Origin of the sequence: Enterococcus hermanniensis (assembly GCF_001885945.1) — a bacterium.
Taxonomy (GTDB): Bacteria; Bacillota; Bacilli; order Lactobacillales; family Enterococcaceae; genus Enterococcus_A; species Enterococcus_A hermanniensis.
In genome coordinates this window covers 1-57,671 of sequence record NZ_JXKQ01000002.1, presented here as the reverse complement: position 1 = coordinate 57,671, position 57,671 = coordinate 1, and the positions used below count along the sequence as shown (strand labels likewise).

The window sequence follows — 57,671 nt, the reverse complement described above, 5'->3', positions numbered from 1 at the left end:
ATCAGTAAATTGTTCAAAAGCAGCCACAGAACATGATCCACCCGCGTGAAGCGCCGGTTTAACGGAAACGATTTCCCAATCTTTTCGATCAGCTAAATCACGTTCAACGACCACTGCACGATTGATATGCTCACAACCTTGGACTGCTAAGAAGATTCCTTTAGGATCAAGAATTGATTTTAATGTAGCTATCACCCATTGCCCAACTTCTTGGCTAGAATTTTTACCAATTGTTCCGCCAACGATTTCACTAGTTGTACATCCTAAAACAAATACATCTCCTTTTTTTAGTTTGGCAGCATGTAATACATCTTCGACAATCGTTGTTAAGTCTTTTTGCAATACTTCTTTTTCCATTCTTATGACTTCTTTCTATGATTTATTTATATTGTGGATGACGAATAACTTTTTGTAATGCTTGAAATAGTGGAATCGTTACGGCAATTCCAAAAAGATTTTGGATTCCATTGCCTGGCAGCGAAGCCAACCCAGCCGGCCAACCGAATAATAAAGCAGTTGCTAGTGCATAGCCGATAATCATAAATAAACTTGCCCCAACAAAACCAAGTATAAGTCCTTTTTTGTTTGGTATTCGATTGTACAAGTAACCTAAAATAAAGCCTTGGAATCCATGAATCATGATCGAAAAAATTGCCCATTCTGGATAACCAGAAATCAAATCGATCAATCCGCCGCTCATTGCACCGACTAAGAACCCGCCTCCAGGTCCAAAAAGTAGGGCAGAAGTATATATACCAACTTCACACAATGTAACGAAGCCTTTCGTTGCAGGGACCGGAATAATAAATAGAAGCGACAAGCTAACAGTTAAAGCGACCATCATAGCCAGTTTAGTCATATCTTTTGTTTTCATACTGATTCCTCCATTTATAAATTTTTACCGAACCAGACATTTCCTTCACCATTTTTTAGTTCTAGCCCGTTTTCAATTGCTTGATAAACAAATTCTTTACTTTTTTCAACGGAAAGTAGCAAAGAATTTCCTAGAACTAAATTAGAAGCAATTGCTGAGGCAAAACTGCAACCCGCACCATTGATCGTATTAGCAGCTAATTTCGGCTTCGTAAAGTAAGTAAATCGATGGCCATCATAAAATAAATCTGTAGCAAGATCACCCGAAAGGCGTTCACCACCTTTGATAACGACGGTTTTCGCTCCTAGTTCGATTATTTTACGGGCTGCAAGCTCCATATCTTTTTTGTCATGGATAAAGTGCTCGCTTAAAAGTTCAGCTTCTTTTAAATTCGGTGTAATAATCGTTGTAAAAGGGAATAACTTAATTAATTTTTCTCGATAATCTTTACTATACACGGTATTGGTCTCTTTAAAGGCCATTACAGGATCCAAAACTACGGGGCCGTTAAATGACTTAATAAACGCTTCAACGAACGCTACAGATTCTACATGATGGATCAAACCGATTTTTATTCCATCTAACGACAGATTATCCGAGAGTGTTTGAAGTTGATCTGCTAGTAAAAGCGGGGGGATATCATTGATTTCAAATTGATCATCCTTACAAATTGCAATACAAGTGATTGCAGTAGTGCCAAATAAGTGATGATTTTCAAAAGTTTTTAAATCCGATTGTAATCCACCACCGGCTAAGGTATCCGAACCAGCAATGGTCAAAATAGTTTTTGTCATAGCAAAACTCCTCATTATTGATCATAAAAAATAAATCTCTTACAACGTCATGATAATACTTATTATAATAGGCTTTCAAAAAAACAAAACAGCCAATTGGCTGTTTTGATGCTCATCCAATTAAAAGTGAAAAAGTTTGTTTAAAGAACAAAAATGAGTTAGCATATTACAAGAGAGGGGTTTTTAAGATGAAAATATTTATTGCCGGAGCAACTGGAAGAGTAGGCGAAGAATTGATTAAAGACCTAACGGAAAAAGGTCATTTTATTTATGCAGGTGCAAGAAGAGACAACGAGATTGCAGCAAATGAACAGGTAATGCCAGTTCACTTAGATTTACATGCCACAGTAGATGAACTAGCAGAAAAATTATCTGATTCAGAAGTTGTTTATTTCGTTGCTGGGTCTAGAGGAAAAGATCTATTACAAACTGATTTATACGGTGCGGTAAAATTAATGCAGGCTGCAGAACAAAAAGGAATCCATCGGTATATCCAGTTGAGTTCGTTGTTTGCTTTACAACCAGAAAAATGGGGAGAATCATTAACTGAATACAATATTTCAAAATATTTTTCAGATAATTGGTTAGTCAATAATACCAAGCTAGATTATACGATCTTACAGCCTGGAAGCTTAAAAGAAACGCCTGGAGATGGCAAAGTGACGACTAATATAAAGAGGCCCTATGAAAATTCTATCGAAAATGTAGCCTCAGTTTTAGCTGAAATACTCGAACATGAAAATACGATCAAAAAAGTCATTCTAATGAGTGACGGGGATCAAACAGTTTCAGAAGCGTTGCAAACAGTTTAATTTAAACACGACTCAAATTTTTGAGTCGTGTTTTTAGCTTGACGCCATCAAATCGCAAAAAAATTAAATTATTCCTTAGTCTTTCAGGAGGCTTAATGATAGAATGAGTAATGTCAAATAAGGTTTTGTGAGTAAGGAGTATCCACATGAACCACATCAAGTTTCAGCTTTTTCATGATTTTAGAATCGTAGAGGGAGTTCAAATGATCAAAAAAAGAAATATTGAAAAATACTACATAAAAGACCAGCATTTTCTTAAAGAAGAAGCGCGTAAAACGGCTGATAAAACATTTCCTGAATTTAATGAAGCACGGGATATTTACTTAAAGTTATTTAACGAAACCAAGCCTTCGTTTGCTGATCGTAACGATCGTGAAAAAATACTAAAAGTATACCAAGTCTTTAGTGCAATCGCATTATTCTGTTATACAATTTGGCTATTTAACAACGGGTATTTACAAGGATCAAGTGTCACCAATAATTTTTTATTGATTGCAGTAGTTATTAATGTCGGAATTTCCAGTTATTTCAATGAAAAAGTAACTGAGCGTATCCATAATCAAAAGATCCATGAACTTTTTAAAAACGATCAACCATCTTTAGTTAAATTAGCAAGAGTCGAAGAAATCAAACGAAATATTTTTCGAGCAGAACATAGAGGACTTTCTTTGGTGGAAGAGCGTCGAGAAAAGGAAGCTACTACCGCTAACAATAAAAAGAATTTCAGGCTACAGTTCCAAGAATTAGCAAAAAAAAAGCATGATAAAAATAAAGAATAGCGGAATACTTGAATTTTGAGTAATTGGCTATTTTTTATTTAGCTACTATTAAAATATTAATATCGCATATAAAATAATTAACCAAATTAACTTGCTTATAAAGGGGATACTCCGAATGGACCATTTGCTCACTCTAAGAAAGATACAGACTACCGATTATGATTTTTTGAAATCTATTTTACAGAATCAACCCTTAATGCTTTTAGGCTGGGGTAAAATTTATACGGATATTGAAGTCGTTCGATGGTACAATCGAGTTCAAAAAGAATACAACAGCAATGGCTATAGTTACTATATAGTTGAAAAAAAGCATTTAAATCAACCTGTAGGAATTGCAGGACTACTGAAAACGACCATTAATGAGCGAGAATACACGGAAATCGCTTACATTATAAAAAAAGAATTTCAAGGACATGGTTACGCAACTTTGATTAGCAAGCAACTTATTGATCTAGCGTTTAATAAATTTAAATTAACGCAAGTAATCGCTCAAAGTAATCCGAAAAATTTAGCATCTCAAAAAATTATCCAGAATATTGGTATGACTTATGAATTTTCATATTTACGACAGCAAAATAAGCAATACGTAAAACATTGGGTTTATTCAATTAAAGCTAGTTCAAACGCATCTAAAGATTAAGTGAATGTCGGCTAAAATTCTTTAGACCAAGACAATTATGAATAATTCAAAAAATTTAAACCAAAACGATAAATCAGTCTAAAAAAGTTAATAAAGCAAGCAAAGTAATGCTTAATAAGTAAAAACAGTTAAGCAGAACTGAAAAGCCAACTGAACTAAATACAGGTATTCATAAGGACTAAATTCTACTAATCTACTTTTATTAATGTATATTATGTAAACTAAAATATTTTAAAATAAATATCTGGCTAAAAAAGTACTAATTATCTAACTTATCCTTCAAATAAGCTTTATTTTCGAAGTTCGCTAATTGTTCGTTCTAACGACCAATTTCAACAAAATATTTCTATTTTCTAGAACTATTTAATTTTTTTCCAGGAATGAACTTTATCAAACAGTATTTTTTAAGCGACTTAGACATTATTTCTTATCTAATCGGGAAAATTAAATGATTTTGAATTCACTATGTATGAAAAATGTTCAGCACATTTAATATACTCAACGCTTAGTATCGATATACTTTATATAAAAAAAGAAACTCTACGAATTATTCGTAGAGTTTCTTTAAGTTACGCTTTTTTAAATAATCAACAAAGACTTGATTGCTTCTCTTTGGTCCATTGCTTCATAAGCTACTTGAACATTATCCAAAGTGAATTGTTTATTAAATACTTTTCCTGGGTTGATTTCACCTTTTAAGACAGCATTTAATAGTATTGCTTTATCATGTGTCGTTACAGCTGCAATCCCTCCGCGTAAACCGATGTTACGCCAAAATAACGCATTCGTATCTAACTCATCAATATGTGGAACACCAACTCGTCCAACTATAGCGCCAGGACGTCCAACTTTAACTGCCGTTTCAATTGATTCTTTTGTGCCTACACATTCTAAAACAGCATCTGCACCAGCTTCAGTTAGATCCATTATTTTTTGCACTGCAGCTTCTCCACGTTCTGCTACAATATCAGTTGCGCCAAATTCGATTGCTAATTTTTGTCGATCTTCATGCCGACTCATGGCAATAATTCTTTTTGCTCCTAATAATTTTGCTCCAATCACGCCACACAATCCTACCGCTCCGTCACCCATGACAACGACTGTTTCTCCAGCTTTGACTTCTGCGGTTTTTGCTGCATGAAATCCAGTAGCCATAACATCTGCTAACGTTTGCAGCGATTTTAACATCTCATCTGAATAGTCTTCGGGACTTCCTGGAATTTTTACTAAACCCCAGCTCGCACTCACATAACGTAAATATTCGGCTTGAAAACTACTTGACCCAGAAGCGTGGTTCAGACAATCGCCATCAAATCCTGCTTTACACGCTGTACAATGACCACAACCGTGGGTAAACGGTACAATGACAAAATCTCCAGCTTTGATATTTTTAACGTCTTTACTTACTTCTTCTACTACGCCGATCGCTTCATGACCTGCGGTGCTACCTTTTTCTTTTTCCGAAATTCCTCGGTACCACCATAAGTCAGATCCGCAAACGCTTGACCGAACAACACGAATAATCGCTTGGTCTTCTCCATTAATTTCAGGCTTATCGATATTTTCGATTTTCATTTTTCCAGGTTCAACAAAAATTGTCGCTTTCATAGTTAGTTCTCTCCTATCTTTTTGAATTATATGATTTTTTTAACTTCTTTACTCAATAAAATCCGTAGAGGCAGCTAACTTTGTTTGACTTTTAAAGTTTTCTAACCGTTTTTCTAATGTATCGATTGTTGATTTTAAAGCAATACTTCCTAAAACCATCCGCAACGGTGCCGGTTCGATTGCGACACTTTCGATAATTTTTGCGGCCATCTTTTCCGGATCGCCCGGCGCTAGTCCATTTTTTTGATCTAACATTGTTAAGAATTCATGTGCCGGATTCTTATTATACTCAGGCATTAATTGAGCTACTTGAGCAGATCCATAACGAAATTCTGTTCGAGCTCCACCAGGTTCAACGATCGTCATCCCAATATTAAACGGTACCACTTCTTGAGCAACCGCTTCGATAAATCCCTCGATTCCCCATTTCGTTGCGTGATACATTGAATTCCCAGCAAAAGCTACTTGGCCTCCATATGAAGACATTTGGATGATCCGACCTCCGCCTTGTTTTCTCATGTGAGGTAAAATCGAACGGATCATTTCAATTGAACCCGTTAGGTTGGTTGCAATGATATGATTGACTTCTTCTGCAGATAATTCTTCCGCGGCGCCAAACAAACCATAACCAGCATTGTTGATCAATACATCTACTTTGTCGACATGTTGATAGATATCTGCCACTAATTCATTGATGGCTTTTGTGTCTGTCACGTCCAAAAATCTTCTAAAAAAAGTATTTGGGTATTCTTCAATTAAAGATTGTACTTTTTTGTCATTTCGTACGGTACCGACAACTGTCTCACCTTTTGCTAATAGTTGTTTGGTCATTTCGTACCCAAATCCACTACTTACACCTGTAATTAAATATGTTTTTGACATGTTATTCCCTCCATTTTATGCATTCATTTGTTCGACAGCTAAATTGACACAAGCTAAAGCATTAAGGCTTCTTGGATAACCGATAAACGGTAATACCTGAGAGATAATTTTGATCAAATATTCTTTATCATTTCCTATCTGCATATTTATTTTTGAATGTGCAGTAAGTTGATTTTCACAACCGCCTTGAGCTAGCAAAAAACAAAAAGTAATCATTTCTCTTTCTTGATGTGTTAATCCGTTACGAGTATAGTAATCACCAAAGCAATTTTCCGTTAACCATCTATTGATATGTTGTGATTCCTTTGGTCCACTTGTAGCAAAATTTTTCATTTGTGGACCAACAAGAGCAGTTAAGATAGCGTTCCCTTTTTCTAAACGATCTTTAGTAGTAGTGGTGGCTTGTTCTGGAAGTGGTAAAGAAATACCTAGTGTTTCAAAAATCTGATTGATGGCTTTTAAAAATGGAAAGACCCTACCGATCCCCAGGTAAGCTGTACTTTGGTAAATAATTTCTTTTAGTTCGACTGGGGTCACACCAAAATTCATTGCTGCCGGTACCATGGCACGAAACTCATCGATACTTTGAGATCCCAGCAAAGTGGCTAAAATTGCGATAAATCGTGTTTTATCTTCTAAATCAATCGTATTAATCACTTCATCAAATGCAAAATTATCAAACCGTTCAATAAATTCTGGATCTGTGATTAAAAAATCAGAAGTATATCCTGGAAACATTTTCTCATGAAAATTTTCTGCATTTTTAGTTATGTTCATCTTGATTCCCCGTTTCTTTAACTGCTCTTTATATTGCTTAGTATAGATGTCCGAATAATTAGAAACAATTCGCCTTACTTATGACATGCATAAGATTTTCTAATACAAAAAAACCTATGATTGGATCAACCACAGGTTTTATTACTTTTATTAGCTTAATTGAAGAATTTATGGAGAACACGCGCGAACTCTTCCATGTAATAATTTGTACGTTTCTTTTTCCAAAAGGCACAATAATTACGAATCAAAGCTTCATCATTCTTTAACAGCGGTAAACGTTTAACCGATACCGGAGGACCAGTCAAAGTTCCAGCGATTTCGATTGGTAAAAAACCACGATTGCCAATAACCATAAGCCGTGCTTCTTCCAAACTTTCAGCAAACAGAAATGTTCCATTAAATCCCAGTGTGTTCCGATAAAAATCTTCTTCTAAAGGCTGTTGTTCCGTACTTGCTACTAAAATACAGGGGATATTTTTTAATGCTTCGATTTCAACTTTTTCTTTCTTGCTAAATGGATTTCTACTAGCTATTTCAATATACACTTTAGGCTGTATCAATTCATAATTGATATATTCAGCAGAAAATGCCCGTCGTTGATCACTTAAAATGACGTCTACCGTATTTTGTCGAAGTTCTTGATAAAGCTCTTCGTGGGTCCCATTAATAATATTAATCGAAACTTCTGGGTACGTCTCTGAAAATTCAGCAATGGCTTGATGCAATTCTTGGCCACTATATACGCGGAGATAGCCTAAATTAAGTTGTGTTTCACTATCTCCCCCTACACGTTTGGTTTCAGTGATTACAGCATCGATATCTGCTAATAATCGCTTCGCTTCTCTATAAAAATAATCGCCCGCCGGCGTGACAAAAAATTTGCGGTGTTGACGGTGCAATAATTCAACGCCTAATTCTTCTTCTAATAATCGAATTTGCTGAGAGATCGCTGACTGAGAGACAAATGACTCTTCTGCGGCCTCAGTGAAGCTATTCTTTTCGATCACAGACACAAAATAGTTCATTTGTTTAAAAAGCATATGCTCACCACTTATCGTTTTATACAGTAAGTAAAACAAAAAAAGCGCTACTTATCAAGCCAAGTTAAAATATGTCGTCGATCATGTGCTAAATAAATACCACTGTTTCAGTGACTTGAATCGTTGGATCTAATGATTGCATGACAGGGCAATTAGCTGGAATCAGTTTCAAACATCGAAGGGCTCTTTTGTGGTCAATTTCTGGTATGCTAGCAATAAATTTTATGTGGATTTCACTGATAGGTTCTGCCTTTTTTTGTTCACTGCGGCGATAACTAACTTCGATTTTAGAAATGTTTGCTTCGATTTTAGAATTTTCTAAGATCGAACTATAAACATAGCCACCACAAGCCGCGACTGAACTTACTAACATTTGAACAGGAGAATACCCTTTTTCCTTGGTTAAGATCCACTCACCTTTTTTCGTGTGCATTTCAAACTTATTTTTGTCTAGTTGATAAATTTCTAACATCTCTACTGCCATGTTTTTCGCCCCTTACAGAATATTCTGCTTCAACTTTGGCTTATTTCACTAAATTAGTCAAAAAAAGTGCATTAAAAAACTCAAAAAGAATTTCTTTTTGAGTTTTTCTAAGTTATTCAGCGCTTAGTGCCGCCATCGTAATATAGTTATATGGTTGATTGAAATGTGGCAAGAAAAAGATATCTAATAGTTTCAATTTATCGATCGTTACTTTTTCCTCGATCGCCAACGAGAACATATGAATACCCATTGAGATATCTTCATAAGAGGCCATCTGCGCACCTAAAATACGTCGAGAGCTTTCTTCATAAACAATCCGAATTTTTACTTTATTATTTTCTTTCATAAATCCTGGTTTTTGCAAGTCTTCGAATTCTGTATATTTTACCTTAAAACCTGCTTTTTCTGCTGCTTGAACAGTTAAACCGGTAGAAACCATATGATAGCCAAAAATTGAAATCCCATTTGAACCTTGAACACCAATCGATTCTAATGGCGTACCACCGATATTATGTCCTGCTACGATTCCTGAACGAACAGCGTTAGTCGCCAATGCAATATAAGTTGTCTCTTGTAACGCATTAGAATAAATAGTTGAACAGTCACCCACTGCATAAACATCTGGATCACTCGTTTGTTGATGGAGATCTACTAGATAGGCACCATTATTAAACAAGTCTAAATGTTCTTTTCCTAAATTATTATTGGGAACAAAACCAATGGCATTGATAACCAAATCCACAGGATACTCTCCTTGGTCTGTGACAATCGCTGCAACTTTTTCTTGACCAAGATATTCTTTAGCCAATTCATTATAATGCAATTCGATCCCGTTTTCGCTTAACACACGATCCATGTCTTGAGTAAACCACGTATCATAGTAATTTGGTAGACAACGTTCCGCCGCATCGAATAGCAAAACATTTTTTCCTCGACGTTTTGCGGCTTCAGCTATTTCAACACCGATGTAACCAGCGCCGATAACAGCCACATTTTTAACATCCGCTTGTCCAATAACGTTATCAACCGCTTGTCCATCTTGAAATAATTTCAAAAATTCAACATTTTTTAAATCTTTTCCTGGAATATTTGGTGCAATCGGTTTCGAACCTGTTGCTAAAATCAATTTGTCATAGCTTTCATCGAACGTTCCTTCTGGATTTTCGCAGTGAATAATTTTTTGAGTAAAATCAATGGATTTGACAGTAGTCCCCATATAGATTTTGGCTCCTTTTTCTTCAAAGGCTTCTTTATTTGTATAGAATAAGTTTTCATAAGAATCAATTTGTCTTCCTACCCAAAGAGCGGTACCACAACCTAAATAACTTAAATTAGTATTTTTATCAATCATTACAATTTCTTGATCTGAATAATTATCTAATAAGGTATTTGCTGCGGCGATGCCTGCATGATTGGTACCGATAATAACTGTTTTGGTCATATAAAAAACTCCCTTGTGATTTATTTAACTTACGAATTCATTATACACAGTTGATAGATTATATTCATTATCTTTTGATAATTTTTTTTGTATTAAAATGATTTTTCTCTATCAAATTACTATCAAGTATAAGAAATACTCAAAATGTAACTTTGCAAACCTTTACAAAAATTACTTAAATAATAAAAAACTCTGCTAATAAGCAGAGTTTTTTTATTCTGGTTGTTTTCCGATAGAGGCTAAAATCCCGCCATCCACATAAAGAATTTGTCCATTTACAAAATCCGATGCTGACGATGCTAAAAATACTGCTGGTCCAGCTAAATCACTTGTCTCACCCCAACGACCAGCAGGTGTTTTTGAAACAATAAATTGATCAAAAGGATGCCTAGAACCGTCCTGTTGTCTTTCTCTTAACGGTGCAGTCTGTGGCGTTGCAATATATCCGGGACCAATACCGTTACATTGGATGTTAGCTGAACCAAATTCTGAACAAATATTTTTTGTTAGCATCTTCAAGCCGCCTTTTGCTGCAGCATAACTTGCGACGGTTTCCCTTCCCAATTCACTCATCATCGAACAAATATTGATGATTTTACCTTGACCTTTCTCAATCATGCTTGGTAAAACAGCTTTAGAAACAATGAAGGGCCCGGTCAAATCTACATCCACCACCTTTCTAAAATCCTCTGCAGACATATCTAACATTGGAATCCGCTTAATAATCCCGGCATTATTGACCAGTATATCGATCGTACCAACTTCTGACTCGATTTGATTGATCATTTTTTTGACCGCATTTTCATCTGTAACATCACAAACATAACCGTGTGTCTTTATTCCAGCTTTTTGATAGCTAGCAAGCCCTTGATCCACCGACGATTGCTTGGAACTATTAAATACAATTGTCGCACCAGCTTTCGCAAGTGCTTGCGCAATTTCAAAACCAATTCCATAAATCGCGCCCGTAATCAAAGCGACTTTACCATCTAATTGAAACATGTCCATCTTAAAATCCATTTTTATCGACTCCATTCCTTATCTAGTATAATCTATTTTAATTACTGGCACAGTTAAAACCAAATGATTGAGCGAGTTAATTTTAACGTTTTGATAGGATTATTTTTTGATTTTACATTATTTTATTTGCGATATTTTTAGTTCTTTGATTTATGGATGCCTCATTTACAAACTTTCATGCTTTTGGGTTAAGTTTTATTGATAAACTAATAAATATATCGTCATAATGCTGCTATATCAATTATTTTCCCCTGTTTAAGTTTGACCTTCCTTCTGAAAACCGATAAACTATTTAAGAAACATTAAAAAAAATATTAGGAGAATATACATGTCTCATTTACAAAGAATCACCGATTTTATTAAAACGAGGATGGGCTTTTTTAGCCTCCTGCTTGTCCTCCTATGGATAAAAAATATGTTTGCTTATCTAGTAGACTTTCATCTAAGCCTCCAAGGTCCGATGCAACTTTTTATTTTACTGATCAATCCAATTAGCGTTTCAATGCTTTTATTATCGATTGGCTTATTCATCCATAGACCAAAAGCTGCCTATACAACCCTTTTTATCCTCTATGCTACCTTGGCAATTTGGCTGTTTTCAAATGCTGTTTATTATCGTGAATTTACCGATTTCATCACGATCAATACTTTATTAGGCGCAGGCCAAGTTTCAACTGGTTTAGGAGAAAGTGCTGTACGCTTATTTCGTTGGTATGATATTTTTTATATTATCGATTTAATTGTCCTACCAGTCCTTTTAATAAAACGAGTCCTACCAATTGATCAAAGACAGCCACGTTTTCGACAAGCAACGGCTGTTACCGCCTTATCTTTGCTAATTGGTAGCGGCGATTTATTTTTAGCCGAAGTCGATCGCTCTGGTCTGTTGAGTCGGCAATTTTCACGTGAATTTTTAGTTAAATACTTAGGTGTCAATGCGTTTACTATCTATGATAGCTATCAAACGTATCAAAACAATCAAATCCGAGCTGAAGCAAGTCCAACAGATTTAAAAGAAGTCGAACATTATGTCAAAAATCATTACGCAGAACCGAATGATTCGATGTTTGGTATCGCCAAAGGAAAAAATGTTGTTTACATTCATTTAGAAAGCTTCCAACAATTTTTGATCGATTATCAGTTGACCGATGAGAATGGGGAAAAACATACGGTTACTCCGTTTTTAAATAGTTTGTATCATGGAGAAAGCACTTATAGTTTTGATAACTTTTTCCATCAAGTCAAAGCTGGTAAAACTTCCGATGCCGAAACCTTAATGGAGAATTCATTATTTGGTTTGAATCAAGGGGCTTTATTTACTCAAATGGGGGATAAAAATACTTTTGAAGCTGCACCAAATATCCTGCAGCAAAAAGCTGGTTACACGTCAGCTGTCTTTCATGGTCACTCTGCATCCTTCTGGAACCGAGAAAAAACCTATAAGCATTTAGGATTTGACTACTTTTTTGACTCTTCTTATTATGACGTCAATGATGAGAATTCATTCCAATATGGGATGCACGACAAGCCTTTCTTAAATCAATCGGTCCAATACTTAGAACATCTACAACAGCCTTTTTATGCAAAAATGATCACTGTATCCAATCACTATCCTTATTCACGCTTTAAAAACGATGAAGACGGATTTCCATTAGCGAATACAAAAGATGAAACAATCAACGGTTATTTTGCTACGGCTAATTATTTAGATACTGCATTAAAAGAGTTTTTTGATTATATGAAAGCTAGCGGTCTATATGATAATTCCATTTTTGTATTATACGGCGATCATTATGGTATCTCGAATACAAGAAATAAAGAATTGGCTCCGTTATTAGGCAAAGATTCTTCTAGTTGGACAGACTATGACAATGCTCAATTGCAACGAGTGCCGTTCATGATCCATATTCCTGGTGTAACGACTGGTGGAATCAATCATACCTATGGTGGGCAAGTCGATGCGCTTCCTACTCTGCTTCATCTGTTAGGAGTCGATTCTAAAAACTATCTGCAATTAGGACAAGATTTATTTTCTGATGAGCATAAACAAGTGGTCGCCTTTAGAGATGGGGATTTTGTGACTCCGGAATATACCTTCTACGGCGGCAAAATGTATAATAACCAAACGGGAACTGTGATCGCTGATCCTACTCCAGAACAAGAAAAATTATTTACGCAACTAAACCAAGATGTCGATGAGCAATTGATTACTTCCGATAAAATCAACAATGGTGATTTATTGCGTTTTTATCAAGACAGTGGATTAGCTCCCATCGACCCAGCGACCTTTGACTATCATAATCAGCTTGAACGTTTAGAAGCAATCGAAAAACAAAAAGGTTCTCATTCAACTAGTCTATATAGTGAAAATAATCAACAGTCGACTGTTGGATTGTATAAAACTAAGACTTATCAACAATATAACTAATGAATAATAGCAAAAATCCTCCAGTCGAAAAACTGGAGGATTTTTTTAATTTTGTTTCCTTAGCATAGCTTCTTTTCTCAATTTATGTTGCGCCTTTTTCGACCCTCGTTGCAAATCATGAAGTTCTTTTCGCGTTTCGAAAGTGACAAACAAGTTTTCCACTTCGTAATCAGTCGGATAAAGATCCGCTGCTCGATATTCTAATTTGATTCGTCGTTTCGATACTTCAATCAATTCATTATCCAGATAAACAGAAATGTTCTCCGTGAATGGCACTTCTTGATAAACAAGCGCCGACTTTTGCTGTTCTAATAAGAAAACCTTGTCTCCTTTGGAATAAGACTCTACTATACCAGAAACTTTATTCTGTATTGTTTTTGTTTTAAATGTTTTCTTCTCTAGTTGATAATTTCGATCAGAAAAATACATTTGGGCCTTTTCAATAATTTTATCCGAGATCGCCATCTTTTTAGCAATCCATAAAGCATTACTTTCTCCTGATTGACCGATTAGCAATCGGTATTTTGGTGTGAGCTGTTCTGCATCAAAATCCATTGCTGCCGTAATAAAATCAGGATGGTTTTCTGTAAAACGTTTAATCTCACCATAATGGGTCGTGGTAATTAAAATGCTCCCTTTTTGATAACATTCTTCCATGATGGCAATCGCTAGAGCGGCACCTTCATTTGGTTCTGTTCCACTTCCCAGTTCATCCAATAGGATTAAACTATTTTTACCTATTTGGCTCAAAATACGAGAAATATTATACATGTGACCAGAAAAAGTACTCAAAGCATTTTCAATACTTTGATCGTCGCCGATATCAACAAAGATTTGATCAAAAAGAGCAATCTCGGTTCCTACTTGCGCTGGGATTTGTAAGCCAATCATAGTCATTAAAGTCATTAAAGCGACTGTTTTTAAAACGACCGTCTTTCCACCGGCATTTAGACCAGTGATGGTTAATCCGCGATAATTTCCACCAATTGTTACATCTAGCGGTACCGCCTGTTCAATCAAAGGATGGGTCGCAGCGATCAAATGAAGGTAGCCGTCACAATTTATTTTCGGTGTGATTCCTTTTAATTCTCGGCTGAATTTTCCACGAGCAAAAATATAATCGAATTCAGCAATGATCTCAATATTTTGTTGAATGACTGGTAAAACTTCGGCCAATAATCCCGTCAAGGTTGCTAAAATTTGGTAAGCTTCCGCTTCTTCGACCATTTTAAGATAGGCTAATTGCTCATTTAAGCGACTAACATTACTAGGCTCCATATAAGCCGTAGTCCCTTTATTAGAAAGTTCAATAACGGTCCCTTTAACTTGTTTTTTATACGCCGATTTAATCGGAACCGTGAAAAGATTATTGCGCTTAGTAATGATTGCCTCTTGCATCTTTTCTTTATTTTGACGAATGAATTTTTTTAGCAACTCTTGAATTTTATCTTGTGTTTCAGCGATATCACGGCGCGCTCGGCGTAATTCTCGACTGGCACTGTCAACGATTCCTCCATTGCGTATAACTTGATAGATCTCTGTCTCAATCTCACTAAAGTCAGTTAGGCCTTGAGCATAGCGATGTAACACTGGAGCAACTGCTTGATTTTTTGCGAAAAATTGACGAATCAAGCGAAAACTGCGTAAAAAATCAGCATATTCAAGCAATTCCTGTGGTGTTAGGACAAATCCCTTGCCCAATTGATTCGTAAGATGTTCGATACTTTGTAAGCCCATAAAAGGGACATGAAGATTACTATCAAGTAGTTGTTTTGCTTCAGTCGTCTCAGTTAATCTTTTTTCGACAACTGAAATTTTTGACTGGGGCTGTGTATTTTCAATCCGCTGCTTTCCGAAACTACTGATAGCATAGCTACTTAATTGTCTTTTGATTTCATTAAATTGGGTTTTTGTAAATGTTTCGTTATTCATGGTCTCTTCCTTTCAAAATGAAAAGATTCCTATCGAGGCCTGGGAACTTAACAAGAAATAGATTGCTAAAAATAAATAGAAAAAAGCTGTGAAGACTCCTCTTCACAGCTTTTATTGCTTAGCTTTGATAGGTATCTAATTTGGCATGCGAAATAAGCCTGACTAAACAGTTCTTTTTCGCTATTAAGTTACTCCAAATTAAATACTTACACTCACAACGACACCTCATAATTTTTGTTAAGTTTCCTTATGAATAGTCTAACTTGACACAAAACATTTGTCAAATTTATTAAAAATATTACGCAATCGCGACCGGTGCCGGTTTACTACCATCATTGATGAAATACACTTGATACCAAGTCAAAAAAGTATAGATCGTCCAAATTTTACGACGACCGTCAGCTGTACCAGCATAGTTGTCATCTAATAATTTAACGATTTTTTCTTGGTCAAAGAATTCTGAGACAAAATCTTGTGTAAAGATGTCGCGAACGATTTGGTAATATTTTTCTTCGCGTAACCAGTCTTTGATCGGAACTGGGAAACCTAATTTTTCACGGTTATACCATTCTTCTGGCAAGTGACGGGCAGCCGCTTGACGGAAGGCATATTTGGTATTTTCAGCATTGATCAAATATTTTGTTGGAACAACTTCAGAAACTTTCATCAACTCTTTGTCTAAGAGAGGGACACGGACTTCCAACGAGCTTGCCATTGATAGTTTATCAGCTTTCAATAAAATATCTTTAGGCATCCATTGGTGCATATCTAAGTATTGCATTTTTTTGATTTCTGACATGTCTTGAACTTTATCGTAATGCTTTGTGACGATATCTTTGATTGATGGGCTTTGTTTGAATTCCGGTTGCAAGTAATCGACTGCTTCATCTTCTTCGAATACTTTAGCTTGTCCGATAAAGAATTCTTCTGCTGGTGCAACTGAAGTATACAAATGTAAAGCACCTTTAAAGGTTTTTCCTTTCAGTCCTTTAGCAATTGAATAACGCATACCTTTAGGTAATTTTTTTAGCCCTTCAGCAACTACTTTAACGGCTTTTGATTTTGTGTGCATCCCGTATTCAGAATAACCAGCAAATAACTCATCTGCACCTTCACCACTTAAAGCTACACGAACATCACGACTAGCAAGTTCAGCTAAGAAGTATAATGGTACACATGAAGGATTTGAATCTGGTTCATCCAAATGGTATTGGATCAATGGGAAATATTCAAATGCTTCGTCGCCTGTAACGACGCGTGAAGTATTATTCAAATCGATCAAATCAGCTAATTTTTTAGCTTCGATGGATTCATTATAAGACTTGTCGCCAAATCCGATCGAGTATGAATGTTCTGGCCGTAAAACAGCTGTCACATAACTTGAATCAACGCCTGACGATAAGAAAGAACCTACTTCAACATCTGCGATTCGATGTGCTTCAATGGATTCGACAACTGTTTTGTCGATCAAATCAACCGTTTCATCTAATGTCATCGTTGTTTCTTGTTCTTTGACATCCCAATACTGTTGGATATCTAATTGACCATCTTTATAAATGAAGTAATGGCCTTCTTTGATGCGATAAACATTTTTGAAGAATGTTTCGTCTAAAGCAGAATATTGGAAGGTCATATATGGTTTTAAAGCTTCCTTATTCAATTCTTTAACAAAGTTTGGATGTTGTAAGAAACTTTTGATTTCCGATCCATACATAAAGGTACCGTTCATCATAGCATAATATAACGGCTTGATTCCAAAGTGATCACGAGCACCGAACAATTCTTGTTTTTCAGTATCCCAAATTACGAAAGCAAACATTCCACGAATTTTTTGTAGCAATTCTACACCGTATTCTTCGTAACCATGTAGCAATACTTCTGTATCTGCATGAGTCGTAAAGATATGACCTTTAGCGATCAAATCTTCACGGATGCTTTGATAATTATAGATTTCACCGTTAAAAGTGATAATCTTTGTTTCATCTTCATTTTTAATTGGTTGTGTACCGCCTTCAAGGTCGATAATACTTAAACGACGAAAACCTAGTGCAGCACCTTCATCAATAAATTGTCCCGCGCTGTTTGGTCCACGGTGGACAATCGTATCCATCATATCTTTAACGATTTTTTCTTTTTGCGTTGTATTTGAACGATCAATAAATCCTACAATTCCACACACAATCTCTACCCTCTTTCAAACATGGTAATCTGATACTCTTTCATATCAACTTTCAAAGTATATCATAGGATTTACGGACTTTCACGAGTGAACGTAATTTCCTAGAAAAAAAGCCATAAAATTTAATTTTTCCTCAAATACCTAAAAAAAGCAAGAGCCAAGAAACGAAAAACATGTCTCTTGCTCTTGCTTTTAATCTGTGATTGTTAATGGGACTAAAAATGGATAGCTACCGAAGAACTCAATCAATGATTTGTTCTTTCGATCAGTATTCATAGTTAGCTTGCAAGTCTGACTTGCATCGTCTTGAGCGATCGTCACGGTTTGTTGACCATCTAACGCAACTAAATAATGTTCATCCCCGATTTTTTTGAAATCATATTTTTCATGATCCATTGTAGTAATAAATATTCGATCTAGTACATCGATAGGTACTTTATGCGGGATCGTTACAGACATATCCAACGGTTTGCTGTTATCCAATAGATTTTCATCGAATTCAAAGCCTAATGCTTTCATGTGGCTGATCACATCATTCATCTCACGACTGAACATTGAATTTTGGCCACTTGTATAAATATGATTACTGTAACAATCTTTTAATAAAGTCAAGACAGCATCATCAAAGACTTTTACCTTCATTGATTCAGGATAAACTTCCATCAATTTAATTTTTTCATTGCGGAATTTTCCATCAGATGTTGGCATCATAAAACTAAACCCGATTTCATTCTTATCCATCAAACGGTAAGAAAGATTGAAATACTTACTTTCCCATGTTGAAAAATCATTGGTTGACAACTGTAGTCCATGGCCTTCTAGCGGTTTAATTAATTCAAAGGTGAAGAATTCTAACAAGGCCCCTTTAGCAATAGCCGAGGCTTGCTTTTCTTTAGTAACAAAGATTTGATTGAAGTAGTCTAATAAAGCTAAGAAATCTGATTCCATCAGTAACTTGCGGAATTTAAGATCTGCGAGTTCTTTTTCCGCATCATCAATCAGTTCTAATAAATCTTGGTAGCTTTGTTGGCGGTTATCATAATAAGTCAGGGATGTTTCACTGACCGATTTTTCTTGATCGGAAGGTTTCACTTGATCACTCTTTTCTTCTAAAGCTGGATCTTCAGGATGTAGAGTTTCTTTTTCACGAATATGCAAGGCTGGATCTTCATCAGAATTGACTAATGTATCATAAATTTGATTGAATTTATTTTTTTCATCTGCCATCTATTTTGCCCCCTTATTCAAAAAATCCTCAATAAACCGATCAAGGGCAACATCCATTTCTACCAACCCACCAAAACGTTTATTGATCAACCGTAATTCTTTCAAAGCGATTGCTTGTTCTAATGCTAGTGCTGCAATTTTATTAGCTAGTTCGATTTTTTGTGATTTGCCAGACATTTGATCACCAACAAACGGCGTCCATTGACTTCGTTGTTGCTTCAAATCTTTGATGACTTGATCGATTTCTTCGATCTCATCTTCGATCTTCTTGCGATTCATAAAAGTCTTTGTTTCTTCTAATTCTGCTTTTTGTTTTTCTTGTTGCGAAATCTTTTCATTCAATCCACGGAGCTCCGATTGAGCAGCAATTGATTTTGCATCAAAGTCATCTTGCTGGTTTTGTAACTCAGCCATCTCTGCTTTGTATTTACCTGATGCTGCTTTTTCCCATTGCTCACGGATTAAGGGAAAGATTTTGATCGCAGGTTGTGTCGCGTCAACTTGAAGGACCGTCCGATCTCGATAATAACTACCGATTTGGTAATCCATTAAGACAGGTGAAATGACTTCACGCATGATCATAAATGGGAATGTCCGTTGAATTTCTTGATCTAATTTACTAGTCAAAAAATTATCGATCTCATGGTTCTCATTACTCGACTGTTGAATGGACATGGGCAATTCATTCCAATAAATTCGATAGACATCGCCCATTCGTTCCTCGTCCATTGCTTCTTCTAATCGTTTAAGTTGGCCCATCAAACCACCTAGCACACCTGAAGCAGATTCTTTTACAGAATTAAACGATGTATCGTTTTGAAGTTCTTCCTGTTTTTCTGGAGTCTCCATCTAAGACCCTCCTTTATTTTTTGATTGAATTCTATCATAAATATTACCATAATTATTATTTCTGCTAAATCGTACGATAACTGCATTTGAATTAAATTCACTCTTTCATTTTACCCTAGCAGCGCCTGATTGATAAGCAATAACTGCTAAAGATAATAAAAAAAGATTGTGTCCTTCGAAAAAATGACACAATCTTTTTAATTAGTTTGTTAATCCACTAAAGAATCCTTTGATTTGCTGCCATAAATTTGCGAAAAAACCTTGATTATTCTCAAGTGTTCCTTTAAGCGAGTCGCCAAAACTACCTAATTGATCGGATAATTTATTGACGGTACCTTTGAAATCATCGCTGATTTTGTCTAATTGAGCAATTGACTCTTTGTCTAATACGCCATCAGTTGTTTGATATTTCTCCGCTAAAGAGACCAGTTTGTTCACGTCGTCTGTCGTGACATAGTCAGAGAGATTATTTTTAGCTAATGCATCATTGACGATTTTTTCAACATCCGCCTTAGTAGCTAGTTCCCCTTGTTTTTCTTTTAAGTCAGCTAACTCTTTTTTGATATCGACTAAGGTTTGATTCAATTGTGCTTTATAAGCTTCATCGGCTTTTTCTTTTTCGCTATCAGTTAAATTTTGATTATCATTTTGTTCATTGGCTTTGTTCACTACTGATTGAGAAACATCCGAAGTCGTATCTAATTCTGTCTGTGCAAGCTGAGCACGTTCTGGATCGACTGTTTCACCGTTTGCTTCAAAAGCTTTATAAACACCTGTTAAAGCACTCTCACCTGTTACCTTGACAACACTCGCTACTTTGACTGTAGCATCGGTGATCCCTGCTGTCACTAACGGATTTTTATATTGATCTGCTGTGATTTGAGTAATATTTTCCGGTGTTAAGATTTTTACATTGATTCCTTTGCCTTGATCCTCGCGGTTCACAACGACTGAACTCAACATGACGCTATCATCGCCACTTCCATAACCTAAATACTTCACTAAATCTGCACCAGTCGCTTGCTCCGTTTTTACATTGTCTTGCGTCACACCTAATTTATTCATCGTTTCCGATAATTGTGTTTGGTTCAAGCCTGCTCCTGCCACAAATGTTGGTTTCCCCCAACGTTCATTGATCGCACCGTCATCAGAAGAAGAAGAAGCTGCATGGGCGATTGTTTGACTGATCAAGCCTGCTCCTAACGATAGGCCTAATCCTGCCAATAAAATATATTTATGAAGTTTCATTACTATTCCCTCCTGTTTTTCCATACCCTTATTTTAGCTCACTTCATGATTTTTATGCCTTTGAACCCTCTTTTTTATAAAAATATTTACGATGCTAAGAATCTCTTAATGAATTTTTCAGTCTTAAGATGGAGGTAAGTTCATGATAATTATGCATACTCTACTTTTAGACCTCCGCGCTAAAAAGGACTTCTCAACCAAAGTAAGCTGAGAAGTCCTTTTCATTATTTTTCTTTTGTAGTGAAATGAATCTTATCTTGGTCATCACGTTCCAAATAAGTCGTTTCTTTTAAATAGCTGAAGTGCAATTCTTTAATTGAAGCATCTTCTAACATTTTTTCATACCCTTCAAAAATTGCACGGATATATTGTTTGTATGCTTGTTTTTTTCGTTGTCGTTTGTTCATAAGACACCGTCCTTCTTGGATATCTTACCAAGCATTAGCTTCTCAGACAAGTATTTTATTGATAAGTCTGATGCAAATACGTCAATAAATCCTTTGAAAGCTCAGTAGCAGACGTTCCTTCTGCTTTGTTTTCTAAAAATTCAACGACTGAATAATTTTGTTTATCTGAATCAAAGGCATATAAGAAGCTATTCTCTTGTCCTTTTTCATCTTGTTTTTGTTTGATTTCTGCTGTCCCAGTTTTGGCAGCTAGCAGGATATTTAGGGCAGCTAAACTATGTGCAGTCCCATTCTCATCGCTTACGACTGCTTGCATATCGCTTGTGATGGTAGCTGCTGAACTCGCTTTGATCACATCTTTTTTCGTTTTCGTTTCTTTGTCTGCAATCAATTTTGGATAAACCAAGGTTCCATTATTAGGAAAAACGGAATAAGTCGTAATCTGTTGGATTGGATTTAATAATAATTGTCCTTGTCCATACCCAGTGTCGGCTAAAGAAATCTCCGAACTAAAACTGTCTTTACTTGATATTTGTGCAGTATCCATTGAGATCGGTAAATCTAAATCCTCACCAAAGATAAATTTATTCAATCCTGCGCGGAACGTTTTCTCACCCATCTTCAACGTTTCTTGTGCCATATAAATATTATCGGAATAAACTAAAGCCGTCTTTAAATTAACGGGACTAACGTCAGAAACACGCGTCACTTGATACGATCCCCAAGAAGTGTCTTTCTGCCATTTTAATCCATTAATCGTTAATTCTTCGTCTGGATTCAATGTTCCAGCATCAATTCCGATTGCAGCTGTTACTGGTTTAAAAGTTGACCCTGGTGCATAGCCTGTTGCAAAACGACTCATGAATGGTTGGTTCGCATCGTTACTATACGCATCATAATCGGTTTGGCTGATACCATTGGTCATTTTATTAGGATCAAAACTTGGTGAGCTAGCAGCTACTAATAATTCCCCTGTCTTAGGAGCCATGACGACACTTGAACCGGCTTTTCCACCTAGACTATTATAGGCGATTTGCTGGGCACGACTATCGATCGTCAATTTAACTGTTTCGCCATCTTTTTTCTCAATTTTTTGTAAAACTTTTTTCTCGTTTCCCTTACTGTCAGTGATCGCTAATGAGCCACCGCCTGTGCCTCGCAATTGTTTATCTAAAGCTCGTTCTAACCCACTACGACCAATCACACTATCCGTAGAAAGATCCGCATTCTTTTTAATATCATCAGCAGTTACTTTACCTACATACCCGATCAATTGAGCTGCTGCTTCTTTCAATGGGTAGGTCCGCCCAGTTGTTGTTTGGACTTCTAATCCTTCTGGCGTTTCCGTCGGCGCTTCAGCAGTTGTTTTTAGGGGAACAAAGAAATCTTCTTGAACCCAACTTTGGGATAACGCAGATTCAACGTCTGTATCTGCTAAAGCTAAACTTTTAGCAATAGCCGCAATTTTGGTCGTGCGATCCGTACCGCTACCCAAATTTTTAGGGATTACGCCTAATTGATAGACCGTACCATTCGTGGCTAGGCCTTCACCATTACGATCGACGATTTCACCTCGCGTTGCCGCATCGACTTGGTAATTGATTTTATCTTTTCCTGACATCCCGGGAAAGATCAAATTTGGTTTCCAATTGATTTGTTTACCGTCAGCGGACAATGTACCTGCATACTTCTGATTTTTTAATTGTCCAAAACCGGTATTGAACGATAACTCATAGGAAAAGTGATTCGCCCCATTTTTCTTTTCGACCTTTAGATTTTTCATTTTGATATTTGATGCACTAATGCCTGAAAAAATCGACTGGTACTTCTCAGCAACTTCCGCCTTCGTATAACCCACTTTTTTGACAGCATCGCTAGACAATTGTTTCTTTGTATCCGAATACTTCTTTTTTTGCAGATTTTTTACAAATGTCGTAACTGTTGCTTCACCGGTTTTTGCTAATTGGCGTGCTTGGTAATAACGAACACCAAAAAAGCCTACAATCAACAAGACGATGATTATTCCTATAATGATTGGCAGTTTCTTATTTTGTTTCTTTGTACGTGTACTTCTCTCCATGAGAGTTCCTCCCTAGCTTCCTTGGGCCTCTTTCTTTATAATAAAGAAAAGGACGTGTTATTGATGAATCATTGCTATTTATTCATGGGACCTAGCGGATCAGGCAAAACAAGCCTAGCTGAAAAAGCATTCCCACCTGAACAAAAAATTATTTCATATACGACCCGTGAACCACGTCACGGCGAAGTTCACGGACGTGACTACTTTTTTATAACTAAAAAGAGCTTCAAACAGATGATCATAGACAATCAATTTGCTGAATTTGATGTTTATGACGAACAGTTCTATGGCATCGCGATTGATACATTACAAACGGCTTTAGCTAAAGGTCATTGTTACGACCCGGTCACCGTAATCGGCTTTTTGAATCTACATCAACTATTCGGTGATCAAGTGATTCCTATCTGGATCAATATTTCCAAAAAGACATTACTTACGCGCTTAAATAAACGGTCAACTCCAGCGGAAGTAGAACGTCGGCTAGCTCGCTTTGAAAGTGATCAGCAAGAATATAAAAAACTAAAAAAATTTCCTACATTGATTGAAATTGATGGCGAAACGTCCTTAGAAGAAATGATGCATCAATTACACCGAGCGCTTGATTAGCTGGAAGGCTTTTCGTTCTCCATCTGCATAAGGAAAGTAAATCATTCCACAATAATTAAATCCCAATTTTCCAATCAATCCCAACATGGGTTGATTGGCTGGGTAAGTATCGATTCGAATATCTTTGAACCCTAGTTCTTCAGCTTTCTCGATTGCCGCTTTTAATGTTTTTTCACCGATCCCTGCACCACGGTATTTTTGGCTAACAGCGACGTGGTGCAATGCTACGTAAGGTCCTGCTTCTTGCCAAGCACCTTCAATTGCTTCGTAGACGGGATCGACTCCTGAAATCAAAGCCACCGTTCCAACAATTTCATCATCCATTGTCAGTACATAGCTGGCTTCTTTTTTAAGATCTTCTCGAATGATCGCTTCATGTGGTTCATGACCATTCTGCCACTGAGGGGAACCTTGCTCTGTCAAATAATTTTTTGCTTCATTGACAATTACCCCGATTGTGGTGATATCTGATTCATTGCTTGACCTAAACTCGAAATGCGGTTCATCTTCTTTAGGCTCCTCTGTTTGCGCTTCTTCACCAAAAGACAGTATCGCTTCTGTGTCTTTCTTACCTAGGAAACCACCCAAAAGTTCGCCCATTTGCTTGGCTTGTCTAACAATAAAATCTTCATCTTCATAACCCATTTATTCCCATCCTCTCTGCCAATGGTCATTTTGTTCTAAGTAAGCACCTACTAATTCCAAATGATGGGCTAACGACCATTTCTTTATACTTCCCAACCCAGGGAATTTTTTTGTTGCTTGATAGCCTAATAGTTCTTTTAAGCCTAATGTTAATAATAACTGATCTTGGTTGCGTTGGTACCACTCAGATAATTTAGCAAGGGCTTCAAAAAATTTTCCAGCTTGATCGCTAGCAGTCTCATTACTATCTGAGACAAAGTGTTTCACACGCAGATTAAGATAGGCATCAAAATAGCTGATATGCAAAGCAATCGCACGACTTGGCCCACCTTTATCAAAGTAACGTGAACCTTCAATCGTATAATCACTGAATCCCTCAAATGATTCATTTAAATAAAGATGTTCATCGCTATAAAAATCATCTACTTTTTCCGCATAATTTGCAACATGTTTTTGCACTTGAAAAGCATCCTTCAATAAAATTTTATTTGGTAAGGCTAAAACTCTGAAGCGGCCCTGATCGGGGATCACACATCGAGCTTCGGCCGAAATCATTTCTTGCTCCACTACCCTGGGAGATTTCGAATTAAAAAGATACAAATCGGCTAAAAAAGGATTCTCTAGAGTCACGATCTCCGCGGAGTGAACAGTCGTATCTGTTTTTAAAGACCATTCAAAACGTTTCTCTTCAAAGCGTTTGGCTGTACCTACTTGAGGATTAGTGATCAAATAGCAAACAAATTTTTTTTGATCAAATAATTCAATCGTTTTTTTCAATGTCGCCGAATCCCTAACTGGTTCGATGATCGGTAAAATTTTAGTCGACCAACGTTTTGCACTAATTAATGCGTTGATAGCTAGCAAATCAAATTGTTTACCGCGTATATAAGGATAATACATTTTAATCACTCCAATGGTTCAGTCGGGCGCCGCCGTACCTGACGTTGCTGACGTAAAAATTCATAGTCCTGTTCTAAGGCTCGCAATTCTTCAGTTAAACTTTCGATCCGCGCGTCGCGGACATCTTCAATAAAGCGTTGGTAATAATTATGTTCATGTAAACTGTCTTGGTCAACTAAACGCCGTCGCAACTCTTTATATAGCTGTTCGGTTGAAAAGAAACTTGTCCCATAATCCATTCGCTTGGCTTTTCTGACTTCGCGAAACAAAGAAGCCATAAAACGTTGGGTCAAGGCCTGTTCGTCTACTTTCAGTTCTTGCCGTAAAGGTTTCTTAGCTACAAAAAAAGTCCCTTCTGCTGGTAGTTCTTCAGCTTTTGTATAGGGTCGATAGACCAATACGCCGATTTCGTTAGGGATATCTTCTTTGACTTTTTCATATAACGCTTCTGTTAGTACAAAATAATTGTAATGCCCGACAAATGATAATTTGGCTTTAGAGTAAAAATCTGCTTTGGTTACTTTCAACTCGTAGCAACGCCATTCTGTAAAATCTGGCTTAAAAAAGCAAGCCAAGGTGTCAACAATTCCTTGATCTTCGGGCATCGTGACTTCTTCTACTACGATCGCACCGGTCTCAATACAATAATAATACAATGCTTTTTCTATTTCTTGCGTTAAAGTAGTTTTCATTTTCATCACCATGGGAACATATTTTCGTAAACTGTAGCATATCTAAAATAAAAAAAACAGAGGCTAGCCTCTGTTTTAGATAAAATATGAAAGATCGCTTGCAGGACTAGGATAAGCAAAAATAAATTTTTCTAATTCAGCATGCGTGATCTGCTTCGTCAAAAGAATGACTAAATAATTGATCAGCTCATCGGCTAATTGGCTTAAACAAGTAATTGCAACGATTTTATCTGCTTCGTCATAAACAAATTTGATTTTTGCGCCTTGATCATTAATTCGTTGGTAAGTATACCAACCAGCTAAATCGATGGTTTGCGTGTGATACTTCTCGGAATGTTCTGCTAACTCTTTTTCACTGACGCCAACGCGTGCTAGACGTTGGTCACCAAAAACGATCGTTGGGATCAACGGGTAATCAATCGCTGACACTTGTCCATTCATCGCCTCGACCACATAACTTGCTTCATATCCTGCAACAGGTGTTAATTTCGGCGTATTTTTTGCTAATACATCGCCGCAAGCAAAAATATGTGCTTGGCTTGTTTGCAATCGTTCATTCACCTTGATCCCTTTTTTATCATAATCAACATTAGCTTTTTCTAAAGCTAAATGATCGATATTGGGCTTACGTCCAGTCGCACCGATCACTAAGTCCGCCGTCAATTCAAAATCATTCGCTATAATCTGATATCCCTCGGCTTGCTTAGCAATCTTTTGCGTATCAATATTAAAATGAAAATTGATTCCAGCTGCTTCTAAATGTTCTACTAATTGATTGACCAATTCTCGATCAAAGCCCTTTAAAGGTTGATCATTATGATGAATAATATGGGTCTGAGCTCCAGCCGCATTGGCGATGATGGCTAATTCAAATGCTATATAGCCAGCACCAATAAAGGCGACTTTTTTTGGTAATTGTTCTAACGCTAAAAAATCCGTGCTATTTCTCAAATGTTCTTTTCCCTCAAGCGGCAAGACAGTGGGAGACTGTCCTGTCGCAATCAAGTATTGTTCGGCAGTTAATTTTTGATCGGCTACAGCGATCGTTTTTGAATCCACAAAGCTAGCTGTTCCATGATAGGTTGTGATTTTTGCTGAAGCTAACCCGTGTTGCGTGCTGTCTGGTACTGAATCCGTATAGCTTTTTTTGAAAGCCATCAATTCTTCCCAATTGATTTCAGGTGACGTTTCAAAACCTTTTCCTGTTAAACGCTCTACCCGCATTTTAGCCTCAACACCACTCATCAACATCTTTTTCGGATCGCACCCGCGATTCGGGCAAGTACCGCCCCAAAGATCGGCTTCGATTATCGCCACATTTTTACCTTGCTCTTTTAGTGCATAGGCTGCTGCATTCCCCGCAGGCCCACTACCGATTACAATTACATCATATTTAGGCATCTTAACCCTCCTGACTCAAGAAACGAAAGACATCACTACGATTGACTACTCCGATAATTTTTTCATGTTCTTTGATATAAAAGGCGTCTTTTTCTGCCAATAAATCAAATATTTCACTCATACTCGTTTCAAGTGCTAAAATCGGCAACGTGCGTTCTTTTTGTGTTGCCTCTTGATAAAAACCGCCATTATACAACACGTCCAAGGTTTGAGTGTAGACTTCATCCGTTGTTTCATCAAAGAACTCTTCGACAAATTGATTTGCTGGATTTTTACGAATTTCTTCAGGCGTATCACACTGGATTAATTTTCCTTCATGCATAACCGCAATTCGACTACCAATCTTCATTGCTTCTTTCATATTATGAGTAACAAAAATAATCGTATTGCCTAATTTTTGATGCAATTTAATCACTAAGTCTTGTAAACTAGCTCGCGAGATTGGATCTAAGGCACTGAAAGGTTCATCCATCAAAATAATATCCGGTTCTGCTGCTAAGGCCCTGACGATCCCAATTCGTTGTTGTTGCCCACCAGATAATTCGCTAGGCATCCGATCACGAAATAGTTCCGGGTCCATGTCTACTTCTTGCAATAATTCATCCACGCGTTCATTACGCCGGTCTTTTTTCCAACCAAGCATGTCTGGAATTACTTCAATATTCTCTTTCACACTCATTGTTGGAAAGAGTGCGATTTGTTGCAATACATATCCAATCTGCCAACGCAACTTTTGAATATTATAATCTTTGATCCGCTTTTCTTTGAAATACAGATTGCCATCTGTTGGTTCGATCAAGCCGTTGATCATTTTTAAGGATGTCGTTTTCCCACTTCCAGATGGTCCAACCAGTACAAAAATCTCGCCTTTTTTTACGGAGAAGTTCAAATCTTTTAATACGACATTGCCTTCAAATTCCTTACTGACATCTTTAAATTCAATAATTGATTCCATTTACTGCTCCTCCCCAATGATTTTTTCTTTCACTAAGAAGTCATGCGCCACTTTTGCTGGCTGTTCTTTCTTAACATTTACTAAATAGTTCATTTCAACCATTTGATCTTCCGTGATTTTTCCAGCTAAACGATTCAAAGCTTTTACCACTTTAGGATGTGCATCAGCGAATTCTTGTTTCATCAGAGGCGCGCCTTGATAAGGCGGGAAGAGATTCAAATCATCTTCAAGCGTCACTAAATCATATTGTTTGATTTCACTATCGGTAGAGTAAGCATCGATTACATCCACATCCCCATTGTTGATTGCTTGATAGCGCAGAGCAGGCTCCATACTTTGAACAGAACTCAAATTCACTCCATATTTGTCTTGAATACCACGATAGCCGTCTTTGCGATCGATAAATTCGAGAGTGAATCCAGCTTTTAATTGAGCTTGCTGAGCTTTAAGATCTGAAATTTTTGTGATTCCACGTTTTTGCGCTTCACTTTTCTTCATTGCAAGTGCATAGGTATTTTCGTATTTCATCGGTTTGATCAATTCCATTTCGAATTGGTCTTTCAACAATTTATTGGCTTCTTTATACGTTGCTGCTGGTGATAAATCATCTGCCGTACTTTTTGGTACTTTTACTAGACTTTCTAGCACAGTTCCCGTAAATTCAGGATAAATATCGATTTGATCACTTTTTACTGCGTTAAATAAGAAACTCGTCTTCCCAAAATTCGGTTTCAATTCGACATTGATCGAAGAATCTTCATCTTGAATGACTTCTTTGTACATATTAATCAAAATATCTGGTTCCGAACCTAACTTACCAGCAATCGTTACCGTTTCATTTCCAACTGGATTATGTTGAGCGAAGAAAATACCCCCGATTCCTAAACAAATCACACCTAAAGCAATCAGCGTTGCTTTTCCACTGCGATGCTGTAAAAAGCGAATCAAGCCGCTAAAAATGATGGCTAGTAGAGCGGCACTAATTGCTCCAATCAAGGTTAAACTAGGATCATTTCGGTCGATCCCTAACAAAATAAACGTCCCTAGACCACCAGCTCCGATCAACGCTGCCAATGTCGCTGTACCGATAATTAAGACTAATGCTGTCCGAATTCCTGAAATAATGACTGGCATCGCCATCGGCAATTCAACCCGTAACAGTTTACGCATCCGCGACATCCCAAAAGCATCAGCCGCTTCTTCGATTGAAGGATCAATCTCCGCTAAACCAATATATGTATTTTGAAAAATCGGCAATAAAGCATACACGACCAAGGCGATCAATGCCGGAACAGTTCCGATACCTACAAAGGGAATCAATAGTCCTAATAATGCCAATGAGGGTATTGTTTGCAGAATACTCGTTAGTTGCAAAACCACTTCCGCCAATTTTTTTCGCTGACTCAAAAGAATCGCCAGTGGTATAGCAATCACTACTGCGATTAATAACGCACTTAATGAAATCGCTAAATGTTCAAAAATCGCACTTAATAATTCTTCTTTTCGTTCATTAAATGTATTGATTAATTCATTCATGTGTTTTCCTTTCAATATTATGACTTATTCTCAGTATAACTTAATCAAAATCAGAGACAAAAGGATTGGCTTACACATAAAGTAGTATAATAACAAAAAACGAAAGTTGGAGAAAAATGAAAACAGAACAAGAACTCTCAACAATAACACTAAAAAAACATGGAAAAACTTATAGTTATTTAAATTCTCATCATTACAATTGGTTCAAAGCCATTGATTTGAATTTGTTAAATAGCGATGGCTTCACAAACTACTTTCTACGCATCAAAAAAAATGAACCAATAATTTTCGAAACCCTTCAAACCATGGTCCAACAAAGTTTAATCATCGCATTTCAACATGATTTATCCGATGCAGATACCTTTGTTTTACTAACTGTTGCATGGGCACATGGTTTTGTCCCTGAAAATTCAGCCGCTGCGGTTTATGATCTGGATCGTTTTTTAACCGATTATACGATCCAAAAAGATCCATTGTTCGGTCTCAATCAAATGAATACAGACTTTAATCAAGTCTTACTTCAGCACTTTCCCAAAGTGCGTCGCCAAGATTTACGATTGATCTACCGCTTACTAAGTTTAAAAGATGCTAAAGCTGCTAAAATTGATGAAGAACTAACTACATTAAATGAACCAACAAGAAAAAGAACCGAATTATTATTAAATCTGTGAGCTAGTGTTGGAACCTAAAAGAAAGCAACGTCCTCAATTAAGACGTTGCTTTCTTTTTAGTATAGTACATCCATATCATTGAAATCATTCGTATTTGTATCTTGATCGTTATCTTCAAATGGATCTTCTTCTCTGGATTTTTTACGATGGGTCACCAGTGCCATAATTAAGATTCTCACATCGGACCAATAAGTAAGCTTGATGTTTCGATTTAATGTATGGGGGCGGTCATATAAAATTTGGTAAAAAATACGTTTTTGATTTTCTTCTAAACAAGTAAAATCCACAGCTAAGCAATAAACCCCATCATTGGCCGTCTTCTTCGGAAGATTACTAAATCTGTATTCATAGTTATTCGCTTTGAGCGTAAAATCTATTAATTCATGCTCAGGTAATTCAATTTGTTCATGCAATTTGAAGGTTATATAATTTTCATTCATTCCAATTGTTGTTCCTTTAAAGGTACCCCTTTCTCCTTTACAAATGATGGCTGTTTTAATGTTATACAACTCACTATCACGAGCCAATTCACGACCATAATAATATACTACTGCATTTATGAGTGGTAACAGATTATAAAGCAGCCAATACAAGACAATTACCGAGCCTTCATGTCCTTGTATAAAAATTCGATACACACTTAAATATATTCCCCATAATGAAAGAATAAGCAAAATTATGAAGGGCCAAACTAAACGAAATTGTGAATTTCGACCTTTTATACTTTCTTTAGAAGTTACTTCAAAGTTTTTTTCTGGAATTTGCAAGGTGCCAAAAAAAATTGATCCAATCATGTACGGAAATTGAATCGTATCTTGAATCGAGCTTAGAATTGTATTTATCGTGTAGTCAGACATGATTTTCATAGAGTGGTTATAAAAGATATAACACGGTAACCACATTATCAGCAAACTCAGCAGACTAGTATCTGCCACCTTTATATCAAAAACACTAAATAAAATTGGACAAATAATAAATACGAATCTACGAAAGAAGGTCCACCAATACATATAAGCTGTAAAATAATTAAATTTACTTCTCAATGACAAATTGCTCTTAAAAAATTTTTGAGTAATAATGCTTTGAGCCGAGCCGCGACTCCATCTACGACGTTGCTTAATAAAAGAACTGGTATCGTCCGGGGACAACCCATGTGCTAATTCTTTGTCTAATGCCAACCCTTCATAACCATGACTCGCTATTTCAATACTTGTTGCCAAATCTTCAGTAATACTATGCGTCGCAAAACCCTTAATTTTATCCAATGCCTCCCGATCAAATACAACATTTGATCCCGCAAATGCTGCAGAACCAGAGGCAATACGAGAAGGATTTACTTCTCGATAAAAGTAATCTTGTTCATTGGTAATATGATCTTCTAAATAAAGATTTCGTTGAAAAGTGTCTAAGTTGTAGAAACTCTGCCGTGTCTGAACAAAGCCAATAGGTTTTCCCTCATAGATCTCCTTTTCAGTCCTTAACTGCCACTTATAACCAGATTTTTTCATTTTAGGTAGTAAGAAATAAGGAACTGTTTCCATTAAAAAATCATTTGTCGGGATCATATCTGCATCTAAAACAGCAACCAATTCTCCTGTGCAATTGCCACTTTTAAGTGCATGATTTAAATTACCTGCTTTAGCAAATTCATTCCCTTCAAAGCCGTGATAGTGTGCACCAAACTTAAGAGCTAGTTCTTTGATTTCTTCCCGATTTTTATCGTCACATAAATGAATTGCTACCTTTGTTTGATCGGGATAAGTCAAATGACTACAACCATTTAATGTTTTATAAAGCAATTCAACACTTTCATTATGCGTACAAATTAGGACATCAACTGTAGGGAATTGTTCGGATGAAATAATGGGCATTTCAGGTATTTTAACATGCGATGTATTAATAAAATGTGTGAACGTTTCGATAATGGTCAAGGCTTCACATAGTAGTAAGACCACTCCTACAGTAATCGATAAAGCTCCATAGGTTAAAGGTAAAGTAAAAAATAAGCGCCAAAGTATATAAATCACTGAAGTAATTAATGTTAGATAAAGTAAGCTTTTTTTTCGTTTTTTTTGATCTTTCGTGCTACGTTTTCTTTTCATTTTTTTCTCCTAATCATTTCGTAAAAAATTTTGAAATTTGATTTTTTTGATCAAAAATTAAATTGTATTGTAGTTTGGATTGATTTTTTATAATTGGGGTATTCTCTAACTTTGAATACTCTATCGAGCGATGTCGGCTATCCATCGTCTTAGAAATGCTTAGAACTGGATATTCTTTAGCGTTTTCTACTAAGTATTTCTGATAACCAGTCAAAGGTATATTTGCCGTAGCACAAAAATAAGCTCCTAAATAATTCGTGCTCAAAATAGAAGCGTTTACATTATCTACCGAGGCTAATTTATAATTAGACCAAATTTTATAGAATGTTTCATAATACCCAGTTTTCCCCTTTTTCTCAAAAGCTGCACTTAAAAATTCCGTCTCTACTTTAGGCGTATGATCACCAAACATCAGAACAGCTGTTGGTCTTTTACGCTGACTCAATTTCTCAAGAAAGGCATTAATCGATTGGTCACTGTCGTTCATTAATCCCAAGTATTGTTCGGCCAATGGGTAGGTCCCCTCAGGCTCATTAATTTTTATTTTCGAGTGATAATTACTACTGGAATAATCACCATGGGTCTGCATAGTAATACAAAATATGAATTGAGGATTTTCTGATTCATTTAAGATATTTAACGTTTCATCGTATAATACCGAATCGCTCATGAATGACCCTTTTCTAGCAGAGTTGGGTTGATTTTTGAAATAATCAACGTCTTTAAATTTTGTAAAACCAAAGTCTCCATACGCTGAATCTCGATTCCAATTCTCCTTACGCTCAGTATGTAATGCAGTAGTATCATACCCTTGGTCGCGAAAATTACTGACTAAGTTAGGAATGTGTTTATTTTGATACGATTGATAGGGAGACTCACTTAAGCGATAAAGCGCATTTGTTCCTGTGAACAACTCGAATTCAGAACGTGAGGTTCCACCTCCAAAACCATTGACTAGCAGCCTGCCCGAACGTGTCATATCAGTATTACCGATCGAATCCAAGTTGGGCAATACTGGCTGATTCGTCCTTATTTTTTTACTAGCTGTTAGATTCGACCAACTTTCGCCTAAGATAACTACTACATCCGGTTCTACTTGGCTCGAATCAATTGATTCAGAAGAATAATTTTTCGATAGTTTTTTTAATTGAGTTACAGAATAGCCAGAAGGTTTTTTCGCTCCACTCGTAGCAGCAACTGCCGCAAAATTAACTAAGCTACCATTTTGTTCCATACTTTTTTTCATATTAAAATGATTTATGCTTACTGGTACACCATGAACATTCCAACGCCCATAAATTGTCGTAGGTACTAATATAGCGAAAATAAAACAGATGATACGCGTTAACGATTTTACGCGAACATAAGTGAATTTGATGATTAAAAACTGTGAAAGTAAAGCAATACATAATAACAATAGAATGAATTCGTAAATATCATGATCTAAATAAAAATGATACTGCGCAATAATATTCTTTAAAGTACTTACACCGTTTATATCTTCAGGAAGTAACGGACGCTCACGCAACGCTAGTAAATAGTAATTAACAATGCCAAACACACATCCTATGACAGCTGTCCCCATGATACTAATAGGAATTGAACCACTAATAGCAAAAAACAATGCCGTTATTCCAATAATAAAATAGCAACCATATAGTACGGCTGTGTGATTTTCAAACAATAACGTCTTGGTTGAAACACTGGCAAGCTGCTCGATTCCTAAAAAAATAGTAATTACTGAAAATAAAATCCCACTTATTTTAAGAAATAAACTTATTTTTATAGGAATACTTTCAAACTTAAATACCAGTGAAACGCTAAGAAACATTAGTAATAGCAATAAAAATATATTTTTTTGTGCTGTTTCTTCAGCAATTTCAGCATTTGAAATCCAACCGATAACTAAAATAAGGACAACCATTCCGATTAGCGCTAATTTTTTTTTACTAAAATTAAATTTCAATAACTTACTCCTTTCTATAAAACTCATGTTTTTATTAACAAATAAGAAAATATTTTTTTAATTATCTGTTATTAAAATGCTATCAAATTGTGTTATTTTTCGCAATTGTTTAATTAAATCAAATTTTCTGATTTTTTAATTTTTTTTGATTTGACGTCTCAGATATTATCGCTTTTGGAATGTAGCTCTTATTACAATTTTTCCTTAATAAAATAAAAGAGCTGGTAAGGGGAAAATAACCCTACCAACTCTTGCGTTTTACTTCTCATAGCCAAATAAATTTAAACGTCCCGAGATATACTCACCTAAATAGACATCATGAATTCGCTCAAAACCTTGTTGAATCACTTGTTGTTCAAGCCAATCTACATCTTGATTGATCAATTCTAAAACATCCAAGTTTGCTTGTCCATCTACGATAATCGGATATTTGATATTTTCATCACCAAATTCGATCAACGTAAGTTGGCCATTTTGCTCTAACACAGCTCTTTTGATTTTTTCAACTTCATAAATACCGTTTGCTCTTAATTTGAACATCAATTCATTGGCAGATATCCCGTTTCTTAGACAGTCCCCTACATTTACCCGACCGTTTTGGATCAAAGTGATTGGTTTACCATCGACGATAAATTTGATATAACGATTGTGCTCTTTTGCAAATTTTAAAATCAAAACTAACAGTGTCCAAATGATCAGAACTAAAACAAATTGAACCACGGTGATCGATTCATTATAGATGACGCCACCAATAATTCCTCCTAAGACATAATTTTGGACTTGATCCATCGCAGATGAAGGTGCCAAATTTCCTTTTCCCATCAAATTGATCTGAAAAACTAGACAAATAATTCCTAAAGTCAGTTTAATAATAATTGGATTATACAATTGCATGTTCATCGCTCCTTATTTCGTATAATTTACGTTTTTGTCGATCAAATAGCTTTCAGTCAACGTATAGGAGCTTTGGTCATTGCTCAATGTTACTTTGAAATATTTCTTATCGATTTTGACAATGATGCCATCTGAAAATTGCGTCGCATTGACAAAAATTTCCTTTGAATCTACTTTTTCTTGGGCTGCTAATCGTTTAACAAAATTCACCATTTGTGATGATTGAGAATGTTTTGTTTGGTTTGATCGATAGTCTGTATACTGAACTCCCAACGCAAACATCAATATGAGAAAGAAAATGATACTCAAATCTCGGTATTTGGTTTGAATCCGATGGCGCATATACAACGAAAAAACTAAGATCAAAATCAATAATGAACCAAATATAATTAAATATTTTAAATAATCATTGATGTTCGATTGCCGTTCTAAATAATCGATGCCATAAAAAGTCATCTTACGTTCCTCCAATTTATCTTATTAAATTGTTTATAAAAACTTTTTTAATCATATAGCAAACAAATAGAAAAAGTAAGTGATTTATGCCGTTTAATAAAAAAGCATGATCACTATATTGATCATGCTTGCTGAATAGATACTTATTGTTTTATTGCTTAACGGGCTCAGAGAAACTTAGTGCTGTCGGTTTAGCCGCATAATCTGCCATGTTAGCAAACAATTGTTTCAATAATGGACTTTGATTATGACGTTCGATTGCGGCTTGATTTTCCCAATTTTCGATCATCACAAATTGATTTTTTGCTTCAACAGACTCATACAAATTGTAACTTAAGCAGCCTTCTTCCGAACGAGTTGCGGCAATCAATGCTGTCACTTCTGTTAAAAATTGCGCTCTTTTTTCTTCTTTGATATAAAATGTTGCTTGAATGATTTTCATAATTATTCTCCAAACTCTATTTAAAGTCAGTAATTTTTTCAGCTGCTAATCGTACAGAAGTATAACCCATTTCTTTTGCTTTACCGATTGAAAGGATCATAACTGGTACATAACGTTCTTTATCTAATCCAAATGCTTCAGCTAATTGATCTGCTTCAAAACCACCGATGGGATTTGTTTCATAGCCGTGTGCTCGAGCAACTAACATAAATTGCATAGCGATCAAACTTGAATCGATTTTTACCACATCATTCATTTGTGCTTTCGTTAATTTTTCATAATGAGGGATAATGGCAGCTAACTGTTGGTCTCTAACTTCTGCAGGCATCTTACCTTCTTCAACTGCTTGGTTATAGATTTCTTCCCCGTATTCATGACAATTCATATCCCCAAAAATCAAGACCATCGCAGAAGATGAATCATTTTGACGCGTATTGAAACGAATCAATGGTTTTAATTTCGCTTTTTCTTCATCGCTTTCAACCACGACAAAACGCCAAGGTTGCATGTTGACTGATGATGGAGCAGTGGCTGATTCTTGGATCATCTCTAACATTTCTTCATGTGAGATCTTATAATTTTCGTCGTAGACACGAACGGATTTTCTTCCAAAAGTGATATCTGAAAAATCATTGTTTACTAAGTTGTTTGACATATTCCATTCCTCTTTCATTTAACTAATTTTGTTAGTAGACGCAATAATACTTCTGCTTCTTCTGACTCTAACGGTAAATCGATTGCTTCCGGCTTTGTTGTATGGTTTTCTTCACAGGTCATTAGGTCATTCAAAGCGGTATCAGTGATCGTCACTAATACTTCTCGATTATTCTGTTTATTTCTTTCGCGTGTCACATAGTCTTTTTCTTCTAATATTTTTAAATGCCGAGTAACAGCCGCACTATCGATCAGTAATTCATTTTGCAAAATAGTCTGCGTACACTGCCCATGCTCTTTTAAAAACATCATCAACTCATAGCGAGTAAGACTAAAACCTGTTTCTTTCTCAAATTTAGTGGTCATCTCTTGATTCGCAAGTTTTAAGCGATAAAACAACTTACTGATTTCTCTAAGCTCCATGGGATTCTCCTCTCTAAATTTGATTCATCAACAATTGACTAGTCAACTATAAACGAAAAAAATAAAATTGCAAAGACTTTTTTGTAATTTTTTACAAAAAAGTCTGCAGTTTTATTTCGACTACTAAATTTTTTTTATTTAGCTACGCCCGCCTCTGCCACTCTGCCGGCATCGTCAAACTGTTCCGACATGTTTATACTAAATGAATGAACTTTCGGAATAGCTTTTGATAATAAATAAAATTTACCTGATGTTTATCTATCTCATTACGCAACTACGTATACAAAAAAAGCATCTATCTTACAAGAAGTGTAAAATAGATGTTCTGTATAATTTTTTTAATTAATTGGATAAAGTTTAGCGAATTCCCAATGCAATTCGTGCATAACGGCTCATTTTATCAGTTGTCCACGCTGGGTACCAAACTAATTTGACTTCGACATTCTTGACTTCTTCAATTTCGCCTAGTGCTGATTGGATATTTTCGGTTAAAATATCAGCTAATGGACAGCCCATAGTTGTCAATGTCATTTTTACGACTGTATTTCCTGTTTGTTCGAAATCCACTTCATAGATCAAACCTAGATTGACGATATCAATACCTAACTCAGGGTCGATAACAGACTCTAAAGCGGTCAAAATATTTTCTTTTATTTCTGCAACTTCTGCTTCAGTATACTTTTGTGTATTTTCTTCCATTCGTTCCACTCCCTTTTGAGTTTCATCAGTATTTTACTCTATCTATTAAGTTTTGTAAATGAGAATTAGTCCGCTTTGATTCTCATTTATAAATCTTTAGTTATTGGATTTTTAGACTTTTTCATTTGATTTTGTTGGTCTTCTGTTAAGAAAGCCCCTACTACTGAATCTGTCGCCATAATATTGGTAAACGAGGTTGGGTCCACATCTGAAACGACTTGTTTTAAGGTGTACAATTCATAACGCGTCAAAACAATCATGATGACTTCTCTTTCTACTGAGCTGAATCCGCCTCGCCCAGGAATAACCGTCATCCCTCTTAATAATTCATTACTCAGCGCGCTACACATTTCTTTGCTTTTACTCGTAGTGATAAACGCTGTCATTTTTTGGTGGCTTGTATGGATAAAATCAACCACACTACTCATAGTAAAAATCGTAATAATTGTATACAGTGCACTTTCCCACGTAAAGAAGAATCCAGCCACAACAACGATCATCCCGTTCAATAGCATCATATAATTTCCAACCGTCCGACCAGTTGTTTTTGACAACAACAATGAAACAATGTCTAATCCGCCGGTCGTAAAACCAAATTTTAAGGAAAAGCCAGCACCGATACCTAATAAAACACCACCAGTAATCGCATTCATTAAAACGTTATCAGTTACTTGTCCGACAGGAACCAGTGTCGTGAAAACAGACATCGAGATCACGTTGGCAAAACTTAAGATCATTGCTGATTTTCCTAATTTAATAAAACCTAAAATAAATACTGGAACATTCAAAAGAAAAATCAAGATCCCTGTATCAATTGAAAAACCAAAATTTAAAAATAAGTGTCCTAAAATCTGTGCGATCCCGGTCATACCTGCTGAAAATACATTGGCTGGAATTAAAAAATAATTCAATCCTACCGCACCGGTCAAACCGGTAAACAAAATGACGATGATTTTTTTCGCCATGTCCTTCGTTGTATAATTGATAACTCGTTGCATCCGCTAATCCCCCTTTAAATAGAAACCTCTAATAGAGTAACAGATTATTTTAATATTTAGCAATCATTCTCAAAAACTTATTTGAGAATAATCATGGCTTTCTTATCATTTTTTGATAAACTATAAGAAATAGCGTTGCATAACACTTCTACTGTCTAAAATTTCAGAATATTGTGTGATTGCATTGGTCTACCATAACAAAAATTTCATTCTAAAATTCATAATCAAGGAGGATTTCCATGGCAAAAGATGCAAGTTTTGATATCGTTTCTGAGTTAAATAAAGAAGAAGTTAAAAATGGGATTCAAATCGCTTTGAAAGAATTAAAAAATCGGTTCGATTTTAAAGGTAGCGTTTTTGATATTACGCTTGAAGGGAATCAATTAGTGATCAAGGCCGAAGATGACTACAAAATCGAACAAGTCAAAGATGTTTTGTTTAGTAAATTGATCAAACGTGGTGTGCCACTCAAGAATATCCAATTCTCTGACTCCGAACATGCGCTTGGGGGAAATGCCCGCCAAACAGCTGACTTAGTTAGCGGTATCGATAAAGACGTAGCTAAAAAAATCAATACTGCCATTAAAAACAGTAAGCTAAAAGTAAAAAGTCAGATTCAAGAAGACCAACTTAGAATCACTGGTAAGAATCGAGATGATTTACAAAAAGTTATCGCCTTAGTAAGGGATCTTGACTTACCTGTAGATATACAATTTACAAATTATCGCTAAAAAATAAGCTAAAACAAAAGGTAAAATTACTTTTGTTTTAGCTTATTTTTATTTGTTTTTAGAATTCCAAAACCGCTTAGCTGTTCGCTCTACTGCCGCTGGCCCATAGATCACCTTTCGATCTGCCCAACTGACGGGTAATAATTTTTGATAATGTGGATTTGTATAACGCTGGTCTAGCAGTAGAATGATTCCTTGATCCGACATTGTGCGGATAACACGTCCTGCTGCTTGAATGACTTTATTCATTCCAGGCAGTTGATAAGCATAACTAAATCCTTGACCTCTTTTTTCATCATAATATTCTTTGATCAGTTCTTGTTCATGGTTTACTTGCGGCAATCCTACACCAACAACGATTGTCCCAATCAAACGCTCGCCAACTAAATCGATTCCTTCAGAGAATATTCCACCTAAAACACAAAAACCAATCATTGTCTGTTCTGGCTGATCAACAAAAGCTGCTAAAAATTCTTCACGCTCTTGTTCATTCAGCTTAGACCCTTGAATCTGGATCGTATATTCTGGATAAGCCTCATGAAAATAAGCTACTACTTGATCTAAATATTGAAAAGAAGGGAAAAAAACCATATAATTACCTGTTTTTGTACTGGCCAATTTTTCGATTGAAGCAGCAATTTTGGGAATACTTTGTGTGCGATTTTGATAGGTAGTTTGGATACCTGCATCCACCATCACTAACCGATTATCACTGGGAAATGGACTCAGCAATCGATAGGTTAGACTCTCCTCGCCCCCACCTAAAACTTCTTGATAATAATCTAGCGGTGAGAAACTAGCTGAAAATAAAATGCTGCTCCCAACTTTATCCATCGTCTGTTCTAAAAACCAAGAAGGATCGATACAGTACTCCTTAACAATCAAATCATAATTCTTAAATTCAACAGTCGTTTGATAATGGTCATCATACAATTCACTCATTCTAGTAAAACGGATAATCTCAAAATAGACTGGCAACATTTTTTGTTGGATTGGATGATCTGGGTTTTCAGCCAACCATTCTTTGATTCGTTCTTGTAATTTGAATAAACTATTGATCAAACTTTCCGGTGCGGCCGCTTGGTGATGATACGCTTCTCCATCTAAAGATTGATAAATCAATTCAAATTCATTATCAACCTTTATAAAAGCTTTTTTAAGTTTTTTAAAAGTTTTATCCAAATCGTCGCTAATACTATCAAGATTCTTACGTGAAATACTTGCAGAGTACATTTCTTTTGAACGATTAACTAAATTATGCGCTTCGTCAACCAGCACTAAATTCGTTTTGTTTTCTTCTTCAAAAAAACGGCGGAGATAAACTGTTGGATCATACAAGTAATTATAATCTCCAATAACTAAATCACTGAAGCGACTAATATCTAATGATAATTCAAAAGGACACAATTCATGTTTACGCGCGTATTTTTCGATCACTGGTCGTGTATATTGATCGTCGTTATTCAACATATCCCATAAGCCATCATTGACTCGGTCATAATAGCCATTAGCAAATGGGCAATGTTCCGGTGTACAATTTCGTTCTGTCAAAAAACAAATTTTGTCCTTCGCAGTCAAGGTCACACTTTTAACTCGTGCTTCTTTTTGTGTAATTTTTTTAACAGTCTCTTCTGCAACTTGACGAGTAATTGTCTTTGCAGTCAAATAAAAAATTCGTTCCCCTAAGCCTTCGCCCATCGCTTTAAACGTTGGAAAAAGTGTCGACATCGTTTTTCCTGTCCCAGTCGGTGCCTCAACATACAGTTTTTGTTGCGCGTGAATAGTTTTATAAACTGCTGCAGCTAGTTCACGTTGTCCCGCACGATAAGCATCAAAAGGAAATACTAAATCCTTTAAAGAATCGTTACGTGTTTCTCGCCAATCCATTTGAAAGACTAACCAGTTTTCATACTTCTCAATTAAGTCTTCGAAAAAATTTTTCAGTTCAGCAAATGTAAAAATACGGATCTGATAAGTGATTTTTTCTTCGATTGTTTGATAATACGTTAAACGAGTTCCAATTTGAGTAAGTTCTTCTTGTTCACTATATATGTAGGCGTACACCATCGCTTGATTAAAATACAAGTTGATAATGCCTTCTTCTAATTCTTCAAAAGGTGTTTCAGAAGTCTTGATCTCATCGATATAAACTTGGTCATCTTCGATATAAATACCATCGGCACGCCCTTCGATTTGAACCGTTGCATTGGCAATTTCAAGTGGTTTTTTCAACCAAACTTCTTTTTGATAACCTTTGCCAGCTTCTTTTTGTAATTTGCGATGAATACGTGCACCTTCTTGTGGAGTATGATTACTATTTTCCCCCTCATCGATACTCCCACTGCGCAAAATAAATTCTACCAGTTCACGAATCGCAATCTTTCTGACTGTCACCTGTTCACCTTCTTGCACGTTAATTTACTAAAAGTAATTTCTTTAGCTGTTCAACCATAGAAGATTTTTGCTTTATCGTCAAGTTTTACTCTTCTTCATCTTTATTTGTAAAATAGGCTAAAAATTTCTGAAAAATAATTGTTTTGATACCCATTTTTTCGTAGTTTTCAAGAATCGAATGAAGCTCCAACATTAAAAATGACAAATAAAAAGCATATAAAAGTGCACTCCCAATCTGTAAAGGAATCAAACTAGACACTGGTAAGAAGAATAACAACAATAAAATACTAGCAATTTTACGTAACAAACCATTGATCCCGATTTTTGATGAGAGTTGTTTTAAAATTTTAGCGGCAATCAACCCAGTCAATAAATCTAGTAACATTGCTACAGATATCAAAGACAATACAAATAATAAACGTGGTTCTGCTTCGATCATTTTTACCCAATCATTCATGTGCTTCTCCTCCTCCATCAAACTAACGACTATTTCTATTTCATCGTTCAATAAGTGAATTGGAATCGTTTATCTTTTTAGCTTTTAAGGTATAATAGAAGAGAAATCATTACTATTTACAATAAAATAGTTAATGTCTATACGGACTTAGATGATTAGTAGTTATACTAGGAGGAAACTAATGATTCAAATTGAAGGTTTTGTAACTGGCAGTGTCCAAGAAAACTGCTATTTGATTTACAATGAACAACATTTATTGATTGTTGATCCAGGATCTGAAGGTGAACGGTTGATACAAGAAATAAAACGGATTGGTAGAACGCCTCGGGCGATTCTTTTGACACACACTCACTACGACCATATCGGTGCAGTGGAACAATTACGTCACCAATACTCGATTCCCGTATATGTGAGTCCACTTGAACAAACTTGGTTAAGTAACCCAATTTTAAATTTATCTGGCCTTGGTAGACATGATGATCTTCCCGATTTGATCGTACAGCCGGCAGAATATGAATTCGAGTTAAAAGAGTATACGATCGGCGATATGACTTTCCAAGTCGTTCCAACTCCAGGCCATTCTATTGGCAGTGTCAGCTTCATTTTCGATGACTTTGTTGTCGTAGGTGATGCTTTATTTAAAGGCAGTATTGGTCGGACGGACCTACATACTGGCGATCTTCAACAATTGTTATACAGCATCAAAACCTATCTTTTCACCCTTCCTCGTGAATTGCCAGTATATCCTGGTCACGGAGAAGCGACCACGATTGGTCAAGAAATCGATACAAACCCGTTCTTTAACTAATCAACTTTTTGGAGGTTATAAATATGACAGAAACAAATCTTTATATTGTGCGACATGGTAAAACAATGTTCAATACACTGGCTCGCGTTCAAGGCTGGTGCGATACCCCGCTAACTAAAAGTGGGCGTGCGGGTATTCAATACGTTGGGCTTGGTCTACAAGATACAAAGTTTGAAGAAGCATATTCTAGTGATTCCGGTCGTGCAATTGAAACGATGCGAATTTTACTAGGCGAACATCCCGAAGGCAAAGATATTCTTTACCACGTTGATCCACGTATTCGCGAATGGTGTTTTGGCTCCCTTGAAGGTGGCTATGATGCAGAAATGTGGGGCGTATTGCCGCGTGTATTGAACTTCCAAACAGAAGATGATTTGTTTGCTACAGATGTTACTTTTGAAGAAATTGCAAATGCGATTGAAGTAGCTGATACAGCTAATTGGGCAGAACCTTATGCACAATTACGTGATCGCGTTTGGAATGGTTTTGAAGATATTGCTCAAAATCGCGAAAAAAATGGCGGCGGAAATGTTTTGATTGTTTCTCACGGATTAACGATTGCGTTTCTATTAAGTTTGATTGATTCAAAACAACCTGTCCGTGCCAACCTTTTAAATGGAAGTATCAACCGCATCAAGTACGAAAATGGTGAATTCTCCATTCGTGCAATCAACGATATCAGCTATATGGAACGTGGGAAAACAATTTTAGATCAAACGAAAGAATAAATAGTACTTTATCAAACGACTAGCCTAGTACTAGTCGTTTTTTCTTATATAAAGCTTAGCGATTTTCCGATGGTTTTTTTTTTAGCAAAACGGTATACTGATTGTTGTTACTAATTTGAAAGGACGTATACTATGCTTATTGCCAATATTTTTAAAGCAATCATTCTCGGAATCATTGAAGGAATCACAGAATGGTTACCGATTTCATCTACGGGTCATTTGATCTTAGCAGACGAATTTATCAAAATGAACATGAGTTCAGCCTTCACTGAAATGTTCAATGTCGTGATTCAATTGGGTGCTATCTTAGCGGTAGTCGTTTTATATTTCAACAAACTAAACCCTTTTTCTTACAGTAAAAATAATCAAGAAAAACGCGATACATGGTCACTTTGGTTTAAAGTTATCATTGCTTGCCTCCCTGCAGCTGTTATTGGGATTCCAGCTGATGATTTTTTGGAAGCACATTTTCATAAGTTTTTACCGGTAGCAATTATGCTGATTGTTTACGGGATTGCCTTTATTATCGTTGAACGAAAACATAAAAATAAGCCCGCTAAATTTACAACATTAAATGATTTCACTTATAAAGCTGCTTTGCTTGTTGGGGCTTTCCAATTACTTTCGTTGATTCCTGGTACTTCTCGTTCAGGAGCAACCATTCTTGGAGCAATCATCATCGGCTGTTCACGTTATGTCGCTACTGAATTTTCTTTCTTCTTAGGTATTCCAGTGATGTTTGGTGCCAGTGGTTTGAAAATTGTTAAATTTTTAATGAATGGAAATACTTTTGGATTGTCAGAAACGATCGTTTTATTAGTTGGTATGGTTACTGCTTTTATCGTATCGATCGTCGCAATCAAGTTCTTATTGGACTATATCAAACGCAACGACTTCACTGTCTTTGGTTGGTATCGAATCATTTTGGGGATCATTTTAATCGCCTATTGGTTAATCGCTATGTAAGATCTGCATTTATGCAGATCTTTTTTTATTTATAACAATTATAATTTACATCCATACTCAACGATCCAATCAAAATCCCAAATATCCCCCTTAAATCCATCAAATGCTAATGATAATCATTATCGTTACTAACTGATAATCACTTTCGTTCTCATTTAGCATATTTTATTATCAATTGGATACCTATTCGTGCTAGGATAACTATTGAAAGGAGGAATCGGTATGAGCAAAGAAGAACGCATGGCTTTTCTCTCAACTCTATTGTGTCTCGGATTATTGATTCTTGGTAAGATATCAATGGTTTTTAGTCAACCAATCTATCCACTCTTTTTTGTTGTTGCAATTATCAGCGGCGGTTGGAAACAAACGTATGAAGGAATTAGTGAGTTAATCCATGATAAGACTTTAAACGTCGATTTATTGATGGCTTTAGCGGCCATTGGTGCTTGTTTGATTGGAAATTGGTTTGAAGGTGCGATGTTGACTTTCATTTTTTGTTTGAGTGGTGCTCTTGAAGAATACGCCACGAATAAGAGTACCAAAGAGATCTCTGCTTTACTCAATGCAGCACCTAATGAAGCGGTAAAGCTAATTGATAATCAACACGTCATTGTCCCTGTCGAAGAACTAGTTGTGGGTGATAACGTATTTGTTGCTAAGGGAGCCGCCATTCCGATCGATGGATTGATGCGTTCTGCCTCTTCAATCGACGAAGCAGCAATTTCTGGTGAATCGATTCCGGTCGAAAAAAAGATTGGCGATGAAGCCTTTGGTGGAACAATCAATCTTGGACAAGCATTTACCTTAGAAGTAACTAAGACTAGTGATGATACATTGTTTGCCCAAATTCTGCGTTTAGTTAAAAATGCACAAAATGAGCAAAGCATCACAGCGACATTCATTGAGCGAATTGAAAATGTTTATGTCAAAGTGGTTTTAATTGCTGTTCCTTTAATGATTCTGTTCACTCACTTAGCTTTGGGCTGGGCATTTACAGAAAGTTTTTATCGCGGTATGGTTTTACTAGTCGTAGCTTCCCCGTGTGCCTTGGTGGCTTCTGCCACACCTGCTACATTAGCGGCGATTTCCAACGGAGCAAAAAAAGGGATTTTATTTAAATCCGGTAAAACATTAGAAAAATTAGCTGATTTACAAGCAGTATCGTTTGATAAAACCGGAACATTAACACAAGGAAAACCACGTGTTACTGACTATCAGACATTTACTGAAGATCCTTTAGTTCCAAAATTATTATTTTCAATGGAACGTCAGTCAAACCATCCGATTGCCAAAGCAATTACTCAATTTTTCAACCGCGAAGAAAGTGTCTCGGTTGAAATTACTGAAGTTGCTGGTGCTGGTTTAGAAGCAACCTATGACACTAAAATTTGGAAACTAGGTAAACCAGTCTCTTCGATGAACCATTCATTAGTCATAAAATGGCATGAAGAAGGCAAAACCGTCATTAGCTTAACTTGTAATGACAACCTCGTTGCTCTGCTTGCTTTGATGGACCTACCAAAACCTTATACAAAAGAAGTGATTGAATATTTTTCAGAACAAAATATTCAGACAACAATGTTAACTGGAGATAATGTTGGTGCTGCTGCTTTTGTTTCCCAACAGCTAGGACTGACTGACTATCATGGTGGCTGCTTGCCTGCTGATAAAACTGATTTAGTGAAACACCAACAAGAAACATTCACTGTGAACGCTATGGTTGGTGATGGTATCAATGATGCTCCTGCTCTAGCCACCGCGGATATCGGTATCGCCATGGGTGAAGGAACAGATGTTGCAATGGAAGTGTCAGATATGGTACTAATGAGAAATGATTTAACAAAATTTGTCTACAGTCATCGGTTAGCTAAAAAAATGAAGCGCATCGTTCGACAAAATATTGTATTTTCTTTGTTAGTCATCATTTTATTGATCAGTAGTAACTTCTTACAATTTTTAACTCTTCCGTTAGGTGTTGTCGGTCACGAAGGTAGTACGATTTTAGTGATCTTAAATGGCTTAAGAATGTTGATTCCGCTAAAAGATCCGATCCAGTCTCATGAGACAGAGTGTCAAGATTGTCCACTTCATCAAAATATACAGTAAGATAGGTAAATAATTTTAGTGAAAGTGCATTTTCTATTTTATTTTCTGTTAAGGAAAAAAACTTGTCACGATTTTATTGCATTGAAATGCTGCTTTATGTATAATGGGTAATGTTGAATTGTACGGCTATAACCGTATAAGTCTAAATCCGGAGGTGAAACCCATGCCAAACATTGAATCTGCAATCAAACGTGTTCGTACTAGCGAAGCTGCTAACGCAAAAAACTCATCACAAATGAGCGCAATGCGTACTACTGTTAAAAAATTCGAAGAAGCTGCTGCTGCTGGATCTGATAACTTAAACGATCTTTACAAAGAAGCATCTCGAGCAATCGATATGGTCGAATCAAAAGGTTTGATTCACAAAAATAAAGCAAACCGTGATAAAGCACGTCTTGCTAAAAAATTAGCTAAATAATAAAAACCGATCGTATGATCGGTTTTTTTGTATCTTTCATTTCGCTTAGCGAGTAACTTCACTCTCCTGCTTTTTCATTTGGATATAGTGATCGATTTGATTGGCAGCGATTTTACCAGCACCCATTGCTAAAATAACTGTTGCCGCTCCAGTAACAATATCTCCCCCAGCAAAAATACCTGGAATCGAAGTTGCACAAGTTTCTTCATCTGCATCGATGTATCCCCATTGATTAAGTGCTACTTTGGGAAAAGTATCTAATAATACCTTATTCGCACCTTGTCCGATCGCTTCAATCGCTGTGTTTGCTTCAATGATAAATTCACTATTTGGAACGCTGACTGGGCGTCGGCGGCCTGAATCGTCAGGATCTCCAAGCTCCATGCGAATGCATTTGACCGCTTTTAAATTTCCTTGATCATCGCCTAGATATTCGATTGGGTTAGACAGCCAATGATAGTCGATTCCCTCTTCAACAGAATGGTGATACTCTTCTACTCGGGCAGGTAATTCTTCTAACGAACGCCGATAAATAATGGATACATTTTCAGCACCTAAACGTCTTGCTGAACGCGCCGCATCCATCGCCACATTTCCTCCACCGATCACCACGACATTCTTTACTTTTTTTATCGGTGTATCATACGTCGGAAATTGATATCCATGCATTAAATTGACACGAGTCAAATATTCACTTGATGAATACACACCACTTAATGACGTCCCTTCAATGCCTTGAAATTTAGGTGCTCCTGCGCCAACAGAGAGATAGCAAGCATCATAGTTATCCATGATTTCTTCCATCGTGATTGTTTTTCCAACAACAACATTCGTTTCAATCTTTACACCTTGTCCCACAATTCGGTCGATTTCTTTTTTGACAATCTTTTTCGGCAAACGAAATTCGGGAATACCATACGTCAGTACCCCGCCCGGCTCATGTAATGCTTCGTATATCGTTACGTCATAACCCAACTTAGCCAAATCACCGGCAGTTGTTAATCCTGATGGCCCTGATCCGACTATCGCAACTCGACCTTTATCAGCGCTAGATCTATTAACTTCAAAAGGTTGTTCTAGCGCCCAGTCAGCGACCAATCGTTCCAATTTCCCGATGGCTACCGGTTCAAATTTTTTTGAACGACCTAATCGACAAGCTAGTTCGCATTGTTTTTCTTGGGGACAAACACGCCCGCAGATCGCCGGCAAATTCGTATATCTGCTCAAAATTTTTTGTGCTTGTCCCATTTCATTCTCTTCAATAGCTTTTATAAAACTAGGAATATCGATCATCACAGGACACTTAGTGATGCATGGTGCTTGTTTGCATTGCAAGCATCGCGCTGCCTCTTGTTGGCCTTCTTCCAATGAATACCCGAGTGCGACTTCTTCAAAATTATGAGAACGAATTTCAGCTGCTTGTTCTCTCATCAAAGTTTTCGTGTAACTGCGTTTAGCCATTTCTCATCACCTACTTTTGATATCTTTTGAACGCCGATACTTCTTCTTTTTGATATTGTTTCATTCGCTTACTAAATTCATCCCAATTAACTTCATTGCCTAAAAATTCTGGGCCATCTACACAAGCAAACTTGATCGTATCAGCGATCGTAACGCGACAACCTCCACACATTCCGGTACCATCGATCATGATTGGATTCAACGATACATATATGGGGACTTGATATTTTTGTGCAGTCAATGTACAGTATTTCATCATTTTACTTGGACCAATTGCCCAAGCCTTTACTATATTTTGCTGTTGAAAGATTTTTTCCATTGCATCAGTGACTATTCCAGCCGTTCCTAATGAGCCATCATCTGTCATGATAATTAGTTCATCAGAATAAGTTTGGCATTCTTTTGCTAAAAGAACCAACTCAGCCGTTTTCGCGCCTAAAATAGTCGTCACATGATTGCCTGCTTTTTTCATAGCCTTGATAATCGGAAATAATGCGGCGATGCCCACTCCTCCGCCTACTAATAAAACATTCCCATAATTATCTATTTCGGTTGCTTTTCCTAAAGGACCAACAAGATCTTTTATGTTCTCTCCTGCTCTGATCCTTGCTAATTGGGCTGTTGATTTCCCGATCACTTGAAAAATCAAACGGATCGAGCCCTTTTCTGAATTCGTATCTACAATCGTCAAAGGGATTCGTTCGCCGAATTCATCAATCCGTAAAATCACAAATTGTCCTGCCAAAGCTTTTGTAGCAATTCGAGGGGCTTCAATAATCATTTCTACTTCGGTAGGGGCTAATTCTGAGCGTTTAATCACTTTAAACATATTCTGTCACCTCATTTTCTAACCAACAGCTGCGACTAATGTTTTAACAAATTCAATCAGGGCTTCTTCATCTTCATCATCTGCTGCGTTTTCAATTTTTACGACTTCTGCTGCTTTTTTTGCCCCTGTTTGAGCGAAGGCTTCATCAAAATCAATTGCTGCTTGACAAAAGTAATCTGGATACAGTTCACTATCGCCGGTTCCTACCACACCATAAATTTTTCCTGATAAATCTTCATCTAGCAATTCTTCGTAAAAATCTTCTAAATCAAAAGGGCGCTCTCCGTCACCATCTGTATAAGTTGCCAGAACACAGATATCTGCCTCTTCATAACTAGCTGCTGTAGCATCGTCTGCTTCAATACGCTCTACTTCAACAGTTAATGCTTCAAACGCCTCTTCTAAAATTTCTGAGATTTCTTCAGTGTTGCCTGTATTTGTGGCATAAATAATTTTTGCTACTGCCATTTTGTTCATCCTTCCCAAAATATTTATCTATATACAAGCCGAATTGACTAATATATCGCATTTTTAAGCGCTTTCTTAAATGAATAATGTTATCATACCGCAAATTTGTGTATAAGTGAACAATCGAGGGTTTTTTACTAAAAAAAAAGAGCAACACAAAAGTATTTTCAACTCCTGTCTTGGTCTCTTCTTATAAATAAACGATCGCTAAATTCATGCTCTTTTTTGCTTAATCTGCTCAGTCGTTTTTAAAATAAACAATTGGAAATTTAATTCTTTTTCTGCTTGTCCGGTTTTAACTTCATAATCATTTTCAACTAATTCATCGTACATCGAAACAAGTAAATTTAAAGGAAACTTCGCTACTTGTTGCATCGCTAATTTCACTCGATAAGGATGGACACCTAATGTTTCAGCAATATTTGCTTGCTGATAGCCGATTTTTTGTAATATTTTTGTTTGTAGTAGCAAACGAATCTGCCCAATCAAGATTGCTGTCAATTTGATGGTTTCTTCTCCTTGCAGATGCAATTCTTCATACGTTTGATAAGCTTTACCTGTATCACCTTTTAAAATTTGTTCCGTTAATTCAAAAATATTATGCTCTAACGTTTTAGGAACTAAATCTTCGACTAATTGCAGAGTGATCGTTCCCCCTTCACCAGCTAAAAGTAATAATTTTTCAATTTCGTTCATTGCTTTTGACAAATCAAAATCAGTTAATCTTAAGAACAAGTCGAAGGCTTCTCGTGAAATTTTCACGTTCTCATTACTGATATAACGCTGTAAAAAGTTACGTAAATCTCGCTCTTGAAGTGGTGCGGCATCAATGATTGTCGTTTTTTTCAACGCTTTGGTAGCTTTCTTTCGCGCATCCAATTTAGGATAATTCGCCCAAAAGACCATCACAGAAGTCTCAACTGGCTGTTTCAAATAAGCTAGCAAGCTATCAATATCTTGTTCTTGGCTATTATTCTTTTTTTCTCCAGTTAAAAAACTAGGGTTTTCAGCAAAGATCAATCGATAATCTCCAAAAAAAGGCAATGTTTCCGCCTCATCGATCACGGCTCCCAAGTTAGACTCATCCATATCAAAAGACATAAAATTCAATTCTTCTAAATCATCTATTTTCATTCGATCCATAAATGCTTGGCGGATTTCTTGGACTAAATAATCTTCTGTTCCCGTAACCAAGTAAACTGGTGCTAACGGGGATTGCCTAATTTGTTGAACGGCTTCTTGTGTATTCATGCATTTACTCCTCGTGCGTTTCAATATGACTTATTTTCAGTCACAGCATCTTCTCTGTTTGATAATCAGTTGCTTATTTATGCTAACACGATTATTTCGGAAAATCTATTAAGAATTTCAGTTTTCCTCGCTTAGTTATTGGAGACCACTGATAATAGATCATTCCATTCTGATCTGTTCGTAAGATCTGAATTTGTTGACTAGTTAATTTATCTAATGTCTCTGCTGTCGGATGTCCATAGCGATTATTCCGGCCAACAGAGATAACGGCATATTTTGGGTCAATCGTTTTTAAAAACTGCTCTCCCGTGGAGGTATTGCTCCCATGGTGACCAACTTTTAGGATATCTACTTTTAAGTTTGGATAATGATTGATCAAATTTTCTTCTCCTGTAATTTCAAGATCTCCGGTGATTAAAAAACGTTGTTGATTGACTTCAAAATAAGTAACGAGAGAATCATTGTTCTCACCAGTACTTTTTTGAGGAGAAAGTATCTTTAATTTTAATTTCTGACCAATCTGATCGCCTTGTTTCACTAAATGAATCGTTGGACCGTTGAGTGGTTCCAACAACTTTCTTAATTCCATTTGTGAACCTGCAGCCAAGTATAGATTTCCGACACGTATCTTACTTAGAATATTTTCTAATTCTCCCATATGATCTTCATCATTATGGGTCACAATCAAATGATCGATTTTTTGACAACCGACAGATCGTAAAAACGGGAGTACATTGTAATCTGAGAGGGCTTTTGACTGTCGTCGTTTCCATGGTGCTTGTTTAAAATTCAAACGTCCACCCGTATCGATCAAAAAAGTTTCTTGATTAAACGGTAAACGAATAAACAAGCAATCTCCTTGACCTACATCAATAAAAGCAATCATTCCTCTATAAGAATAAGAAATAGAAAATAGCAAGATCACTGCAACCATGATCAAAAAGTGAAACGTTTGCTGATATTTCAGCCGATCTAGCAAAATGAATAGGATGATTGATAGACATAAAAATACAAGCATACTAGGTTTCCCAATTATCAAATTCGGGAGAGATAATTTTACTAAAAATCCTTCTAGAAATCGTAGAACTCCATCAAATAGCTGTTCTAAAGCGTGAATACCTGGCAGGAAGCACCCAACGAATAGTAGTAAGCAACTAGGCAAAATTACCCATTCAAACAAAGGGAATAGTAAAAGTGTCATCACACCGCCTAGGATCGACCACTCACTGAAGCTATATATTAAAATCGGGATCGCTAAAAAAGTAAACATAATTGCATGCTGCCATTGTTTTAATTCTAAATCAGCCAGGTACAAAAGGATCATCGAAAAGAATAAGCTTAACTGAGCACTCACCGACCATAATGCTAGTGGAAAACAGCTTACTAATAAAAATAGCATGACGCTCCATTGATCAAGCTTAGATAAAACAATATCAAACGTGAGACAACTAAAGGTAATCAAGAAACTAAAAACAGCCCGAATCGTACTATAGCTTCCGCCGGTCAAAGGAATCACGATCAAACTAACTACACAAAGAATAGCTAAACGTGATTCTCTAATTAACCTCAGCCGTTTTAAGAGTACATGCAGCCCACCTAAATAAAATTGGATATGCAATCCTGAAAGTGTAAAAAGATGGAGCAAGCCATTGGCTTTATAGCCATCCATATACTCATTAAATTGCGAATCTTTGTAGCCAATCACTAAGGCTTTGATATAACTTGCTAAATGATCGGAATATCGTTGAGTGATCCGACCAATCAGTCTGTGCCGCATACGGCTGAGACTGCCTTTTTTTGAATGAGTGGGGCTCAACGAATCTGCTTGTAGCGCTTGAGAAATCCCTATACTTTGATAATATTTTTGTTCATCGAAGCCATTTAAATTACGTGCCGCTGAAAAATTTTCGGTCTTTCCACTGATCAGTGCGTAATCAGGGGGCTTCTGACTCGACCAACTCAACTTTTCTTTTTCAGTAGCCAACGTGTAATAGATTAAATACGTTTTTCCATCGATCTGACCATAAAACTTCAATAGGTTTCCATCTATTTTAATGGTATCTACCTGAATGTTTATTCGTTCATTTGCCATTGCTAGGTGATCAGTTGAAAAAGTAGTGACATACAAGTAGGATCTAATTCCGATAAAAAAGCTGCATAAAAAGACCATGATTAAAAGTTTCGGTCTTTTCATACAGCAGATTCGTAGCACTAATACGATTAGTAAAAATAATAGCCAATAATTGAATTGATAGACAAGTGCGCCCAATAAAACGGCGCAAAAAATCGGCAAAATCAAATAATTTCGTAGTTCGTCTATTTTTCCGGCGATGTGGCAGCATCTTCTCCTAATTGCAATTTCGTGAAATATTTGCTTTCTAAATGAACTTGATGAACGCTGGCGCCTACTTGGCTGATTAATTCAATCGCATAAGGATCATTATGATAGTCTTTTAAATAATGGATTTTCTTAATGCCGGCTTGTAATAAAGCTTTTGTACATGCCAAACAAGGAAAATGCGTTACGTATATTTCCGCTTGATCGGTCGCAATGCCTAGTTTTGCACATTGTAATAAAGCATTCATCTCGGCATGGATCGTTCGTAAACAATGTCCGTCGACTACATAGCAGCCATCATCAACACAATGGACATCGCCACTAACAGACCCATTGTATCCTCCCGCGATGATGCGCTTGTCTCTAACGATTGTCGCACCCACTTCTAAGCGAGTACACGTACTTCTTAATGATAACAATACAGCTTGCGCCATAAAGTATTGGTCCCATGGAATTCTTTCTGTCTTCAAGGTGTTCATCCTCTCATTTAGATCTTTCCTATATTGTAATCGAGTCTTTCAAATTTTCAAGCGTCTTTTCCCCGATACCAGATACTTTCATTAAATCTTCAATCGCTTGGAAACTGCCATTTGCCTCGCGATATAGAACAACTATGCCATTGGTTTACAAAGACTGTCATATCAAGCTTTTAAGTCTTTAATTGGGAATAAATTTTGACAGCAAATGACACCCTTTGACAGTTTTTTGCCCCTTTTTTGCCCCTTTTTTTGTCGATTTAAAGATTTGTTCGCTTTACAAAACGGAACATTTGTTCGTATAATTATATTAATATAATTTGAGGAGCGGATAATATGAGAGAGTTTAAAGACATTATTAATACGGATAATATTACTTTTTTGAGCCCTTGGCCAGGTGGTGCGCGCTTTTATTGGAAATATAATGACTTAGATTTTTTGGTCCTTGCAACAGATAATGATGAAGATCACGTTTCAATCTCTCACTCAGATAGGTCTATTAAACCTACTTTAGAACAGATGATTGAATTAAAAAATATATTTTTCAAGCCTTACGAATGCGCCCATATTTACATGAAACAAGATGGAAAAAAACTTTTAGTTAGTAACTGCTATCATATTTATCGTAAACATAATGAAATTGCTTGAACTTTTATTTTGTATCCACAAAATTGAGGAGTGATCGCATGGAGTCAATTACAGGTCTGGTTAGCAAAGTCAAAATATTGAAGTTTTCTGAACGTCCCCTACTGTATTTTAAGTTAGATAATCAGTCGTGTTTGATTGCTGGTCACTCATTGAATTTTCTTGCTGACGTTGCCGACGGAATGAAGATCGTTGTTGGTGGACAATTTAATAGTAGAAAACAGTTTGTGGTGCAGAAATATGCAGTGGTTGGAAAGACAAAAATTATGATGGAATTCGAACAGACGGTGATATAAAATTATTAAATTATGATCTGTCGCTTGATACAAGTATTAGTGTAAGCTATACTTAACTTGACAAATAGCCCGGAATACTTTTTCTCATAAAGGAGTGATATTAATTATGTCAGATTTGAAAAAATTAGCTCAATACATGGTCTATAGTTATGAAATAAGATCAAATTCTCAATTCAATAACAGTGAGTTAAAACTTCAAAAATTGATGTACCTTGCTCAACGAGAAAGTTTAGCGTTAACAAACGAGCCTCTTTTTGACAACGATTTTGAAGGATGGAAATACGGACCAGTTCTTCCTCAATTGCGATTTTTCTTTGAAAACGACTATGCACCCTTTGATCCAGTTAAAGAAAAGTGTTTGTCAGATAAAGAACAATACGTAATTGATAACGTGATAGCTCAATACGGACAATTCGAAGCATGGGCTTTAGCTGATCTTACACATAAGGAAAATTCATGGCTAAAAAGCAGAAATGGTTTGTCTGATAGCGATCATGGTTATAGCCACATTAATGTGGACGACATAAGAGAAGATGCAAAAAAAGTTCGACTTTACGACCATGAATACGACATGTATATTGACGAATTCGAAGACTTTGACGATGAGGTATTAGCCCTATGAGCAGCAATTCCCAATTTATAGGCGAGCTTCGGACATCCCGGTTTAAATACTTTGATGTTAAAACAAATAAGCTGGCTTTTAAAAGCCGACCTGTGCTGATTGTCGGTTGCGAAAAAGAAGTTGGGCCTTGCGACTTTACTGTATTACCGGTTTCTACTATATCTAATCCGGCAAATATTATTCCAGATTTCGATATATTTATTTCTATGCAAGAGTTTCCGACCCTTAATTTATCTCGCGATAGTTATTGCCGAACTAGCAAAGTCTCTACTGTACATTCAAAAGATGTGGGGACTAAAAAAATCGCCACGTTAAAAGATATTTATCCTGAACTATATCACGAAATCCAAACTAAGTTTAACCTATTTTCAAATTCCCTATTTTAATGAGTTTAAAATTGCGTACCTTCTCATAAAGAGGAGGTATTTTTATGTACTTTAAAAATGAAGCTGGCAAAGTTTACTTTTTAGATACACACACTGTTGCTGTTGAAACAGATGAATAGACAGAAACATTTAAATCTTCAAATCCTTTACTTGTTCTGTGGGCGTACGATGACTTTATTTCTATTCTTGTTACGATTGAGAAAGCACAAAAATAAGCCCCCTACTAAAAAGTAGAGGGCTGTTTGTTAGTATTCTTTTATATAGGATTATTTTCATCTAGTTTGATAAGCAACTTGCCGTCATAACCTCTATAATATTTGTTTACTCTACAATAAATTCTCGGTTTATTTTTTTAAATTCATCATCAGAAAACAACTTAGTTATTACCATTTTAGTAAGTTCAATATCTGGATAGTAAACACTGTAGCCTTCATTTAATGAATATAAAATAATTTTCTTTAATTCTTGCAACTCAAGATTATTGAAAAGTATCCTTTCGTTGGTTTTATCCATGAAATCCCTCCCCAAAGTGTGGTATAATATTTATATACTTGAGACACAGGAAGAGCTTTCACTTTTGCGGGTGGGCTCTTTTTATTTTACCATAAATGCCTTCTAATTAAATTTAGAGGGCTGTTTATTTAATTTACTTAATATCGTGATACCAGCGTGTTTCATAAAAGTCTTGATGACCACCAGAAGTATTTCCGTTAGCATCATTGGTTGCACGTGTCATAACAATGACTGATT

57 protein-coding genes and 1 pseudogene (1 of these 58 running past the window's edge) are annotated in these 57,671 nt (G+C 36.3%); 16 read left to right on the top strand and 42 right to left on the bottom strand.

Features of this window, described 5'->3' with window-relative positions; translation table 11 throughout:
• The 3 genes in view from RV04_RS02525 to RV04_RS02515 are tightly spaced (at most 22 nt apart) and all read right to left on the bottom strand, a layout consistent with a single transcriptional unit that may run on beyond the window.
• Positions 1–357, bottom strand: the 5' portion of a protein-coding gene (locus RV04_RS02525) for a TIGR01440 family protein (RefSeq protein WP_071856901.1). Its footprint begins 183 nt before the window's first position; 357 of the gene's 540 nt are visible here — the first part of the coding sequence; the start codon lies at positions 355–357; its stop codon lies off the left edge, out of view.
• Positions 358–379: 22 nt separating this feature from the next.
• Positions 380–874, bottom strand: coding sequence for an ECF transporter S component (locus RV04_RS02520; RefSeq protein ID WP_071856900.1), 495 nt, complete (start codon positions 872–874; stop codon positions 380–382).
• Positions 875–888: 14 nt separating this feature from the next.
• Positions 889–1,668 carry a bifunctional hydroxymethylpyrimidine kinase/phosphomethylpyrimidine kinase gene (locus tag RV04_RS02515; RefSeq protein ID WP_071856899.1) on the bottom strand — a complete coding sequence of 260 codons (780 nt, stop codon included), beginning with the start codon at positions 1,666–1,668 and terminating at the stop codon, positions 889–891.
• Positions 1,669–1,856: 188 nt separating this feature from the next.
• On the opposite strand from RV04_RS02515, the gene RV04_RS02510 reads away from it, so the two are divergent.
• From RV04_RS02510 to RV04_RS02500, 3 genes are all read left to right on the top strand, one after another.
• On the top strand, positions 1,857–2,480 hold the full coding sequence (locus RV04_RS02510) for an NAD(P)H-binding protein (RefSeq protein ID WP_071856898.1): 624 nt from the start codon (positions 1,857–1,859) through the stop codon (positions 2,478–2,480).
• A gap of 146 nt (positions 2,481–2,626) precedes the next feature.
• Positions 2,627–3,259, top strand: a complete 633-nt coding sequence (locus tag RV04_RS02505; RefSeq protein WP_071856897.1) for a hypothetical protein — start codon at positions 2,627–2,629, stop codon at positions 3,257–3,259.
• 115 nt (positions 3,260–3,374) lie between these two features.
• Positions 3,375–3,899, top strand: a complete 525-nt coding sequence (locus RV04_RS02500; protein ID WP_071856896.1) for a GNAT family N-acetyltransferase — start codon at positions 3,375–3,377, stop codon at positions 3,897–3,899.
• Positions 3,900–4,478: 579 nt separating this feature from the next.
• On the opposite strand, the gene RV04_RS02495 is transcribed toward RV04_RS02500, so the two are convergent.
• The 7 genes from RV04_RS02495 to RV04_RS02465 all read right to left on the bottom strand — a co-directional run bounded on the left by RV04_RS02495 (position 4,479) and on the right by RV04_RS02465 (position 11,151).
• The gene (locus RV04_RS02495) at positions 4,479–5,507 is read right to left on the bottom strand and encodes a zinc-dependent alcohol dehydrogenase family protein (protein WP_071856895.1); all 1,029 of its coding nucleotides are present in this window, start codon (positions 5,505–5,507) and stop codon (positions 4,479–4,481) included.
• 48 nt (positions 5,508–5,555) lie between these two features.
• Positions 5,556–6,389 (bottom strand): SDR family oxidoreductase, encoded by an 834-nt coding sequence (locus RV04_RS02490; protein WP_071856894.1) that lies wholly within the window; start codon positions 6,387–6,389, stop codon positions 5,556–5,558.
• 15 nt (positions 6,390–6,404) lie between these two features.
• A complete protein-coding gene (locus RV04_RS02485; RefSeq protein WP_071856893.1) occupies positions 6,405–7,166 on the bottom strand; it encodes a carboxymuconolactone decarboxylase family protein in 762 nt (253 codons plus the stop codon).
• 155 nt (positions 7,167–7,321) lie between these two features.
• A complete protein-coding gene (locus RV04_RS02480; protein ID WP_071856892.1) occupies positions 7,322–8,206 on the bottom strand; it encodes a LysR family transcriptional regulator in 885 nt (294 codons plus the stop codon).
• A gap of 88 nt (positions 8,207–8,294) precedes the next feature.
• Positions 8,295–8,690, bottom strand: coding sequence for an OsmC family protein (locus RV04_RS02475; RefSeq protein WP_071856891.1), 396 nt, complete (start codon positions 8,688–8,690; stop codon positions 8,295–8,297).
• A gap of 112 nt (positions 8,691–8,802) precedes the next feature.
• A complete protein-coding gene (nox, locus tag RV04_RS02470; RefSeq protein ID WP_071856890.1) occupies positions 8,803–10,131 on the bottom strand; it encodes a H2O-forming NADH oxidase in 1,329 nt (442 codons plus the stop codon).
• 213 nt (positions 10,132–10,344) lie between these two features.
• Positions 10,345–11,151 carry a gluconate 5-dehydrogenase gene (locus RV04_RS02465; protein ID WP_071856889.1) on the bottom strand — a complete coding sequence of 269 codons (807 nt, stop codon included), beginning with the start codon at positions 11,149–11,151 and terminating at the stop codon, positions 10,345–10,347.
• Positions 11,152–11,479: 328 nt separating this feature from the next.
• On the opposite strand from RV04_RS02465, the gene RV04_RS02460 reads away from it, so the two are divergent.
• Positions 11,480–13,579, top strand: coding sequence for an LTA synthase family protein (locus tag RV04_RS02460; protein ID WP_071856888.1), 2,100 nt, complete (start codon positions 11,480–11,482; stop codon positions 13,577–13,579).
• Positions 13,580–13,624: 45 nt separating this feature from the next.
• Here RV04_RS02460 and RV04_RS02455 read toward each other — a convergent pair whose 3' ends face one another.
• The 7 genes from RV04_RS02455 to pbp4 form a co-directional block, all read right to left on the bottom strand.
• Complete coding sequence (locus RV04_RS02455) at positions 13,625–15,511, bottom strand: endonuclease MutS2 (protein WP_071856887.1); 1,887 nt, start codon at positions 15,509–15,511, stop codon at positions 13,625–13,627.
• Positions 15,512–15,809: 298 nt separating this feature from the next.
• Positions 15,810–17,690, bottom strand: coding sequence for an asparagine synthase (glutamine-hydrolyzing) (gene asnB, locus RV04_RS02450; protein ID WP_071856886.1), 1,881 nt, complete (start codon positions 17,688–17,690; stop codon positions 15,810–15,812).
• 192 nt (positions 17,691–17,882) lie between these two features.
• Positions 17,883–18,917, bottom strand: coding sequence for a hypothetical protein (locus RV04_RS02445; protein ID WP_071856885.1), 1,035 nt, complete (start codon positions 18,915–18,917; stop codon positions 17,883–17,885).
• Complete coding sequence (locus tag RV04_RS02440) at positions 18,918–19,766, bottom strand: hypothetical protein (RefSeq protein WP_071856884.1); 849 nt, start codon at positions 19,764–19,766, stop codon at positions 18,918–18,920.
• 201 nt (positions 19,767–19,967) lie between these two features.
• The gene (locus RV04_RS02435) at positions 19,968–21,014 is read right to left on the bottom strand and encodes a DUF1002 domain-containing protein (protein ID WP_084405495.1); all 1,047 of its coding nucleotides are present in this window, start codon (positions 21,012–21,014) and stop codon (positions 19,968–19,970) included.
• Positions 21,015–21,238: 224 nt separating this feature from the next.
• Positions 21,239–21,421: a hypothetical protein gene (locus RV04_RS02430; protein WP_071856883.1), complete on the bottom strand. Its 183-nt coding sequence runs from the start codon at positions 21,419–21,421 to the stop codon at positions 21,239–21,241.
• Positions 21,422–21,476: 55 nt separating this feature from the next.
• Complete coding sequence (gene pbp4 / locus RV04_RS02425) at positions 21,477–23,501, bottom strand: penicillin-binding protein PBP4(5) (protein WP_071856882.1); 2,025 nt, start codon at positions 23,499–23,501, stop codon at positions 21,477–21,479.
• A gap of 63 nt (positions 23,502–23,564) precedes the next feature.
• Here pbp4 and RV04_RS02420 point away from each other — a divergent pair, with 63 nt between their 5' ends.
• Entirely contained in the window at positions 23,565–24,107 is a 543-nt protein-coding gene (locus RV04_RS02420) for a guanylate kinase (RefSeq protein ID WP_071856881.1), read from the top strand.
• Here RV04_RS02420 and RV04_RS02415 read toward each other — a convergent pair.
• The 6 genes from RV04_RS02415 to RV04_RS02390 all read right to left on the bottom strand — a co-directional run bounded on the left by RV04_RS02415 (position 24,087) and on the right by RV04_RS02390 (position 30,236).
• On the bottom strand, positions 24,087–24,752 hold the full coding sequence (locus RV04_RS02415; RefSeq protein WP_071856880.1) for a GNAT family N-acetyltransferase: 666 nt from the start codon (positions 24,750–24,752) through the stop codon (positions 24,087–24,089). The genes RV04_RS02420 and RV04_RS02415 overlap by 21 nt on opposite strands.
• Positions 24,753–25,652, bottom strand: coding sequence for a sce7725 family protein (locus RV04_RS02410; protein ID WP_071856879.1), 900 nt, complete (start codon positions 25,650–25,652; stop codon positions 24,753–24,755). It lies immediately after the preceding gene.
• 5 nt (positions 25,653–25,657) lie between these two features.
• Positions 25,658–26,344 carry a hypothetical protein gene (locus RV04_RS02405; RefSeq protein WP_071856878.1) on the bottom strand — a complete coding sequence of 229 codons (687 nt, stop codon included), beginning with the start codon at positions 26,342–26,344 and terminating at the stop codon, positions 25,658–25,660.
• A gap of 75 nt (positions 26,345–26,419) precedes the next feature.
• Positions 26,420–27,745: a dihydrolipoyl dehydrogenase family protein gene (locus tag RV04_RS02400; RefSeq protein WP_071856877.1), complete on the bottom strand. Its 1,326-nt coding sequence runs from the start codon at positions 27,743–27,745 to the stop codon at positions 26,420–26,422.
• A gap of 1 nt (position 27,746) precedes the next feature.
• Positions 27,747–28,700, bottom strand: a complete 954-nt coding sequence (locus tag RV04_RS02395) for an ABC transporter ATP-binding protein (RefSeq protein WP_071856876.1) — start codon at positions 28,698–28,700, stop codon at positions 27,747–27,749.
• A complete protein-coding gene (locus RV04_RS02390; RefSeq protein ID WP_071856875.1) occupies positions 28,701–30,236 on the bottom strand; it encodes an ABC transporter permease/substrate-binding protein in 1,536 nt (511 codons plus the stop codon).
• Between the two features lie 116 nt (positions 30,237–30,352).
• Here RV04_RS02390 and RV04_RS02385 point away from each other — a divergent pair, with 116 nt between their 5' ends.
• A complete protein-coding gene (locus tag RV04_RS02385) occupies positions 30,353–30,907 on the top strand; it encodes a hypothetical protein (protein WP_071856874.1) in 555 nt (184 codons plus the stop codon).
• A gap of 56 nt (positions 30,908–30,963) precedes the next feature.
• On the opposite strand, the gene RV04_RS02380 is transcribed toward RV04_RS02385, so the two are convergent.
• From RV04_RS02380 to RV04_RS02340, 9 genes are all read right to left on the bottom strand, one after another.
• Positions 30,964–33,009 (bottom strand): glycosyltransferase family 2 protein, encoded by a 2,046-nt coding sequence (locus RV04_RS02380; protein ID WP_071856873.1) that lies wholly within the window; start codon positions 33,007–33,009, stop codon positions 30,964–30,966.
• A 13-nt stretch (positions 33,010–33,022) separates the two neighbouring features.
• Positions 33,023–34,975, bottom strand: a complete 1,953-nt coding sequence (locus tag RV04_RS02375; RefSeq protein WP_071856872.1) for an LTA synthase family protein — start codon at positions 34,973–34,975, stop codon at positions 33,023–33,025.
• 258 nt (positions 34,976–35,233) lie between these two features.
• Entirely contained in the window at positions 35,234–35,869 is a 636-nt protein-coding gene (locus RV04_RS02370) for a DUF421 domain-containing protein (RefSeq protein ID WP_071856871.1), read from the bottom strand.
• Between the two features lie 12 nt (positions 35,870–35,881).
• Positions 35,882–36,325, bottom strand: coding sequence for a DUF3290 domain-containing protein (locus RV04_RS02365; protein ID WP_071856870.1), 444 nt, complete (start codon positions 36,323–36,325; stop codon positions 35,882–35,884).
• 151 nt (positions 36,326–36,476) lie between these two features.
• Positions 36,477–36,767 carry a putative quinol monooxygenase gene (locus RV04_RS02360; protein WP_071856869.1) on the bottom strand — a complete coding sequence of 97 codons (291 nt, stop codon included), beginning with the start codon at positions 36,765–36,767 and terminating at the stop codon, positions 36,477–36,479.
• Between the two features lie 16 nt (positions 36,768–36,783).
• Positions 36,784–37,422 carry a nitroreductase family protein gene (locus RV04_RS02355; RefSeq protein ID WP_071856868.1) on the bottom strand — a complete coding sequence of 213 codons (639 nt, stop codon included), beginning with the start codon at positions 37,420–37,422 and terminating at the stop codon, positions 36,784–36,786.
• A 14-nt stretch (positions 37,423–37,436) separates the two neighbouring features.
• Entirely contained in the window at positions 37,437–37,844 is a 408-nt protein-coding gene (locus RV04_RS02350) for a MarR family winged helix-turn-helix transcriptional regulator (RefSeq protein WP_071856867.1), read from the bottom strand.
• Between the two features lie 357 nt (positions 37,845–38,201).
• Entirely contained in the window at positions 38,202–38,543 is a 342-nt protein-coding gene (locus RV04_RS02345) for a metal-sulfur cluster assembly factor (RefSeq protein ID WP_071856866.1), read from the bottom strand.
• An 86-nt stretch (positions 38,544–38,629) separates the two neighbouring features.
• Positions 38,630–39,541, bottom strand: a complete 912-nt coding sequence (locus tag RV04_RS02340) for a YitT family protein (RefSeq protein WP_071856865.1) — start codon at positions 39,539–39,541, stop codon at positions 38,630–38,632.
• Between the two features lie 239 nt (positions 39,542–39,780).
• Between RV04_RS02340 and RV04_RS02335 the strand changes: the two genes are divergently transcribed.
• Positions 39,781–40,272 carry a YajQ family cyclic di-GMP-binding protein gene (locus tag RV04_RS02335; protein WP_071856864.1) on the top strand — a complete coding sequence of 164 codons (492 nt, stop codon included), beginning with the start codon at positions 39,781–39,783 and terminating at the stop codon, positions 40,270–40,272.
• A 48-nt stretch (positions 40,273–40,320) separates the two neighbouring features.
• Here the strand turns inward: RV04_RS02335 and RV04_RS02330 are convergent, their stop codons facing one another.
• Positions 40,321–42,666 carry a helicase C-terminal domain-containing protein gene (locus RV04_RS02330; RefSeq protein ID WP_071856863.1) on the bottom strand — a complete coding sequence of 782 codons (2,346 nt, stop codon included), beginning with the start codon at positions 42,664–42,666 and terminating at the stop codon, positions 40,321–40,323.
• An 85-nt stretch (positions 42,667–42,751) separates the two neighbouring features.
• Positions 42,752–43,123 carry a phage holin family protein gene (locus tag RV04_RS02325; protein WP_071856862.1) on the bottom strand — a complete coding sequence of 124 codons (372 nt, stop codon included), beginning with the start codon at positions 43,121–43,123 and terminating at the stop codon, positions 42,752–42,754.
• A gap of 181 nt (positions 43,124–43,304) precedes the next feature.
• Here RV04_RS02325 and RV04_RS02320 point away from each other — a divergent pair, with 181 nt between their 5' ends.
• The 5 genes from RV04_RS02320 to rpsT all read left to right on the top strand — a co-directional run bounded on the left by RV04_RS02320 (position 43,305) and on the right by rpsT (position 48,149).
• Positions 43,305–43,931, top strand: coding sequence for an MBL fold metallo-hydrolase (locus tag RV04_RS02320; protein WP_071856861.1), 627 nt, complete (start codon positions 43,305–43,307; stop codon positions 43,929–43,931).
• Positions 43,932–43,954: 23 nt separating this feature from the next.
• Positions 43,955–44,659 carry a histidine phosphatase family protein gene (locus RV04_RS02315; protein WP_071856860.1) on the top strand — a complete coding sequence of 235 codons (705 nt, stop codon included), beginning with the start codon at positions 43,955–43,957 and terminating at the stop codon, positions 44,657–44,659.
• Between the two features lie 132 nt (positions 44,660–44,791).
• On the top strand, positions 44,792–45,625 hold the full coding sequence (locus RV04_RS02310; RefSeq protein WP_071856859.1) for an undecaprenyl-diphosphate phosphatase: 834 nt from the start codon (positions 44,792–44,794) through the stop codon (positions 45,623–45,625).
• Positions 45,626–45,847: 222 nt separating this feature from the next.
• Positions 45,848–47,731 carry a heavy metal translocating P-type ATPase gene (locus RV04_RS02305; protein WP_071856858.1) on the top strand — a complete coding sequence of 628 codons (1,884 nt, stop codon included), beginning with the start codon at positions 45,848–45,850 and terminating at the stop codon, positions 47,729–47,731.
• 163 nt (positions 47,732–47,894) lie between these two features.
• On the top strand, positions 47,895–48,149 hold the full coding sequence (gene rpsT, locus RV04_RS02300; protein WP_071856857.1) for a 30S ribosomal protein S20: 255 nt from the start codon (positions 47,895–47,897) through the stop codon (positions 48,147–48,149).
• A gap of 45 nt (positions 48,150–48,194) precedes the next feature.
• On the opposite strand, the gene gltA is transcribed toward rpsT, so the two are convergent.
• The 7 genes and pseudogenes from gltA to RV04_RS02265 form a co-directional block, all read right to left on the bottom strand.
• On the bottom strand, positions 48,195–49,610 hold the full coding sequence (gltA, locus tag RV04_RS02295; RefSeq protein ID WP_071856856.1) for an NADPH-dependent glutamate synthase: 1,416 nt from the start codon (positions 49,608–49,610) through the stop codon (positions 48,195–48,197).
• Between the two features lie 10 nt (positions 49,611–49,620).
• Positions 49,621–50,439 carry a sulfide/dihydroorotate dehydrogenase-like FAD/NAD-binding protein gene (locus RV04_RS02290; RefSeq protein WP_071856855.1) on the bottom strand — a complete coding sequence of 273 codons (819 nt, stop codon included), beginning with the start codon at positions 50,437–50,439 and terminating at the stop codon, positions 49,621–49,623.
• Between the two features lie 18 nt (positions 50,440–50,457).
• Positions 50,458–50,907, bottom strand: a complete 450-nt coding sequence (locus tag RV04_RS02285; RefSeq protein ID WP_071856854.1) for a flavodoxin — start codon at positions 50,905–50,907, stop codon at positions 50,458–50,460.
• Positions 50,908–51,120: 213 nt separating this feature from the next.
• Positions 51,121–52,158, bottom strand: coding sequence for a DNA polymerase III subunit delta (gene holA, locus RV04_RS02280; protein ID WP_071856853.1), 1,038 nt, complete (start codon positions 52,156–52,158; stop codon positions 51,121–51,123).
• Between the two features lie 91 nt (positions 52,159–52,249).
• Positions 52,250–54,352: a DNA internalization-related competence protein ComEC/Rec2 gene (locus RV04_RS02275; RefSeq protein WP_245791031.1), complete on the bottom strand. Its 2,103-nt coding sequence runs from the start codon at positions 54,350–54,352 to the stop codon at positions 52,250–52,252.
• 122 nt (positions 54,353–54,474) lie between these two features.
• Positions 54,475–54,966 (bottom strand): ComE operon protein 2, encoded by a 492-nt coding sequence (locus tag RV04_RS02270; protein ID WP_143139480.1) that lies wholly within the window; start codon positions 54,964–54,966, stop codon positions 54,475–54,477.
• A 28-nt stretch (positions 54,967–54,994) separates the two neighbouring features.
• A pseudogene (locus tag RV04_RS02265) lies at positions 54,995–55,108 on the bottom strand (helix-hairpin-helix domain-containing protein); the annotation flags it as partial.
• A gap of 200 nt (positions 55,109–55,308) precedes the next feature.
• Here RV04_RS02265 and RV04_RS02260 point away from each other — a divergent pair.
• The 4 genes from RV04_RS02260 (at position 55,309) to RV04_RS02245 (ending at position 56,921) form a co-directional block, all read left to right on the top strand.
• Complete coding sequence (locus RV04_RS02260) at positions 55,309–55,620, top strand: DUF7694 domain-containing protein (protein ID WP_071856851.1); 312 nt, start codon at positions 55,309–55,311, stop codon at positions 55,618–55,620.
• Positions 55,621–55,658: 38 nt separating this feature from the next.
• Entirely contained in the window at positions 55,659–55,913 is a 255-nt protein-coding gene (locus RV04_RS02255; protein WP_071856850.1) for a hypothetical protein, read from the top strand.
• Positions 55,914–56,019: 106 nt separating this feature from the next.
• Positions 56,020–56,535, top strand: coding sequence for a Panacea domain-containing protein (locus RV04_RS02250; RefSeq protein ID WP_071856849.1), 516 nt, complete (start codon positions 56,020–56,022; stop codon positions 56,533–56,535).
• Positions 56,532–56,921 carry a type II toxin-antitoxin system PemK/MazF family toxin gene (locus tag RV04_RS02245; RefSeq protein WP_071856848.1) on the top strand — a complete coding sequence of 130 codons (390 nt, stop codon included), beginning with the start codon at positions 56,532–56,534 and terminating at the stop codon, positions 56,919–56,921. Before RV04_RS02250 ends, RV04_RS02245 begins: the two co-directional genes overlap by 4 nt.
• Before the next feature lie 321 nt (positions 56,922–57,242).
• Here RV04_RS02245 and RV04_RS02240 read toward each other — a convergent pair whose 3' ends face one another.
• Positions 57,243–57,434 carry a hypothetical protein gene (locus RV04_RS02240; RefSeq protein WP_071856847.1) on the bottom strand — a complete coding sequence of 64 codons (192 nt, stop codon included), beginning with the start codon at positions 57,432–57,434 and terminating at the stop codon, positions 57,243–57,245.
• Positions 57,435–57,671 lie beyond the last annotated feature (237 nt).

Coding starts and splice junctions, on each gene's coding strand:
- RV04_RS02520 (WP_071856900.1), bottom strand. CDS start 874: ATGAAAACAAAAGATATGACTAAACTGGCTATGATGGTCGCTTTAACT.
- RV04_RS02515 (WP_071856899.1), bottom strand. CDS start 1,668: ATGACAAAAACTATTTTGACCATTGCTGGTTCGGATACCTTAGCCGGT.
- RV04_RS02510 (WP_071856898.1), top strand. CDS start 1,857: ATGAAAATATTTATTGCCGGAGCAACTGGAAGAGTAGGCGAAGAATTG.
- RV04_RS02505 (WP_071856897.1), top strand. CDS start 2,627: ATGAACCACATCAAGTTTCAGCTTTTTCATGATTTTAGAATCGTAGAG.
- RV04_RS02500 (WP_071856896.1), top strand. CDS start 3,375: ATGGACCATTTGCTCACTCTAAGAAAGATACAGACTACCGATTATGAT.
- RV04_RS02495 (WP_071856895.1), bottom strand. CDS start 5,507: ATGAAAGCGACAATTTTTGTTGAACCTGGAAAAATGAAAATCGAAAAT.
- RV04_RS02490 (WP_071856894.1), bottom strand. CDS start 6,389: ATGTCAAAAACATATTTAATTACAGGTGTAAGTAGTGGATTTGGGTAC.
- RV04_RS02485 (WP_071856893.1), bottom strand. CDS start 7,166: ATGAACATAACTAAAAATGCAGAAAATTTTCATGAGAAAATGTTTCCA.
- RV04_RS02480 (WP_071856892.1), bottom strand. CDS start 8,206: ATGCTTTTTAAACAAATGAACTATTTTGTGTCTGTGATCGAAAAGAAT.
- RV04_RS02475 (WP_071856891.1), bottom strand. CDS start 8,690: ATGGCAGTAGAGATGTTAGAAATTTATCAACTAGACAAAAATAAGTTT.
- nox (WP_071856890.1), bottom strand. CDS start 10,131: ATGACCAAAACAGTTATTATCGGTACCAATCATGCAGGCATCGCCGCA.
- RV04_RS02465 (WP_071856889.1), bottom strand. CDS start 11,151: ATGGATTTTAAGATGGACATGTTTCAATTAGATGGTAAAGTCGCTTTG.
- RV04_RS02460 (WP_071856888.1), top strand. CDS start 11,480: ATGTCTCATTTACAAAGAATCACCGATTTTATTAAAACGAGGATGGGC.
- RV04_RS02455 (WP_071856887.1), bottom strand. CDS start 15,511: ATGAATAACGAAACATTTACAAAAACCCAATTTAATGAAATCAAAAGA.
- RV04_RS02445 (WP_071856885.1), bottom strand. CDS start 18,917: ATGGCAGATGAAAAAAATAAATTCAATCAAATTTATGATACATTAGTC.
- RV04_RS02440 (WP_071856884.1), bottom strand. CDS start 19,766: ATGGAGACTCCAGAAAAACAGGAAGAACTTCAAAACGATACATCGTTT.
- RV04_RS02435 (WP_084405495.1), bottom strand. CDS start 21,014: ATGAAACTTCATAAATATATTTTATTGGCAGGATTAGGCCTATCGTTA.
- RV04_RS02430 (WP_071856883.1), bottom strand. CDS start 21,421: ATGAACAAACGACAACGAAAAAAACAAGCATACAAACAATATATCCGT.
- pbp4 (WP_071856882.1), bottom strand. CDS start 23,501: ATGGAGAGAAGTACACGTACAAAGAAACAAAATAAGAAACTGCCAATC.
- RV04_RS02420 (WP_071856881.1), top strand. CDS start 23,565: ATGAATCATTGCTATTTATTCATGGGACCTAGCGGATCAGGCAAAACA.
- RV04_RS02415 (WP_071856880.1), bottom strand. CDS start 24,752: ATGGGTTATGAAGATGAAGATTTTATTGTTAGACAAGCCAAGCAAATG.
- RV04_RS02410 (WP_071856879.1), bottom strand. CDS start 25,652: ATGTATTATCCTTATATACGCGGTAAACAATTTGATTTGCTAGCTATC.
- RV04_RS02405 (WP_071856878.1), bottom strand. CDS start 26,344: ATGAAAACTACTTTAACGCAAGAAATAGAAAAAGCATTGTATTATTAT.
- RV04_RS02400 (WP_071856877.1), bottom strand. CDS start 27,745: ATGCCTAAATATGATGTAATTGTAATCGGTAGTGGGCCTGCGGGGAAT.
- RV04_RS02395 (WP_071856876.1), bottom strand. CDS start 28,700: ATGGAATCAATTATTGAATTTAAAGATGTCAGTAAGGAATTTGAAGGC.
- RV04_RS02390 (WP_071856875.1), bottom strand. CDS start 30,236: ATGAATGAATTAATCAATACATTTAATGAACGAAAAGAAGAATTATTA.
- RV04_RS02385 (WP_071856874.1), top strand. CDS start 30,353: ATGAAAACAGAACAAGAACTCTCAACAATAACACTAAAAAAACATGGA.
- RV04_RS02380 (WP_071856873.1), bottom strand. CDS start 33,009: ATGAAAAGAAAACGTAGCACGAAAGATCAAAAAAAACGAAAAAAAAGC.
- RV04_RS02370 (WP_071856871.1), bottom strand. CDS start 35,869: ATGCAATTGTATAATCCAATTATTATTAAACTGACTTTAGGAATTATT.
- RV04_RS02365 (WP_071856870.1), bottom strand. CDS start 36,325: ATGACTTTTTATGGCATCGATTATTTAGAACGGCAATCGAACATCAAT.
- RV04_RS02360 (WP_071856869.1), bottom strand. CDS start 36,767: ATGAAAATCATTCAAGCAACATTTTATATCAAAGAAGAAAAAAGAGCG.
- RV04_RS02355 (WP_071856868.1), bottom strand. CDS start 37,422: ATGTCAAACAACTTAGTAAACAATGATTTTTCAGATATCACTTTTGGA.
- RV04_RS02350 (WP_071856867.1), bottom strand. CDS start 37,844: ATGGAGCTTAGAGAAATCAGTAAGTTGTTTTATCGCTTAAAACTTGCG.
- RV04_RS02345 (WP_071856866.1), bottom strand. CDS start 38,543: ATGGAAGAAAATACACAAAAGTATACTGAAGCAGAAGTTGCAGAAATA.
- RV04_RS02340 (WP_071856865.1), bottom strand. CDS start 39,541: ATGCAACGAGTTATCAATTATACAACGAAGGACATGGCGAAAAAAATC.
- RV04_RS02335 (WP_071856864.1), top strand. CDS start 39,781: ATGGCAAAAGATGCAAGTTTTGATATCGTTTCTGAGTTAAATAAAGAA.
- RV04_RS02325 (WP_071856862.1), bottom strand. CDS start 43,123: ATGAATGATTGGGTAAAAATGATCGAAGCAGAACCACGTTTATTATTT.
- RV04_RS02320 (WP_071856861.1), top strand. CDS start 43,305: ATGATTCAAATTGAAGGTTTTGTAACTGGCAGTGTCCAAGAAAACTGC.
- RV04_RS02315 (WP_071856860.1), top strand. CDS start 43,955: ATGACAGAAACAAATCTTTATATTGTGCGACATGGTAAAACAATGTTC.
- RV04_RS02310 (WP_071856859.1), top strand. CDS start 44,792: ATGCTTATTGCCAATATTTTTAAAGCAATCATTCTCGGAATCATTGAA.
- RV04_RS02305 (WP_071856858.1), top strand. CDS start 45,848: ATGAGCAAAGAAGAACGCATGGCTTTTCTCTCAACTCTATTGTGTCTC.
- rpsT (WP_071856857.1), top strand. CDS start 47,895: ATGCCAAACATTGAATCTGCAATCAAACGTGTTCGTACTAGCGAAGCT.
- gltA (WP_071856856.1), bottom strand. CDS start 49,610: ATGGCTAAACGCAGTTACACGAAAACTTTGATGAGAGAACAAGCAGCT.
- RV04_RS02290 (WP_071856855.1), bottom strand. CDS start 50,439: ATGTTTAAAGTGATTAAACGCTCAGAATTAGCCCCTACCGAAGTAGAA.
- RV04_RS02285 (WP_071856854.1), bottom strand. CDS start 50,907: ATGGCAGTAGCAAAAATTATTTATGCCACAAATACAGGCAACACTGAA.
- holA (WP_071856853.1), bottom strand. CDS start 52,158: ATGAATACACAAGAAGCCGTTCAACAAATTAGGCAATCCCCGTTAGCA.
- RV04_RS02275 (WP_245791031.1), bottom strand. CDS start 54,352: ATGAAAAGACCGAAACTTTTAATCATGGTCTTTTTATGCAGCTTTTTT.
- RV04_RS02260 (WP_071856851.1), top strand. CDS start 55,309: ATGAGAGAGTTTAAAGACATTATTAATACGGATAATATTACTTTTTTG.
- RV04_RS02255 (WP_071856850.1), top strand. CDS start 55,659: ATGGAGTCAATTACAGGTCTGGTTAGCAAAGTCAAAATATTGAAGTTT.
- RV04_RS02250 (WP_071856849.1), top strand. CDS start 56,020: ATGTCAGATTTGAAAAAATTAGCTCAATACATGGTCTATAGTTATGAA.
- RV04_RS02245 (WP_071856848.1), top strand. CDS start 56,532: ATGAGCAGCAATTCCCAATTTATAGGCGAGCTTCGGACATCCCGGTTT.
- RV04_RS02240 (WP_071856847.1), bottom strand. CDS start 57,434: ATGGATAAAACCAACGAAAGGATACTTTTCAATAATCTTGAGTTGCAA.